Annotated in this window: 48 protein-coding genes and 3 tRNA genes (1 of these 51 cut by a window edge); 38 read left to right on the plus strand and 13 right to left on the minus strand. The window is 65.5% G+C overall.

Features of this window, described 5'->3' with window-relative positions:
* Nucleotides 1-1,958 carry the 5' portion of a penicillin-binding protein 1A gene (locus tag ABGX75_RS04490; protein ID WP_224113865.1) on the minus strand. Its footprint begins 562 nt before the window's first position, so the window shows 1,958 of its 2,520 coding nt (coding positions 1-1,958); the start codon lies at nt 1,956-1,958; the stop codon falls past the left edge of the window.
* 272 nt (nt 1,959-2,230) lie between these two features.
* Here ABGX75_RS04490 and pilM point away from each other — a divergent pair, with 272 nt between their 5' ends.
* The 12 genes from pilM to eno all read left to right on the plus strand — a co-directional run bounded on the left by pilM (nt 2,231) and on the right by eno (nt 19,307).
* Entirely contained in the window at nt 2,231-3,301 is a 1,071-nt protein-coding gene (gene pilM / locus ABGX75_RS04495) for a type IV pilus assembly protein PilM (protein ID WP_011505916.1), read from the plus strand.
* Entirely contained in the window at nt 3,298-3,867 is a 570-nt protein-coding gene (locus ABGX75_RS04500) for a PilN domain-containing protein (RefSeq protein ID WP_011505917.1), read from the plus strand. Before pilM ends, ABGX75_RS04500 begins: the two co-directional genes overlap by 4 nt.
* Nucleotides 3,864-4,514, plus strand: a complete 651-nt coding sequence (locus tag ABGX75_RS04505) for a type 4a pilus biogenesis protein PilO (protein ID WP_035414524.1) — start codon at nt 3,864-3,866, stop codon at nt 4,512-4,514. Before ABGX75_RS04500 ends, ABGX75_RS04505 begins: the two co-directional genes overlap by 4 nt.
* Nucleotides 4,507-5,067 (plus strand): pilus assembly protein PilP, encoded by a 561-nt coding sequence (locus tag ABGX75_RS04510; RefSeq protein WP_011505919.1) that lies wholly within the window; start codon nt 4,507-4,509, stop codon nt 5,065-5,067. Before ABGX75_RS04505 ends, ABGX75_RS04510 begins: the two co-directional genes overlap by 8 nt.
* A gap of 79 nt (nt 5,068-5,146) precedes the next feature.
* A complete protein-coding gene (locus ABGX75_RS04515) occupies nt 5,147-7,150 on the plus strand; it encodes a type IV pilus secretin PilQ family protein (RefSeq protein WP_035414525.1) in 2,004 nt (667 codons plus the stop codon).
* Entirely contained in the window at nt 7,150-7,692 is a 543-nt protein-coding gene (aroK, locus tag ABGX75_RS04520) for a shikimate kinase AroK (protein ID WP_011505921.1), read from the plus strand. The genes ABGX75_RS04515 and aroK overlap by 1 nt, the downstream gene beginning before the upstream one ends.
* Before the next feature lie 2 nt (nt 7,693-7,694).
* Complete coding sequence (aroB, locus tag ABGX75_RS04525) at nt 7,695-8,807, plus strand: 3-dehydroquinate synthase (protein WP_347410608.1); 1,113 nt, start codon at nt 7,695-7,697, stop codon at nt 8,805-8,807.
* Nucleotides 8,808-9,267: 460 nt separating this feature from the next.
* On the plus strand, nt 9,268-13,719 hold the full coding sequence (gene gltB, locus ABGX75_RS04530) for a glutamate synthase large subunit (protein ID WP_347410609.1): 4,452 nt from the start codon (nt 9,268-9,270) through the stop codon (nt 13,717-13,719).
* A gap of 31 nt (nt 13,720-13,750) precedes the next feature.
* On the plus strand, nt 13,751-15,169 hold the full coding sequence (locus ABGX75_RS04535) for an FAD-dependent oxidoreductase (protein WP_347410610.1): 1,419 nt from the start codon (nt 13,751-13,753) through the stop codon (nt 15,167-15,169).
* 216 nt (nt 15,170-15,385) lie between these two features.
* On the plus strand, nt 15,386-17,032 hold the full coding sequence (locus ABGX75_RS04540; protein WP_011505925.1) for a CTP synthase: 1,647 nt from the start codon (nt 15,386-15,388) through the stop codon (nt 17,030-17,032).
* 10 nt (nt 17,033-17,042) lie between these two features.
* Nucleotides 17,043-17,894 carry a 3-deoxy-8-phosphooctulonate synthase gene (gene kdsA / locus ABGX75_RS04545; protein ID WP_011505926.1) on the plus strand — a complete coding sequence of 284 codons (852 nt, stop codon included), beginning with the start codon at nt 17,043-17,045 and terminating at the stop codon, nt 17,892-17,894.
* 117 nt (nt 17,895-18,011) lie between these two features.
* Nucleotides 18,012-19,307: a phosphopyruvate hydratase gene (gene eno / locus ABGX75_RS04550; RefSeq protein ID WP_011505927.1), complete on the plus strand. Its 1,296-nt coding sequence runs from the start codon at nt 18,012-18,014 to the stop codon at nt 19,305-19,307.
* 561 nt (nt 19,308-19,868) lie between these two features.
* Here eno and fdxA read toward each other — a convergent pair.
* Together fdxA and mutS are read right to left on the minus strand one after the other, a co-directional pair.
* Entirely contained in the window at nt 19,869-20,192 is a 324-nt protein-coding gene (gene fdxA / locus ABGX75_RS04555) for a ferredoxin FdxA (RefSeq protein WP_011505928.1), read from the minus strand.
* A gap of 174 nt (nt 20,193-20,366) precedes the next feature.
* The gene (gene mutS / locus ABGX75_RS04560) at nt 20,367-22,946 is read right to left on the minus strand and encodes a DNA mismatch repair protein MutS (RefSeq protein ID WP_347410611.1); all 2,580 of its coding nucleotides are present in this window, start codon (nt 22,944-22,946) and stop codon (nt 20,367-20,369) included.
* A gap of 153 nt (nt 22,947-23,099) precedes the next feature.
* On the opposite strand from mutS, the gene ABGX75_RS04565 reads away from it, so the two are divergent.
* The 9 genes from ABGX75_RS04565 (at nt 23,100) to ABGX75_RS04605 (ending at nt 30,421) form a co-directional block, all read left to right on the plus strand.
* Nucleotides 23,100-23,624: a CinA family protein gene (locus tag ABGX75_RS04565; RefSeq protein ID WP_347410612.1), complete on the plus strand. Its 525-nt coding sequence runs from the start codon at nt 23,100-23,102 to the stop codon at nt 23,622-23,624.
* A gap of 138 nt (nt 23,625-23,762) precedes the next feature.
* Complete coding sequence (recA, locus tag ABGX75_RS04570) at nt 23,763-24,821, plus strand: recombinase RecA (RefSeq protein WP_011505931.1); 1,059 nt, start codon at nt 23,763-23,765, stop codon at nt 24,819-24,821.
* A gap of 2 nt (nt 24,822-24,823) precedes the next feature.
* Complete coding sequence (locus ABGX75_RS04575; RefSeq protein WP_011505932.1) at nt 24,824-25,282, plus strand: regulatory protein RecX; 459 nt, start codon at nt 24,824-24,826, stop codon at nt 25,280-25,282.
* Nucleotides 25,283-25,499: 217 nt separating this feature from the next.
* Nucleotides 25,500-28,106: an alanine--tRNA ligase gene (alaS, locus tag ABGX75_RS04580; protein WP_287124883.1), complete on the plus strand. Its 2,607-nt coding sequence runs from the start codon at nt 25,500-25,502 to the stop codon at nt 28,104-28,106.
* 79 nt (nt 28,107-28,185) lie between these two features.
* The gene (locus ABGX75_RS04585) at nt 28,186-29,430 is read left to right on the plus strand and encodes an aspartate kinase (protein WP_011505934.1); all 1,245 of its coding nucleotides are present in this window, start codon (nt 28,186-28,188) and stop codon (nt 29,428-29,430) included.
* A gap of 219 nt (nt 29,431-29,649) precedes the next feature.
* Nucleotides 29,650-29,847: a carbon storage regulator CsrA gene (gene csrA / locus ABGX75_RS04590; RefSeq protein ID WP_011505935.1), complete on the plus strand. Its 198-nt coding sequence runs from the start codon at nt 29,650-29,652 to the stop codon at nt 29,845-29,847.
* 212 nt (nt 29,848-30,059) lie between these two features.
* A tRNA-Ser gene (locus ABGX75_RS04595) sits at nt 30,060-30,152 on the plus strand.
* A 29-nt stretch (nt 30,153-30,181) separates the two neighbouring features.
* Nucleotides 30,182-30,258: transfer RNA gene (locus ABGX75_RS04600), tRNA-Arg, on the plus strand.
* Nucleotides 30,259-30,344: 86 nt separating this feature from the next.
* Nucleotides 30,345-30,421 (plus strand) — tRNA-Arg (locus ABGX75_RS04605).
* Nucleotides 30,422-30,607: 186 nt separating this feature from the next.
* Here ABGX75_RS04605 and ABGX75_RS04610 read toward each other — a convergent pair.
* Together ABGX75_RS04610 and ABGX75_RS04615 are read right to left on the minus strand one after the other, a co-directional pair.
* Nucleotides 30,608-30,958: a hypothetical protein gene (locus ABGX75_RS04610; RefSeq protein WP_035414534.1), complete on the minus strand. Its 351-nt coding sequence runs from the start codon at nt 30,956-30,958 to the stop codon at nt 30,608-30,610.
* On the minus strand, nt 30,951-31,424 hold the full coding sequence (locus tag ABGX75_RS04615) for a hypothetical protein (RefSeq protein WP_179153318.1): 474 nt from the start codon (nt 31,422-31,424) through the stop codon (nt 30,951-30,953). Before ABGX75_RS04615 ends, ABGX75_RS04610 begins: the two co-directional genes overlap by 8 nt.
* A gap of 225 nt (nt 31,425-31,649) precedes the next feature.
* On the opposite strand from ABGX75_RS04615, the gene ABGX75_RS04620 reads away from it, so the two are divergent.
* From ABGX75_RS04620 to tal, 17 genes are all read left to right on the plus strand, one after another.
* Nucleotides 31,650-31,991: a PepSY domain-containing protein gene (locus ABGX75_RS04620; protein ID WP_035414740.1), complete on the plus strand. Its 342-nt coding sequence runs from the start codon at nt 31,650-31,652 to the stop codon at nt 31,989-31,991.
* Nucleotides 31,988-32,659 carry a response regulator transcription factor gene (locus tag ABGX75_RS04625; protein WP_011505938.1) on the plus strand — a complete coding sequence of 224 codons (672 nt, stop codon included), beginning with the start codon at nt 31,988-31,990 and terminating at the stop codon, nt 32,657-32,659. The genes ABGX75_RS04620 and ABGX75_RS04625 overlap by 4 nt, the downstream gene beginning before the upstream one ends.
* Entirely contained in the window at nt 32,656-34,035 is a 1,380-nt protein-coding gene (locus tag ABGX75_RS04630) for a sensor histidine kinase (RefSeq protein ID WP_347410613.1), read from the plus strand. The genes ABGX75_RS04625 and ABGX75_RS04630 overlap by 4 nt, the downstream gene beginning before the upstream one ends.
* A gap of 137 nt (nt 34,036-34,172) precedes the next feature.
* Complete coding sequence (locus tag ABGX75_RS04635; protein WP_011505940.1) at nt 34,173-35,129, plus strand: sugar-binding transcriptional regulator; 957 nt, start codon at nt 34,173-34,175, stop codon at nt 35,127-35,129.
* A gap of 114 nt (nt 35,130-35,243) precedes the next feature.
* Complete coding sequence (locus ABGX75_RS04640; RefSeq protein ID WP_011505941.1) at nt 35,244-36,554, plus strand: sugar ABC transporter substrate-binding protein; 1,311 nt, start codon at nt 35,244-35,246, stop codon at nt 36,552-36,554.
* Between the two features lie 78 nt (nt 36,555-36,632).
* Nucleotides 36,633-37,520, plus strand: a complete 888-nt coding sequence (locus tag ABGX75_RS04645; protein WP_011505942.1) for a sugar ABC transporter permease — start codon at nt 36,633-36,635, stop codon at nt 37,518-37,520.
* Nucleotides 37,521-37,535: 15 nt separating this feature from the next.
* Complete coding sequence (locus ABGX75_RS04650) at nt 37,536-38,357, plus strand: carbohydrate ABC transporter permease (RefSeq protein ID WP_011505943.1); 822 nt, start codon at nt 37,536-37,538, stop codon at nt 38,355-38,357.
* 11 nt (nt 38,358-38,368) lie between these two features.
* Nucleotides 38,369-39,511 carry a sn-glycerol-3-phosphate ABC transporter ATP-binding protein UgpC gene (ugpC, locus tag ABGX75_RS04655; protein ID WP_277810817.1) on the plus strand — a complete coding sequence of 381 codons (1,143 nt, stop codon included), beginning with the start codon at nt 38,369-38,371 and terminating at the stop codon, nt 39,509-39,511.
* Nucleotides 39,511-40,203 (plus strand): HAD-IA family hydrolase, encoded by a 693-nt coding sequence (locus ABGX75_RS04660; protein WP_084075928.1) that lies wholly within the window; start codon nt 39,511-39,513, stop codon nt 40,201-40,203. The genes ugpC and ABGX75_RS04660 overlap by 1 nt, the downstream gene beginning before the upstream one ends.
* 77 nt (nt 40,204-40,280) lie before the next feature.
* Entirely contained in the window at nt 40,281-41,066 is a 786-nt protein-coding gene (locus ABGX75_RS04665; RefSeq protein WP_011505946.1) for an L-iditol 2-dehydrogenase, read from the plus strand.
* A gap of 2 nt (nt 41,067-41,068) precedes the next feature.
* Nucleotides 41,069-42,040: a sugar kinase gene (locus ABGX75_RS04670; RefSeq protein WP_347410614.1), complete on the plus strand. Its 972-nt coding sequence runs from the start codon at nt 41,069-41,071 to the stop codon at nt 42,038-42,040.
* A complete protein-coding gene (locus tag ABGX75_RS04675; RefSeq protein WP_347410615.1) occupies nt 42,037-43,320 on the plus strand; it encodes a D-tagatose-bisphosphate aldolase, class II, non-catalytic subunit in 1,284 nt (427 codons plus the stop codon). The genes ABGX75_RS04670 and ABGX75_RS04675 overlap by 4 nt, the downstream gene beginning before the upstream one ends.
* Nucleotides 43,321-43,336: 16 nt before the next feature.
* On the plus strand, nt 43,337-44,086 hold the full coding sequence (locus ABGX75_RS04680; protein ID WP_011505949.1) for an SDR family oxidoreductase: 750 nt from the start codon (nt 43,337-43,339) through the stop codon (nt 44,084-44,086).
* A gap of 15 nt (nt 44,087-44,101) precedes the next feature.
* Nucleotides 44,102-44,815 (plus strand): nucleoside triphosphate hydrolase, encoded by a 714-nt coding sequence (locus tag ABGX75_RS04685; RefSeq protein ID WP_301967983.1) that lies wholly within the window; start codon nt 44,102-44,104, stop codon nt 44,813-44,815.
* Nucleotides 44,808-46,301 (plus strand): mannitol dehydrogenase family protein, encoded by a 1,494-nt coding sequence (locus ABGX75_RS04690; RefSeq protein ID WP_035414543.1) that lies wholly within the window; start codon nt 44,808-44,810, stop codon nt 46,299-46,301. Before ABGX75_RS04685 ends, ABGX75_RS04690 begins: the two co-directional genes overlap by 8 nt.
* Before the next feature lie 60 nt (nt 46,302-46,361).
* Complete coding sequence (gene xylB / locus ABGX75_RS04695) at nt 46,362-47,858, plus strand: xylulokinase (protein WP_110061873.1); 1,497 nt, start codon at nt 46,362-46,364, stop codon at nt 47,856-47,858.
* Between the two features lie 39 nt (nt 47,859-47,897).
* The gene (tal, locus tag ABGX75_RS04700; RefSeq protein ID WP_011505953.1) at nt 47,898-48,848 is read left to right on the plus strand and encodes a transaldolase; all 951 of its coding nucleotides are present in this window, start codon (nt 47,898-47,900) and stop codon (nt 48,846-48,848) included.
* Between the two features lie 136 nt (nt 48,849-48,984).
* Here the strand turns inward: tal and ABGX75_RS04705 are convergent, their stop codons facing one another.
* The 8 genes from ABGX75_RS04705 to ABGX75_RS04740 form a co-directional block, all read right to left on the minus strand.
* Nucleotides 48,985-50,439: an NAD-dependent succinate-semialdehyde dehydrogenase gene (locus ABGX75_RS04705; protein WP_035414547.1), complete on the minus strand. Its 1,455-nt coding sequence runs from the start codon at nt 50,437-50,439 to the stop codon at nt 48,985-48,987.
* A 222-nt stretch (nt 50,440-50,661) separates the two neighbouring features.
* A complete protein-coding gene (locus ABGX75_RS04710; protein WP_011505955.1) occupies nt 50,662-51,657 on the minus strand; it encodes an LLM class flavin-dependent oxidoreductase in 996 nt (331 codons plus the stop codon).
* A gap of 98 nt (nt 51,658-51,755) precedes the next feature.
* Nucleotides 51,756-52,430 carry a hypothetical protein gene (locus ABGX75_RS04715; protein ID WP_347410616.1) on the minus strand — a complete coding sequence of 225 codons (675 nt, stop codon included), beginning with the start codon at nt 52,428-52,430 and terminating at the stop codon, nt 51,756-51,758.
* 29 nt (nt 52,431-52,459) lie between these two features.
* The gene (locus ABGX75_RS04720) at nt 52,460-53,245 is read right to left on the minus strand and encodes an SDR family oxidoreductase (RefSeq protein ID WP_011505957.1); all 786 of its coding nucleotides are present in this window, start codon (nt 53,243-53,245) and stop codon (nt 52,460-52,462) included.
* Entirely contained in the window at nt 53,232-53,921 is a 690-nt protein-coding gene (locus ABGX75_RS04725) for an iron-containing redox enzyme family protein (protein WP_347410617.1), read from the minus strand. Before ABGX75_RS04725 ends, ABGX75_RS04720 begins: the two co-directional genes overlap by 14 nt.
* The gene (locus tag ABGX75_RS04730; RefSeq protein WP_347410618.1) at nt 53,918-55,411 is read right to left on the minus strand and encodes an AMP-binding protein; all 1,494 of its coding nucleotides are present in this window, start codon (nt 55,409-55,411) and stop codon (nt 53,918-53,920) included. Before ABGX75_RS04730 ends, ABGX75_RS04725 begins: the two co-directional genes overlap by 4 nt.
* Before the next feature lie 8 nt (nt 55,412-55,419).
* A complete protein-coding gene (locus ABGX75_RS04735; RefSeq protein WP_347410619.1) occupies nt 55,420-56,112 on the minus strand; it encodes a thermostable hemolysin in 693 nt (230 codons plus the stop codon).
* A 97-nt stretch (nt 56,113-56,209) separates the two neighbouring features.
* Nucleotides 56,210-56,803, minus strand: a complete 594-nt coding sequence (locus ABGX75_RS04740; protein WP_011505960.1) for a VTT domain-containing protein — start codon at nt 56,801-56,803, stop codon at nt 56,210-56,212.
* Between the last annotated feature and the right edge of the window lie 168 nt (nt 56,804-56,971).

Consider the following 56,971-nt stretch of genomic DNA (forward strand, 5'->3'; position numbering starts at 1 on the left):
ACCACGGGGTTGGCCTGTTCGATGACCTCGTTGTCGCTGCCCCGTGTGACCGACTGGATGTACCACGGGGCCACCTGGAAGCCGCCATTGGCGAGCACCGCGTAGGCATTGGCCATTTCCAGCGGCGTCAGCGAGGCGCTGCCCAGGGCCAGTGACAGGCCGTGGGGAAGCCGCCCCTTGGCGAAGCCGAAGTTCTCCAGGAAGCTCAGGGTATTGTCCAGCCCCAGCGACTGCAGGACCCGGATGGTCACCAGGTTGCGCGATTGATAGAGCCCGACGCGCAACCGGGTGGGGCCGCGGAATTCGCCCTCGGCGTTCTCGGGGCGCCAGTCGCCGCCCACGTCGGACATGACCACCGGCGCATCGTTGATGATCGTGGCGGCGGACATGCCGTTCTGCAGCGCGGCCAGATAGATGAACGGCTTGAAGATCGAGCCTGCCTGGCGCTGTGCCTGGATGGCGCGGTTGAACTTGCTGGCCGAGAAGCTGAAGCCGCCCTGCAGGCCGCGAATGGCACCGGTCTGCGGATCGATGATCACGATCGCGCCCTGGGCGCCGGGCACCTGGGAAAGGCGCCAGTCGCCGTCATCGGTGCGCATCACCCGGATCAGGTCGCCACGCTCGGCGATGGCGGCGGCGTTGGCGGGTACCTCGCCGCGCCACTCGGCACTGTGGTACTCGCGTGCCCAGTCGAGGCCGTCCCAGCCGATCGTCACCACGCCATCGTCGCGGGTAAGCACCTGCAGCTGGCGGTCGCCGGCTTCGACGACGATGCCCGGTTCGAGAGGGCCATGACGGGGCGTCCGGTCGAGGACCTTGACCCAGTTGCTGACGTCGCCGTCGACGCCCTCGATCGACTGCTCGCTGCTCTTGGCGGCCTGGCGGGCGGTTTTCATGACCTCGGGGGATTCGGACAGCTCTTCCTCGAGTCCCTGGGCATCCGTGTTTTCCTGGGCTTCCACCAGGCTCGAGGGAATGTCGGTTTCCTCCGGGCCGCGCCAGCCATGGCGGGTATCGTACTCGATCAGGCCGTTCACGAGGGCGCTACGCGCGAAGGTCTGCAGGCGACTGTCGATGGTCGTCTTGATCTGGAAATTGTCGGTATAGGCGTCATCGCCGAAGCGTTCCACCGCGTACTGGCGTGCCATTTCGGCGATGTACGGGGCGTTGACCTCGAACTGGGACTGCGCGCGGTGCGCGGTGATGGGCGCCTTGACGGCCGCCTGGTACTGGATCGGATCGATGAAGCCCAGCTCGCGCATGCGCAGCAGCACCCAGTTGCGGCGAATCAGCGACCGCTCGGGATTGTTCAGGGGGTTGAGCGCCGACGGGGCCTTGGGCAGGCCCGCCATCATGGCCAGCTGCGGCAGGTCGAGCTCGGCGAGTGGCTTGTCGTAGTAGCTTTCCGCGGCGGCACCGATACCGTAGGCGCCATTGCCCAGGTAGATCTTGTTGACGTAGAGCTCGAGGATGTTCTGCTTGTCGAGCACCTGTTCCATTTGCAGGGACAGCAGAATCTCGCGAATCTTGCGCGTGAATGTCTGGTCCAGCGTGAGCAGATAGTTGCGCGCCACCTGCATGGTGATGGTACTGCCACCCGACTGAATGTTGCCGCTCGTGGCAAGCTCGAGGGCCGCTCGCGCCAGTCCTTTGGGGTCGATGCCGGGATGCTCGAAGAAATGGGCGTCCTCGGCGGCCAGCAGGGCATCGATGAAGGACTGGGGGATGTCGTCGTAGCTGACCGGCGTGCGGCGTTGTTCGCCGAACTCGCCAATCAGCTTGTCGTCCTGGGTGTAGACGCGCAGCGGCGTCTGCAGCTCGAATCCCTGAAGTTGCCGGACATCGGGCAGTCCCGGCGCGAAATAGATACCGGCGCCCACGGTGGCCAGCACGCAGCCCAGTCCCAGGGAGACGATCAGCCATAGGATGGACGTTAACAAACGTTTGAAAAGCTTCATGAAAAGGCGTTTTCCGTCGTGTCGGGTGGCGGTCTGGCCGCAATGAATGGTGCAATCCTTTGCCAACGGCATTATAAGAACGCAGCCGCACGCGGGCTAGCGTTGATGCGGATCGACTGTCACGGCAGTATGCGTAATGTAACCTTATGCAGTACGGCATGCCTCATACGATAGTGTGGCATGCCAACGAAAAGCGGCATGCCCATGCGCCTGGCCGGCGGGGCAGAGAAGGGCGGCGTCGATGACCGCCACGCCGACAATATTCGCGGGGTATGACAGTGTGGCGGTTTAAAAAATCCCAGAAAGGGTTGGTAGGGGTGGATATCACCTCGGCGACCGTCAAGTTGATCGAACTCGAATCGTCGGGGGCGGGGCATCGCATCGCCAGTTACGCCGTGCGGCCGTTGCACGAGGGGGCGGTCGTGGAGCGGCGCATTCGCGACCTCGATGAAGTCGCCAATACGCTCACGCGAGCGGTGGAACACGCGCGGCCGCACTCCCGTCGTGCGGTGGCGGCGGTGCCGGCCAGCGCCGCCATCACCAAGACGCTGACCTACCCGGCAAGCTTGACCGACGATGAAATCGAGGCGCGGATCCAGCTCGAGTCCGAGCGCCATATCCCGTTTCCGCTCAACGAGGTGGCCTTCGATTTTCAGCGCCTGGGTCTCAACGCCCGCTACCCCGATCAGCAGGACATCCTGCTGGTCGCGTGCCGGCTTCAAGACGTCGACCGCCTGGCCGACGTGTTGCGTCGTGCGGGGCTCGAGCCCGCCGCGGTGGATGTGGAGACCTTCGCCATGGAGCGGGCGGCCGGTGAGTTACTGCTTGGGCAGGCGGCATCGCAGCCCGACGATGAGTGCGTGGCCCTGGTCGATATCGGCGCCAACATGAATGCGTTCCATGTGCTCATCGATGGACGCATCGCCTATACCCGCGACAACGTGCTGGGCGGGCGCCACCTGACCGAGGAGATTCGCAAGCGCTACGGCCTGAGCCTCGAGGAAGCGGGGCTGGCCAAGAAGCGCGGCGGCCTGCCCGAGGATTACGAGCTCGAGGTGCTGACGCCGTACATCGACATGCTGATTCAGCAGGTCGGGCGTTCGCTGCAGCTTTATTATACCTCGGGAAAACCCCGCGACATTCAGCGCCTGGTGCTGGCTGGCGGTTCGAGCGTGATTCCGGGGTTGCGTGAGCGGCTTGCCGCGCAAAGCGGCCTGGAGGTGGTGATGGCCAACCCGTTCAGCCGCATGCGTGTGGCATCGCGCGTCGATGTGCAGGCCCTGGCCAGCGACGCGCCGGCCATGCTCACCGCCTGCGGACTGGCCATGCGAGGGCGGCGATGAGCATCGAAATCAACCTGTTGCCGTGGCGGGAGGCGTATCGTCAACGGCGCACTCGACGCTTCTACATGGCACTGGCGATCGTTGCCGTCTCGGCACTGCTCTGCGGGTGGGGACTGTCGTACTGGTACCAGGCAGGCATCGATGCCGAGCGTGGTCGCCTGGCCCTGATCGAGCGCCGCACCCAGGCGCTCGATCAGGACATCGCGGCGGTCAAGGATTACCGCGAACTGCGCGGCCGGATGCTCGACCAGATCCAGTTGATCCGTGAACTGCAGTTCAGCCGACCGCAAACGGTACGGATCTTCGATCAGCTGGCGGCGACGCTGGTCGAGGGGGTGCATTACGACCGTCTGACCCGTAAGGGCGATCGACTCGACCTAAGCGGTGTGGCGCGTGCCAACCGTCGTGTCTCCGACCAGCTTCGCCAGCTGGCGTCGTCGCCGGTCTTCGCCACGCCTGAATTGGCCGACGTGCATGCAGTGGATGGGGTGCCGTCCTTGAAGCGTTTCAATCTGAGTGTCGAGACGCGCACGCCGCGTCGCGACGACGACGGGGAGTCGCCATGAGCCTGCGTACCCAGTGGCGACAGCTGCGCGAGGTCGAGTGGCGCGATCTCGACCTCAAGGAGGCCGGGAGCTGGCCTGCGTTATTGCAAGGATTGTGTCTGATCGTGCTGTTCGTGGCGGTCTTCTGGGTCGCTCAATGGTTTCTGGCCGCGCCGCGCCAGGCCACCCTGGATTCGCTGCAGGCACGCGAACGGACGTTGCTGGCGGAATACGAGACCCGAGCCTACCAGGCCGCCAATCTCGATCAGATGCGGACCCAGATGGCGGAGCTCGATGCGCGCATGCAGGCGTTGCTGGAAATGTTACCCAGCGATGCGGAAATCCCCGCCCTGCTGGACGACATCAGCGATGCCGCGCAGGATCACCAGCTCGTCATCGATTCGATCCGGCTGCGTGCGCCGGTGCCGCAGACGTTCTATATCGAGCAACCCTTCGACATCGAGGTGCGCGGCGGCTACCACGAGATCGCGGCATTTCTGGGCAGCGTGGCGGCGTTGCCGCGTATCGTCACGCTTCACGATTTCACGCTGACGCCGGTGAACGAGGGCGACACGCTGCGTCTATCGTTGCTGGCGCGCACCTACAGCTACCGCGAGGATGCCGATCCCAAGGCACGCGCCGGGAACCCGGAGGGCGGCGATGATTGATCAGGCGAAGCCGTGGCTGCGAGGGATGGCCCTGGTGGCGGGCCTGGCCGGGGTCGTCGCGATCGGCGGCTGTCGCGATGCCGACCTGGCCTCTCTGGAGGCGCATCTCGATGCCTTGCGGGAACGCCCCGAGGGCAATATCGATGCGCTGCCGCCCGCGCCGGTCTACCGTACGGCGCATTACACCCAGGCCGGTCAGCGCAGTCCGTTCCGCGCCACGCGCGAGTCGTCGGGGACCGAGTCGGCGACGGGGCAGGCCGGGCGTCCCGATCGCGAGCGTCCGCGCGAGCCGCTGGAGCAGTTTGCACTGGAGCGGCTCGAGCTGGTGGGCACCCTGACGGTGGCCGGCCGGCCCTCTGCGCTGATCCGGGCTCCCGACGGCCACGTCTACCGGGTGTTTCGAGGGCATTATCTGGGCACCGACTTCGGGCGCATCACGGCCATCGGCGACAGCGGCGTCGAGCTGATCGAGCGGGTGCGGGACGCTGGCGGTGGATGGCGTGAGCGGCACCGCACACTCAATTTCAACGATTCATCCCAAGCCGCCGAATAGACGCGCCGGGCAAGCACCACGTACAGGCATGTTGTCGGATAACGCCAAGAGCGGATGGGAACAGGCAGGGAGATCCATGATGATGCGAACGCTGCGAGGCTGGCTGAGCGGCTGGCTCTGGCTGGTTGGGGTGATCGTCTGCGCCCAGGGACAGGCGGCGACGCTGACGTCGCTGGACATCGCCCAGCGCGAGGATGGCGGCATCGATGCCATGCTCGGTTTCGACGGGCCGGCGCCCGAAGCGCACAGTTACCGCGGCGACGCGCCGGCGCAGGTGATCGTCGACCTGCCGGATACGGCCAGTGGGCTCGAGCAACGCACGGTCGAGGTCGGGCAGGGCGGGCTGCGCGACATCAGCGTCGTCGACGCTGCCGAACGCACGCGTCTGGTCTTCGGACTGACGTCGCCCCAGGCATATTCGGTCCAGCGCCAGGGCGATCGCCTGAGGGTGCGATTGGGCAGCGAGGCGACCCCGGATGGCGTGACGTCCATCCGCGATCTCGATTTTCGCCGAGGCGATGCCGGCGGCGGGCGGCTGGTGGTGACCCTCGATGCGCCCGGGGTGTCTCCGGAAACCTCGGTCGACGGCAATACCCTGACACTGACGTTGCCCGGCACGCGCTTGCCCGACGCATTGGATCGCATTCTCGATGTCAGCGACTTCGCCACACCGGTGTCGCGTATCGTGCCGAATCGCCAGGACGATGCCGTGACCCTGACGCTGGAGAATCGCGAGCCCTTTCAGCATCTGGTGACGCAGCGCGGTGATCGCCTGATCGTCGACGTGCAACCCCGCAACGAGCAGACCAGCGATGCCCGGGACGCCTCGCCGACCTATACCGGCGAGCCGATCAGCCTCAATTTCCAGAATATCCAGGTGCGTGAGGTGCTGTCGGTCCTGTCCGATTTCAGCGGGCTCAACATCGTGGCCAGCGATAGCGTACAGGGCAGCGTGACACTCAATCTCCAGCAGGTGCCCTGGGATCAGGCATTGGCATTGATCCTGCAGAGTCACGGGTTGGCCAGCCGCCGCAACGGCGACGTGATCGTGGTGGCGCCCGTCGATGAACTGGCGCAGATGGAACGTCAGACTCTGGAGAACCGCGCTCAATCCGAGCAGTTGGCTCCCCTGGTCACCGACTACGTGCAGGTGCGCTATGCCAAGGCCACCGATCTGGCGGCGATGCTGCGCGGCAGCGAAGGCTTCGGTCTGCTTTCCGAGCGCGGGCGCGTCACGGTCGATGAGCGCACCAATACCCTGCTGGTGCGTGATACCCGCGAGCAACTGGCCAGCATCCGCGGCATGCTCGAGCGGCTCGACGTGCCGGTGCGCCAGGTGCAGATCGAGGCGCGCATCGTCATCGCGCGCGACACGGCGTCCCGGGAACTGGGCGTCAACTGGGGCATCTCGCAGCGCCAGGGCGTCACCTTCGATGACGACGGCGTGGGCAGCGTGGTGGATCGCAACCCCAGTGGCGCCAACCGCGGCTCCGCCGGCTTGTCCGTGGACCTGGGCGACAGCGACGGCAGCGGCTCCACCTTCAGCTTCGGTTACCTTTCCGGCGATGTCCTGCTCGACCTGGAATTGCGCGCCCTGGAAAGCGAGGGCAAGAGTCAGACCATCTCTCAGCCCAAGGTGATCACCGCCAACCAGAAGACGGCGGTCATCAAGCAGGGACAGGAGATCCCCTACCAGGAGTCGACCTCGTCCGGTGCCACCAACGTGGAATTCAAGGAAGCCGTGCTGTCGCTGGAGGCCACACCGCAGATCACGCCCGACGGCAGTATCGTCATGGATCTGTTGATCAACAACGATACCGTCGCCGACAACAGCTATGATGGTGCACCTGCGATCGATACCAATTCCATCGAGACCCAGGTGCTCGTGGACGATGGTGCCACGGTGGTGCTGGGCGGCATCCTGACGTCCGAACAGCTGCGCAACCTCTACAAGACCCCGTTCCTCGGGGACTTGCCGTTGATCGGTTCGCTGTTCCGCTATACCCAGGAATCCAACGAAAAGGTAGAATTGCTGATCTTCATAACACCCACGATCATCGGAGACGGACAGGCGAATCGCTGATGCAGGGGTTGCCCACGATCATCCTCGTCGGCCCCATGGGCGCGGGGAAAAGCACGATTGGCCGTTTGCTGGCGGCCGAACTCCAGCGCGAGTTCTTCGATAGCGATCACGAGATCGAAGCGCGCTGCGGGGCGAATATCGCCTGGATCTTCGATGTCGAAGGCGAGGCCGGTTTTCGCGATCGCGAAACGGCCATGCTGCGCGAGCTGGCGAGCCTCGATGCCGTCGTGCTGGCCACCGGGGGCGGTGCGGTGATGCGTGAAGACAATCGCCAGGCGCTGCGCGAGCGCGGCACGGTGGTGTACCTGGCGACCTCCGTCGAGCAGCAGATTCGGCGCACCGCGCGCGATCGCAACCGGCCGCTGCTCCGTCAGGGCAATCCCGAGCAGGTGTTGCGCGACCTGTTCGCCAAGCGCGATCCGCTTTACCGGGCCACCGCCGATCTGGTGGTGCGGACCGATCGACGCGGTCCGCGGGCGGTGGTCAACGAGATCATTCGCCGCACCAAGCGTTTGTCCGATCCACTCGACCTCAAGGCTTGATCATGACCGCTTCGACCGCCTCGCCGTCCCAATGCCTGCACGTCGAACTCGACGCGCGGCGCTACCCCATCCATGTGGGGCCTGGTCTGCTCGACGACCCGGCCATGCTGGTGCCATATCTTGCCGGCCGGCAGGTGATGATCGTCACCAACGAAACGGTGGCGCCGCGCTATCTCGAACGTCTCAAGCGAGCGCTGGGCGGTGATGATCGCGACGTGCGCGAGATCGTGCTGCCCGATGGCGAGCACACCAAGACGCTGGCCAGCGTGGAGCGTATCTGGGATGCGCTGCTCGCCGCCGGCTTCAACCGTCGCTGTACCCTGGTGGCGCTCGGTGGCGGCGTGATCGGCGACATGGCAGGCTTCGCCGCGGCGTGCTATCAGCGCGGCGTGGCTTTCGTGCAGGTTCCCTCCACGCTGTTGTCGCAGGTGGATTCTTCGGTGGGCGGCAAGACCGGCGTCAATCATCCGCGCGGCAAGAACATGATCGGTGCCTTCTGGCAGCCCCGCGCGGTGGTGATCGATACCCAGACGCTCACCACGCTGCCGTCCCGCGAGCTGTCCGCGGGGCTCGCCGAGGTGATCAAGTACGGCCTGATCCACGATATCGAGTTCCTGGCCTGGCTGGAATCGCGCATGACGGCGCTGCGGGCGCTCGACGCCGAAGCGCTCACCGAGGCGATTCTGCGCAGCTGCGCGATCAAGGCGGAGATCGTCGCCGCCGACGAAACCGAGCAGGGGCAGCGGGCGTTGCTCAACCTCGGGCATACCTTCGGGCACGCCATCGAGGCACACCAGGGCTATGGCAACTGGCTGCATGGCGAAGCCGTGGGGGCGGGGATGGCGATGGCCGCCGAACTCTCGCGGCGTCTCGGTTGGCTCGACGACGCCGAGGTGGCGCGCGTCGAAGCGCTCATCGTCCACGCCGGTCTGCCGGTGACGGCCCCCGCCGCCATGAGCGGTGACGACTTTCTTGCCACCATGCGGCTGGACAAGAAAAACATCGACGCACGCTTGCGTCTGGTGTTGCTGTCGCGACTCGGCGAGGCCTGCATCCACGACACGACGCCGCCCGACATGCTCGATGCGCTGCTCGCGGACTTCCCCCGCCGCTGACGACGCTCGGCCTCACCCGGTCCCGACACGACGCCTGCCGCTCCGGCAGGCGTTTTTGGTTGTGTCACGGTCCCCGCATGCGGATTTGTGCGCTGGCGAATTTCGCGCGACAATATTTCCGTATCGGCATGCCTCATGCGTAATCGGCATGGGGTGGCGTAGCAAATTAGACTAAAGTCGATGTTTTTCGACGTGTCGAGGTGCTGCCGTCTAACGCGTTGACATATCAGGGGTTTTGGCAGGAAGGAATAGCTAACTCCGCGATTTTGCGCAGATTTGTGGCGTTGCGGCAGGCAGTGGAATTGCTTGAACAGGGGCCAGGGGCTATGCTGGTCGGCCTTTTTCACGTCCGATGCGCCATCGATTGACGTGCTTTTCGACCCTCAAAAATAAAAGCCAACCGGAAAGCATAACACGAATATTTCTGGACACAAGTTTCAAAAAATTGTGAGGCACGCCCATGATGAGAGGCCTTCACCAGCCTGGCGAGTTCCGTGACAACTGCGGCTTTGGTCTGATCGCCCACATGGAAGGGCAGGCGAGTCATGACCTGCTCAAGACCGCGATCGAATCCCTGACCTGCATGACCCACCGCGGCGGTATCGCCGCCGACGGCAAGACCGGCGACGGCTGCGGCCTGCTGTTCAAGATGCCCACCGACTTCATGCGGGCCGTGGCCCGCGAGGAACTGGCGGTCGAGCTTGGCGAGCGGTTCGCGGTGGGGTGCCTGTTCCTGCCTGACGACGATGCCCGCGAGGCGCGGGCCCGCGAGGTGCTCGAGACCCAGTTGCGCGAGCGTGACCTGCGCGTGAGCGGCTGGCGCGACGTGCCCACCGACGCGTCGGTCTGCGGGCCCATGGCGCTGGAATGCCTGCCCCGGATTCGGCAGGTCTTCGTCGAGGCGGAAGACGCACGCGACACCCAGGCGTTCAACGTCGATCTGTTCATGGCGCGTCGGTATGCCGAGCAGGCGCTCAAGGACGAAGACGACTTCTATATTTGTTCGCTGTCCAGCGAGGTGGTGTCCTACAAGGGACTGATGATGCCCGCGGACCTGCCGACCTTTTACCGTGACCTGGGCGATGAGCGGCTGCACACGGCGATCTGCGTGTTTCACCAGCGCTTCTCCACCAATACCGCGCCGCGCTGGCCCCTGGCGCAGCCCTTTCGGTTCATGGCCCACAACGGCGAGATCAACACCATCGAGGCCAACCGCGGCTGGGCCAATGCGCGCAAGGAAAACTTCCTGTCGCCGTTGCTGCCGGAAATCACCGAGCTCGACGAGATCGTCAACACCTCGGGCTCCGACTCCTCCAGCATGGACAACATGCTCGAGGTGTTGTTGACCGGAGGCATGGACCTTTACAACGCCGTGCGCATGATGGTGCCGCCGGCGTGGCAGAACGTCGAAACCATGGATGGCGATCTGCGCGCCTTCTATGAATACAACTCCATGCACATGGAACCCTGGGACGGCCCCGCCGGCCTGGTGATGACCGATGGCCGTCACGCGGTGTGCATGCTCGACCGCAACGGGCTGCGCCCGGCACGCTGGGTGATCACCGAGAACGGCTACATCACCCTGTCGTCCGAGATCGGCGTCTATGACTACAAGCCCGAGGATGTCGTCGCCAAGGGGCGCGTGGGCCCGGGGCAGATCCTCGCCGTGGACACCCAGACCGGCGAGGTGCTGCACACGCCCGACGTCGACGAGCGCCTGCGTTCGGCGTATCCCTACCGGCGCTGGCTCAAGGAGCACGCGCACTATCTCGAATCGGCGCTGACCGAACTGGCGCGCTTCCAGCCCATGGCGCGCGATGAACTCAACGTCTACCAGAAGATGTTCCAGGTGACGTTCGAGGAGCGCGATCAGCTGTTGCGCCCCTTGGCCGAGGGCGGCCAGGAGGCGGTGGGCTCGATGGGCGACGACACGCCCATGGCGGTACTCTCGCGCCACGGGCGTTTGCTGACCGATTACTTCCGGCAGAAGTTCGCCCAGGTCACCAATCCGGCGATCGATCCGCTGCGCGAAGCCATCGTGATGTCGCTGGAGACCTGCTGCGGTGCCGAGCTGAATGTCTTCGAGGCGACGCCCGAGCATGCGCATCGCCTGATTCTGACCACGCCGGTGCTGTCGCCTCGCAAGTTCACCGCGCTGGTGACCCAGGACGACCCGGCGTTCGCCAGCCACACGCTGAGCCTGGGCTACGACCCCGAGCGGGATACGCTCAAGCAGGCCTTGCTCGCCCTGTGCCAGCGGGCCGAGGATGCCGCCCGCGACGGCAAGGTGATCCTGGTACTGTCGGATGCCGACCTGGCCCGCGGCAAGCTGCCGGTCCATCCGGCGCTGGCGGTGGGGGCGATTCATCATCACCTGGGGCGCAAGGCGCTGCGGCCGCGGGTCAACCTGGTGGTGGAAACCGGCTACGCGCGTGACGCTCATCAGATGGCGGTGCTGTTCGGCGTGGGGGCCACGGCGGTCTATCCGTACCTGGCCTACCAGGTCATGGCGGACATGCATAACACCGGCGAGTTGACCGGCAACCCGGCGGATGCCCGCGAGAACTACCGCAAGGGTCTGCAGAAAGGGCTCTACAAGATCCTCTCCAAGATGGGGATCTCGACGCTGGCATCGTACCGCGGGTCGCAGTTGTTCGAGGCCGTGGGGCTGTCCTCCGAGGTCATGGACATGTGCTTTGCCGGCATGGCCTCGCGCATCGAGGGCACCGGCTTCGCCGAGCTGCAGCTCCAGCAGGAATTGCTGGCCCGCGAGGCATGGATTCCCCGCAAGGGCATCCGTCAGGGCGGTCTGGTGAAGTACGTGCACGACCATGAATACCACGCCTACAACCCCGACGTGGTCATGCAATTGCAAAGTGCGGTGCAGAGCGGCGACTACGCCAAGTGGAAGCAGTTCGCGAAGACCGTCAACGAGCGGTCGGTGGCTACCATTCGCGATCTGCTGGCGCTCAAGCCGGCTCCCGAGCCGCTGCCGCTCGACGAGGTGGAACCGGTCGAGAACCTGCTGCCGCGCTTCGACAGCGCCGGCATGTCGCTGGGGGCGTTGTCGCCGGAGGCCCATGAGGCACTGGCGCAGGCCATGAACGAGACCGGCGGGCGTTCCAATTCCGGGGAGGGCGGCGAGGCCCCGGCCCGCTACGGCACCATTCGCTCCTCCAAGATCAAGCAGATCGCGTCCGGGCGTTTCGGCGTGACGCCGGCCTACCTGGTCAATGCCGAGGTGCTGCAGATCAAGGTCGCGCAGGGCGCCAAGCCCGGCGAAGGCGGCCAGTTGCCCGGCGGCAAGGTCAACGAACTGATCGCGCGGTTGCGCTACGCCGTGCCGGGCGTGACGCTGATCTCGCCGCCGCCGCATCACGACATCTATTCCATCGAGGATCTGGCCCAGCTGATCTTCGACCTCAAGCAGGTCAATCCGGATGCCCAGGTGTCGGTGAAGCTGGTTTCCGAGCCCGGCATCGGCACCATCGCTACCGGCGTGGCCAAGGCCTACGCCGACTTGATCACCGTCTCCGGCTACGATGGCGGTACCGCGGCGAGCCCGCTGACCTCGATCAAGCATGCCGGCTCCCCGTGGGAGCTGGGGCTGCCCGAAGTGCATCAGGCGCTGCGCATCAACAGCCTGCGCGACAAGATTCGTCTGCAGACCGACGGCGGCCTCAAGACCGGCCTCGATGTGGTCAAGGCGGCGATTCTCGGCGCCGAGAGCTTCGGCTTCGGCACCGCGCCGATGGTGGCGCTGGGCTGCAAGTATCTGCGCATCTGCCACCTCAACAACTGCGCCACCGGCGTCGCGACCCAGCATCAGCATCTGCGCGACGAGCATTTCCGCGGCACCGTGGACATGGTCAAGCACTACTTCCGCTTCATCGCCGAGGAAGTGCGCGAGCTGATGGCGCTGCTGGGCGTGCGCCAGTTGACCGACCTGATCGGCCGCACCGACCTGCTCGAGATTCTCGAGGGCGAGACGGCGTCGCAGCGCAAGCTCGACTTGATGCCGCTGTTGCAGAACGACCACGTGCCCGAAGGGGCGCCGCAGTTCTGCCAGGTCGGTCGCAACGAGCCGCACGACCCCGGCGCCAAGAACCAGGAGGTGCTGGAGGCCTTGCTGCCGGCCATCGAGGCCAAGTCGGGCGGTGAGTTCAGCTTCCGGATCACCAACTGCGACCGCAGCGTGGGTGCCCGGGCATCCGGCGAGATCGCCAAGCGCTACGGCGAGGCGGGACTCGAGGAGGCGCCGATCACCGCGCGCTTCACCGGCGTGGCCGGGCAGAGTTTCGGCGTGTGGAACGCACGCGGGCTGCAGCTCTATCTCGAGGGCGATGCCAACGATTACGTCGGCAAGGGCATGAACGGTGGCAAGGTAGTCATCGTGCCGCCTCGCGAGAGCCGCTTCGAAAGCCACAAGACGGCGATCATCGGCAATACCTGCCTGTACGGCGCGACCGGCGGCAAGCTGTTCGCCTCGGGCACGGCGGGCGAGCGCTTCGCGGTACGCAACTCCGGGGTACACGCGGTCATCGAAGGCGCCGGCGATCACTGCTGCGAATACATGACCGGCGGCCTGGTCGCGGTGCTCGGCGAGACCGGCATCAACTTCGGAGCGGGCATGACCGGCGGGTTCGCGTACGTGCTCGACGAAGATCGCACCTTCGTCGACAAGTACAACCACGAGTTGGTCGAGATTCATCGTATCAATACCGAGGTCATGGAAGCCTATCGGCGCCACCTGCGGGAGATGATCGAGGAATACGTCGCCGAAACCGGCTCCGTGCGGGGCCAGACGATCCTCGAGGACTTTTCCGGTTTCATCCGCCATTTCTGGCTGGTGAAGCCCAAGGCGGCGAGCCTCAACGGCCTGCTGGCCGAATCCCGTCGGCGGCCCGAATGAGCCGGACTTCCAGGTACCAGGAGAGACGATCATGGCAAACCGTCTGAATAACGATTTCCAGTTCATCGATGTCGGCCGTCAGGACCCGGAGAAGAAGCAAGCGCGTGCCCGCGCCCGCGAATTCGCCGAGATCTACGAGCCCTACAAGCCCAGCGAGGCGGCCAGCCAGGCGCATCGCTGCCTGCACTGCGGCAATCCGTACTGCGAGTGGAAGTGCCCGGTGCACAACTACATTCCCAACTGGCTCAAGCTGGTCAGCGAGGGCAACATCCTGGAAGCGGCGGAGATGTCTCACCGCACCAACTCGCTGCCCGAGGTCTGCGGGCGGGTGTGCCCTCAGGACCGTCTCTGCGAGGGCGACTGCACGCTCAACGACGGTTTCGGTGCGGTCACCATCGGTTCGGTGGAGAAATACATCACCGACACGGCCTTCGCCATGGGGTGGCGGCCGGACATGTCCAAGGTCGAGTGGACCGACAAGCGCGTCGCGGTGATCGGTGCCGGCCCGGCAGGGCTGGGGTGCGCCGACATTCTGGTGCGCAACGGCGTCAAGCCGGTGGTATTCGACAAGCACCCCGAGATCGGCGGATTGCTGACCTTCGGGATTCCCGAATTCAAGCTCGAGAAGCACGTCATGAAGCGCCGCCGCGCGGTGTTCGAGGAGATGGGCGTCGAGTTCCGCCTGGGCGTGGAGATCGGGCGCGACGTCACCCATGACGCGCTGCTCGACGAGTTCGATGCCGTCTTCATGGGCATGGGCACCTACAAGTACATGGAAGGCGGTTTTCCCGGGGAGGACCTGCCCGGTGTGCACAAGGCGCTGGATTTCCTGATCGCCAACGTCAATCACTGCCTGGGCTTCGAGACGAATCCCGACGACTACGTCTCGCTCGAGGGCAAGCGCGTCGTGGTCCTGGGCGGCGGCGATACGGCGATGGACTGCAACCGCACCTCGATTCGTCAGGGCGCGACCAGCGTGACCTGTGCCTACCGCCGCGACGAGGAGAACATGCCGGGCTCCAAGCGCGAGGTGGCCAACGCCCGCGAAGAGGGTGTGGAGTTCCTGTTCAATCGTCAGCCGGTGGCCATCGTCGGCGAAGACAAGGTCGAAGGCGTCAAGCTGGTGCGCACGCGGCTCGGCGAGCCGGATGCCAACGGCCGTCAGCGGCCCGAGGTGGTGCCGGGTTCGGAGGAAGTGTTCGCGGCCGACGCCGTGATCATCGCCTTCGGCTTCCAGCCCAGCCCCGCCGACTGGTTCGACACGGTGGGCATCGACCTCGACGAGCGCGGGCGCGTCAAGGCGCCGGCCCGGGCAAGTTTCGCCTTCCAGACCAGCCATGAAAAGATCTTCGCCGGTGGCGACATGGTGCGTGGCTCCGACCTGGTGGTCACCGCGGTCTATGAAGGCCGCCAGGCGGGCGAGGGCATCCTCGACTACCTCGGCGTCTGAGTCTCGAGCTTCGGGTGTCGGGCAGGACAGAGACATCATCCTGCCCGCAGCCCGCAGCCCGCAGCCCGCAGCCCGCAGCCCGCAGCCCGCAGCCCGCAGCCCGCAGCCCGCAGCCCGCAGCTGAAATTGAGCGCCCCGCGGTATTCTGCTATTCTGGCGTCCCATCCAGGCCCGGTTCTCTCCACGGCCTTCAGATCACGTTTCGACAGGTTTTCCATGACGCGATATATCTTCGTGACCGGCGGCGTTGTGTCCTCTCTCGGCAAGGGCATCGCCTCCGCTTCCCTCGCGGCGATCCTCGAGGCGCGCGGCCTCAAGGTCACCATCCTCAAGCTGGACCCCTACATCAATGTCGATCCGGGCACGATGAGCCCGTTCCAGCACGGCGAGGTATTCGTCACCGAAGATGGCGCCGAAACCGACCTCGACCTGGGGCATTACGAGCGCTTCATCCGCACCAAGATGACCCAGGGCAACAACTTCACCACCGGGCGCGTCTACGAGCACGTGCTGCGCAAGGAGCGCCGCGGTGATTATCTCGGCGGCACCGTGCAGGTGATTCCGCACATTACCGACGAAATCAAGCGCCGGGTCTACGAAGGCGGCGACGGCTTCGACGTCGCGCTGGTGGAAATCGGTGGCACGGTGGGCGACATCGAATCGCTGCCGTTTCTCGAGGCGACGCGTCAGATCCGCAGCGAGAAGGGCGCCAACCAGGCGATCTTCATGCATCTCACGCTGGTGCCCTACATCAAGACCGCCGGCGAGACCAAGACCAAGCCGACCCAGCATAGCGTCAAGGAACTGCGCTCGATCGGCATCCAGCCGGACATCCTGATCTGCCGCAGCGAGGTCGAGCTCGAGGAGAGCGAGCGGCGCAAGATCGCGCTGTTCACCAATGTCGAGGAGCGCGCCGTGGTCCCGCTGCAGGATGCCGATACCATCTATCGCATTCCGCTGATGCTGCACGAGCACGGACTGGACGACATCATCTGCGACAAGCTGCGTATCGAGGCCGACGAGGTCGACCTCGCCGAGTGGGTGCGGGTGCTGGATGCCAAGCTGAATCCGCTGAAGTCGGTCAACATCGCCATGGTCGGCAAGTACATGGAGCTGCTCGACGCCTACAAGTCGCTCAACGAGGCGTTGATCCATGCCGGTATCCAGGGACGGGTCAAGGTCAACATCGACTACATCGACTCCGAGGACATCGAGCATCACGGCACCGAACGCCTGGCCGGCAAGGATGCCATCCTGGTACCCGGCGGCTTCGGTGAGCGTGGTGTGGAAGGCAAGATCGCCACCGCGCGTTATGCCCGCGAGAACGGCGTGCCCTATCTGGGCATCTGCCTGGGCATGCAGGTGGCGGTCATCGAATATGCCCGTCATGTCGCGGGCTGGGCGGATGCCAATTCCACCGAGTTCACTCATGATACCCAGCATCCGGTGGTGGGCCTGATCACCGAGTGGGTCAACGCCGAAGGCAAGATCGAGCTGCGCGATGCCGCCTCGGATCTGGGGGGCACCATGCGTCTCGGTGGCCAGGTGTGCCATCTCAAGCCGGGCACGCGGGCACACGAGGCTTATGGCCTGGACGAGATCACCGAGCGCCACCGGCATCGCTTCGAGGTCAACAATCAGTTCGTCGAGGCGCTCGAATCCGCCGGACTGGTGATCTCGGGCAAGAGCGCCGATCATTCGCTGGTCGAGATGATCGAGTTGCCGGAGCATCCCTGGTACGTGGCCTGTCAGTTCCACCCGGAATTCACGTCCACGCCGCGTGATGGACACCCGCTGTTTTCCGGCTTCGTCAATGCCGCGCTGGCGTACAAGGCCGCGCGTGCCCGTGCACAGCAGAGCTGAGGACCCAGACATGGCCGAGACATCCAAACAGATCGAATTCGCCGGCCTGAGGGCCGGCAATTCGTTGCCGCTGGCGCTGTTCGGCGGCATGAACGTGCTCGAATCCCGCGAGATGGCCCTGGAAGTGGCCGAGGCGTATGTCGAGGTCACCGGACGCCTGGGCATGCCCTATGTGTTCAAGTCCAGCTTCGACAAGGCCAACCGCAGCTCGATTCATTCGTATCGCGGCCCGGGCCTGGAGAAGGGGCTCGAATGGCTGGCCGAGATCAAGGAACGCTTCAACGTGCCGGTGATCACCGACGTGCACGAGCCCTGGCAGGCTAAGCCCGTCGCCGAGGTGGCCGACGTGATTCAGCTGCCGGCCTTCCTGGCCCGCCAGACCGACCTGGTGGTGGCGATGGCCGAGACCGGCGCGGCGATCAACATCAAGAAGCCGCAATTCATCGCGCCGCACGAGATGCGTCACATCATTCGCAAATGCGAGGAAGTCGGCAATTCGCGGCTGATACTCTGCGAACGCGGCTCGAGCTTCGGCTACAACAATCTGGTGGTCGACATGCTGGGCTTCGGGGAAATGAAGCAGACGGGATATCCGGTCTTCTTCGACGTCACCCACGCGCTGCAACGCCCCGGGGGCCGGGCCGACAGTGCCGACGGTCGTCGTGCGCAGGTCGCCGAGCTGGCGCGGGCGGGGGTCGCGGTGGGACTGGCCGGCGTCTTTCTCGAAGCGCATCCCGATCCCGACAATGCCAAGTGCGACGGTCCATGCGCGCTGCCCCTGAATCGGCTCGAAGGGTTCCTGAGCCAGCTCAAGGCGATCGACGACCTGGTCAAGGGGTTCGCCCCCCTGGAGATCGACTGAGACGCCGCCAGATGCAATAGTCGAGTACACGACGAGCGGAGCCGCCCGTGGCGGTCATGGACCGCCACCCTCTCGATATGTTGAAACGACCCATCGTTAACACGAGGATGACTCGCAATGGCTGAGATCAAAGACATCCACGCCCTCGAGGTGCTGGACTCACGCGGCAATCCGACCGTTCAGGCCGATGTGGTGCTGGCCAGCGGCGTTCGCGGCACGGCCTGCGCGCCGAGCGGTGCCTCCACCGGCTCGCGCGAGGCCCTGGAGCTCCGCGACGGCGATACGTCGCGCTATCTGGGCAAGGGCGTGCTCAAGGCAGTCGAGGCCGTCAACGGCAGGATTCGCGATGCCCTGGTAGGCAAGGATGCACTCGATCAGCGGGCCCTGGATGCCGCCATGCTCGAGCTCGACGGCACCGACAACAAGGCGGGGCTGGGCGCCAATGCCATCCTCGCGGTGTCGCTGGCCGCCGCCAAGGCTGCCGCCATCGAGAAGGGCGTGCCGCTCTACGCGCACATCGCCGATCTGTACGGTCAGTCCGGCCAGTTCCGCATGCCGGTGCCGATGATGAATATCCTCAATGGCGGCGAGCACGCGGACAACAACGTCGATATCCAGGAGTTCATGATCCAGCCGGTGGGAGCGCCCAGCTTCCGCGAGGCGCTGCGCATGGGTGCCGAGATCTTCCATGCCCTCAAGAAGGTGCTCGCCGCGCGCGGCTTGTCGACCTCGGTGGGCGACGAGGGCGGCTTCGCGCCCAACCTGGCGTCCAACGCCGAGGCATTGGCGGTCATCCAGCAGGCGGTCGAGAAAGCCGGTTACGTGCTGGGCAAGGATGTGACCCTGGCGCTGGACTGTGCCTCGTCGGAGTTCTATCAGGACGGCCAGTACAACCTGTCGGGCGAAGGCAAGTCCTACGACGCAGCCGGCTTCGTCGATTACCTCGCGGCCCTTTGCGATCAGTATCCGATCGTCTCCATCGAAGATGGCATGGACGAGTCCGACTGGGCAGGCTGGAAGGCCCTGACCGAGAAGCTGGGCGACAAGGTGCAGCTGGTCGGCGATGATCTGTTCGTGACCAACACGCGTATCCTCAAGCGCGGTATCGACGAGCACATCGGCAATTCCATCCTCATCAAGTTCAACCAGATCGGCTCGTTGTCCGAGACGCTGGATGCCATCAAGATGGCGCAGGACGCCGGTTTCACCGCCGTCATTTCGCATCGCAGTGGCGAGACCGAAGATACCACCATCGCCGACCTGGCCGTGGGCACTTCCGCCGGCCAGATCAAGACCGGCTCGCTCTGTCGCAGCGACCGCGTGGCCAAGTACAACCGTCTGCTGGTCATCGAGCAGGAGCTGGAAGGCCAGGCCGTGTATCCGGGGCTGGCGGCGATCAAGGGCCAGGGCTGACGTCCTCGGGGCGCTCAGCACGGTATGAACGCCACGGCGGCCCTGAGGGCCGCCGTTTTGTTTGGTGGCTCGTGCGACGCTTCCCTCCCGTGGTGGTCGTGTAGGTTCTGGATTCTTTCTTTGTAAGACATTTCCTACAAAAAATGCCGTCCATCGGCGATAAACAAGGACAATAGGTGTGATGAGCATTCCTTATTTTTTTTAGTTCATTGTTTTTAAAAGGTTTTTGTTTTCCCTGTCTGGCGCTCCTGGACCAACGTCAGGGGATGGGACCCGGTTGAGGTGCGTCACGGCTTCCGTAACAATGCACCTGCACAGGATGAGCAAGGCATTGCTTACCTGGAGGCAGATTGGGATGCAGCAGGGTGCGTCTGTCGTGGAGGGAGCCCAGGACAGGCATGGAGCGCACCCAGGGAGTCGAGCGGAGGGATCCGCTCAGGGATGAATGGGATGCAGCGGCCTTCGGGCCGCTTTTTTTTGGCCTGTCGTCGGCCTGCCTGGCGAGCGGGCAAGAAAAAACCGGCCCGCGGGCCGGTCTTGCATGTTGCGATGTGCGTGGCGTCAGCGTTCGAGGTGCTGAAGCTTGTCTGTCTTGCCGTCCCATTCCTCGGCATCGGGCAGCGGGTCTTTCTTTTCGCTGATGTTGGGCCAGACCTCGGAAAGCTCGGCGTTGAGCTCGATGAAGGCCTTTTGATCGTCGGGTAATTCGTCTTCCGAATAGATCGCTTCGGCGGGACATTCCGGCTCGCACAGCGCGCAGTCGATGCACTCGTCGGGATGAATCACCAGAAAATTGGGCCCTTCGTAGAAGCAGTCCACCGGACAGACTTCGACGCAGTCGGTATATTTACAGCGAATGCAGTTTTCGGTGACGACGAATGTCATGGGGTTCTCCTGAATCTCGGTCGCGACGGTGCCCGGAACTGACAGTAAGGTTATAAACGAGGCGGCAATTTATAATGGCATATTCTAATGGCGCCACATTTTAGTCGCGCTCCCGGCATGCGGGCAAGCGAGTGCCGCAAACGTTTTGGAATGGCCTCATAGCCAAACGCTGGCTCAGCATTGTTCGCGCCACTCGTAGAGCAAGGCCATGGCCTGGCGCGGGGATATCGCGTCGAGGTCGAGTTTTTCCAGCGCCTCGACGACCGGATGCGGCGCGCTGGCGAACAGGTCCGCCTGCTGCGGCGCGGCAGCGTCGCTGTCACCCAGGCCGCCACGCGTGCCGGCCTGGTGAACTTCCTGTTGTTCCAGGGTGGCGAGTTTTTCGCGTGCCCGGGCGACGACCCGGGGCGGCACGCCGGCGAGTTGTGCCACCTGCAGCCCGTAGCTCTGGCTCGCCGGCCCTTCCTCGACGCGGTGCATGAAGACGATGCCGTCCCGGTGCTCGGCGGCGGTCAAGTGCACGTTGGCCACGCTGTCGTAGGGCTCCGTCAACGCGGTCATTTCGAAGTAGTGCGTGGCGAAGAGCGTGAAGGCGCGCCGTTCGACCAGGTGCTCGGCACTGGCCCAGGCCAATGAGAGGCCGTCGAAGGTGCTGGTGCCGCGCCCGATCTCGTCCATCAGCACCAGGCTGTGTTCGGTGGCATTGTGCAGGATGGTGGCCGTCTCGGTCATCTCGACCATGAAGGTCGAACGGCCGCCGGCGAGGTCGTCGCTGGAACCGATGCGCGTGAAGATCCGGTCCACGGGGCCGATTTCTGCCTCGTCGGCGGGCACGCAGCTGCCGGTGTGCGCGAGCAGCGCGATCAAGGCCGCCTGGCGCATGTAGGTGGACTTGCCGCCCATGTTGGGGCCGGTGATCACCAGCAGGCGCCGCGTTTCATCGAGCATCAGGTCGTTGGGCACGAACGGGTGGTCGCTGACGTGTTCGACCACGGGATGGCGGCCTCCGCGAATGCGCAGCCCGGGCTGATCGCTCAGGCGTGGACGCACGAAATCCAGCGCCAGCGCGCGTTCGGCGAAACACGCCAGCACGTCGAGGGTCGCCAGCGCGCGCGCGGTACCCTGAAGCGCCTGGAGGTCGACGTTGAGCGTTTCCAGCAGCCCGTCGTAGAGCAGCTTTTCGCGCGCCAGTGCACGCGACTTGGCCGACAGCGCCTTGTCCTCGAATTCCTTGAGCTCGGGGATGATGAAGCGTTCGGCGTTTTTCAGCGTCTGGCGACGGATGTACTCGGCCGGGGCTTCGCGGGCCTGGGCGCGGGGGATCTCGATGTAGTAGCCATGGACGCGGTTGTAGCCCACCTTGAGGCCGACCAGGCCGGTGCGCTCGCGTTCCCGAGTCTCGAGCTCGACCAGATAGTCCCCGGCGTGCTCGGCCAGGCCGCGGTATTCGTCGAGCTCTGCGTCGAAGCCCGTGCCGATCACGCCGCCATCGCGGATCACCACGGGCGGGTTGTCGACCAGCGCCCGGCTCAGCGTCTCGGCCAATTCGGGATAGGGACGAATGTGGTGCTTGAGCGCGTCGATGGCCGTGCCCTCGTCGAGTTCGGCCAGATCGTGTTCCAGGGCGGGCAGGGCGTTGAGGGCATCGCGCAGACGGGCCAGGTCGCGCGGCCGGGCGCTGTAGAGCGCCACTCGCGCGAGGATGCGTTCGATGTCGCCGATGGCCTTGAGCGCGTCGCGCAGGGTGGCATGGCGGTCGGCGTCGATGAGGCACTGCACGGCGGCCTGGCGCGACTGGATCTGGGCGATGTCGCGCAGCGGTCGGTTGAGCCAGCGCTTGAGCTGACGCGATCCCATGGCGGTGGCGGTGGTGTCGAGCACGCTGGCCAGCGTATTGTCGAAGCCGCCCCCCAGGTTGGTGTCGATCTCGAGGTTGCGGCGGCTGGCGGCATCGATCACCACCGCTTCGTCGCGTGTCTCCACGGCGATGCCGGTGACGTGCGGCAGCCGCGAGCGCTGGGTGTCGCGGGCGTAGTCGATGAGCACGCCGGCGGCGGTCAGGGCCGTGGTGAGCTGAGCGCAGCCGAAGCCGCGCAGGTCGGCCACGCCGAACTGGTCGCATAACAGGCGAGTGGCGCTTTCCAGATCGAACAGCCAATCGCTCTGGCGACGGAAGCCGGGGCGCTCGGCGAGTGCCGGCGGTAACGACAGGCTTTCCGCGGCAAGCAGCTCGGCGGGATCGAGACGTTGAATCTCGGAGAGCAGATCGCTCTCGCCATCGACTTCGAGCACGCTGAAGTGGCCGCTGGACAGTTCCAGCCAGGCAAGGCCCCAGCGGTCTCCCTGCGGATGCACGGCGAGGACGAGGTTGTCGCGGCGCGCGTCGAGCAGGGCCTCGTCATGGAGGGTGCCGGGCGTGACGATGCGCACGACCTTGCGCTCCACCGGGCCTTTGGCAGTGGCCGGGTCGCCGATCTGCTCGCAGATGGCCACCGACTCACCCGACTTGACCAGCCGCGCCAGATAGCTCTCCGCGCTATGATAGGGCACACCGGCCATGGGAATCGGCTGCCCCGCCGACTGGCCGCGCTGGGTGAGGGTGATGTCGAGCAGCGAGGCGGCGCGCTTGGCGTCGTCGTAGAACAGCTCGTAGAAATCGCCCATGCGATAGAAGAGCAGCACCTCGGGATGCTCGCGCTTGATCTTCAGGTACTGGGCCATCATCGGGGTATGCTGGGCAGAGGCCTGGCTCATGCGAATCCTTGTCGTGCCGGTGGCGAGTGGTGCCAAATGAAAAAGGTGACGTGGTGTCGTGCGCAACCGCCAACACCGCAAGGCGACATTCTACGCTTTCGCGCGGACGGCGTCAGTGCGGCGCCGATCAGTGCGACATAGGGGAGAGGATAGATGGCGATAACCCTGGAAGAGTGGCGTGACGTGAGCGTCGATGCCTTGGCCGAGCGCCTCGGGAAAGCGTGCCGGGCGACGGGGGCCAGCGTGACGGCGGCCGAATCCTGCACCGGGGGCGGCGTGGCCAGTGCCATCACTGACGTCGCCGGCAGTTCCGACTATTTCGAGACCGGCTACGTGACCTACGCCAACAGCGCCAAGCAGCGCCTGCTCGGGGTGCGCGAGGCCACGCTTGCCACGCATGGCGCGGTCAGCGCCGAGACCGTGCGCGAGATGGTCGCCGGGGCGTGTCGCGATAGCGGCGCCACGCTGGGCGTGGCGATCAGTGGCGTGGCAGGCCCCGGTGGCGGCAGCGCGGACAAGCCCGTGGGCACGGTCTGGTTCGCCTGGGGCGATGATCGGACGCAGGACGTCGAGTGCCATCATCTGCCGGGGACGCGCGGCGAGGTGCGTCGCGCTGCGGTGCGCATGGCATTGATCGGGCTTGTTGCTAGGCTTGAGGGCGAGAGCGGGCGCGATTGAAAACGCATGCAAGTCAAAGGTAGGCGGCGCGAATTTTTTTCGTCATACTACTGGCTAGTCATACAGTATTGAGCGGACGGCGCCGAACTCATTCGGTGTCGCCGTATGAGCTTCGATGTCCTTCGATAGGAGACCTTCATGGCACAGGACGACAACCGTTCCAAGGCGCTCAACGCGGCGCTTTCCCAGATCGAGCGCCAGTTCGGCAAGGGCGCCGTGATGCGTCTTGGCGACACGCCGCGCGTGGCGACGCCGGCCATTTCCACGGGATCGCTGGGGCTGGATATCGCCCTCGGCGTGGGAGGCCTGCCGATGGGGCGCGTGGTCGAGATCTTCGGCCCCGAGTCCTCGGGCAAGACCACCATGACGCTGTCGGTGATCGCCCAGGGGCAGAAGCAAGGCAAGACCTGTGCCTTCATCGATGCCGAGCATGCGCTGGACCCGACCTATGCCGAAAAGCTCGGCGTCAACCTCGATGATCTGCTGGTGTCGCAGCCGGACACCGGTGAACAGGCACTGGAAATCTGCGACATGCTGGTCCGTTCGGGCGGCGTCGACGTGATCGTCGTCGACTCGGTCGCGGCCTTGACGCCACGCGCCGAGATCGAAGGCGAGATGGGCGATTCCCACGTCGGGCTGCAGGCGCGCCTGATGTCCCAGGCGCTGCGCAAGGTGACCGGCAACATCAAGAACGCCAACTGCATGGTGATGTTCGTCAACCAGATCCGCATGAAGATCGGGGTGATGTTCGGCAATCCCGAGACCACCACCGGCGGCAACGCGCTGAAGTTCTACTCCAGCGTACGCCTCGATATCCGGCGTACCGGCTCGGTCAAGCAGGGCGACGAGGCCATCGGCAACGAGACCCGGGTCAAGGTGGTCAAGAACAAGGTGGCGCCCCCGTTCCGTCAGGCCGAGTTCCAGATCCTTTACGGCAAGGGGATCTACCATGCCGGCGAAGTCGTCGACATCGGGGTGCAGCAGGGCCTGGTCGACAAGGCCGGTGCCTGGTACAGCTACCAGGGCAACAAGATCGGTCAGGGCAAGGCCAACGCCGCGCAGTTCCTCGAGGACAACCCGGCGATCATGGAAGAGATCGAGAACGAGATTCGCGCTCGCCTGCTGTCCACGCCCAAGCCCGAGGCCGAGTCTCAGGAGAAGGCCGCCGCAGCGCAGGACGACGATAGCCTGGTGTAACCATGAGCACGCAGGAGGCGACGCCCCGCGACGATGCCATCCGCCTGCTGGCGAGGCGCGACTACTCGCGCAGCGAGTTGATGTCGCGCCTCGCGGCGCGTGGGCATGCGCCCGACGACATCGCGTCGCTACTCGATGCCCTGGCCGATGAGGGGCTGCAGTCCGACGCTCGCTTCGCCGAGCAATTCGTGCGCTCGCGCCTGTCGCGCGGCCAGGGGGCGATGAAGATACGCGCCGAGCTGGGTGCGCGCGGCGTCACCGACGAGGTGGCACGCGAGGCACTGGAAGGCGAGGCCCCGGACTGGCACCGGCTGGCATGCGAGGCGCTGGCCAAGCGCTTCGATTCCCCCGGGCGCGACCCTCGTGAGCGCGCCAAGCGCGAACGCTTTCTGGCCTCGCGTGGATTCGATTTCGAGCAGGTGCGTCATGCCATGGCGCACGCCTGGGAGAACACCCGCTAGGCCTTTGCGGGCCGCATGCCACATGCGGCCTCTCTTTCCGCCGCTGTCGCGGCACCTCTTTAGTCCCCCGCCGAACGCGTTATACTAGTGCGCCATTGCGATGGCTCGGGGCGGTCCGTTGTCCGTCATTCGCCGACTTTCGCGCTTCGCGCCCGCCGCTTGTCCGGTCGGGCCGCGCATGCCCGCAGCGCCTAACGCACACCGCCACGGAATTTCTATGAAAAGCGCAGACATCCGACAAGCCTTTCTGACGTTCTTCGAGGAGCACGGTCATACCATCGTGCCGTCGAGCTCGCTCGTGCCCGCCAACGACCCGACGCTGTTGTTCACCAACGCCGGCATGGTGCCGTTCAAGGACGTCTTCCTGGGACGCGACCCACGCCCCTACGTGCGTGCCACTTCCGCGCAGCGCTGCGTGCGTGCCGGGGGCAAGCACAATGACCTGGACAACGTCGGCTACACCGCGCGTCACCATACCTTCTTCGAAATGCTGGGGAACTTCAGCTTCGGGGATTACTTCAAGCGCGACGCCATTCGCTTTGCCTGGACGTTCCTGACCGAACGGCTGGGCCTGCCCGCCGACAAGCTGTGGGTCACCGTCCACGTCAGCGACGACGAAGCCGAGCGTATCTGGAAGGACGAAATCGGCATCGATCCGGCGCGCTTCTCCAAGCTCGACGAAGACAACTTCTGGCAGATGGGCGACACCGGCCCCTGCGGCCCTTCCTCGGAGATCTTCTTCGACCACGGCCCCGAGGTGGCCGGGGGGCCGCCGGGAAGCCCCGAAGAAGACGGCGACCGCTACATCGAGATCTGGAACCTGGTGTTCATGCAGTTCGATCGCGATAGCGCGGGAACGCTGAACCCGCTGCCCAAGCCGTCCATCGATACCGGCATGGGCCTGGAGCGTGTCGCGGCCGTGCTGCAGGGGGTGCATTCCAACTACGAGATCGACCTGTTCCAGAACCTGCTGAACGCGGCGTCCGAGGCCACGGGATACGACGATACCAGTGCGCCGTCGCTGCGCGTGATCGCCGACCACATCCGGTCCTGTGCCTTCTTGATCACCGACGATGTGCTGCCCTCCAACGAAGGGCGCGGCTACGTGTTGCGCCGTATCATCCGGCGCGCCATTCGCCACGGCCACAAGCTCGGTGCCCGTGAGCCGTTCTTCCACACCCTGGTGGCGGCGCTGGATGCCGAGATGGGGGCGGCCTATCCGGAACTGCGCAAGGCGCGTCCGCGCATCGAGAAGGTCCTGCTCAAGGAAGAAGAACAGTTCGCGCGCACGCTGGATCACGGCATGGGCCTGCTGACGGAAGCCCTGGAAACGCTGGACGGCGAGGTACTGCCGGGCGAGACCGTGTTCAAGCTTTACGATACCTACGGCTTTCCGTTCGACTTGACGGCCGACGTGTGCCGCGAGCGCGGCGTGACGCTCGACGAGGTCGGCTTCCAGCGCGAGCTCGAGGCCCAGCGCGAGCGAGCCCGCGCGGCCAGCCAGTTCGGTGCCGACTACACGGCGGCACTCGACCTGGAGGGCGAGACGGCGTTCACCGGTTATGAGCGCCTGGAAGACGAGGCTCGCGTGACCGCCCTGGTCGACCGCGAGGGCAACGCGCTGGCGGCGCTCGAGGCCGGGCAGCACGGTGTCGTGGTGCTCGACCGTACGCCCTTCTATGGCGAATCCGGGGGGCAGGCCGGTGACACGGGGTATCTGGAGGCCGACGGCATGCGCTTCCAGGTCACCGATACCCAGAAGCAAGGCGGCCATCACCTGCATCACGGGGTGCTCGTCGAGGGACATCTCGACGTGGGTGCCAGCGTGACGCCACGGGTCGATGCCAGTCTGCGGGCGGCGACCATGCGCAACCACTCGGCTACCCACCTGTTGCACGAGGCGCTGAGGCAGGTGCTGGGCGAGCACGTGCAGCAGAAGGGCTCGCTGGTCACCGCCGAGCGCTTGCGGTTCGACGTGAGTCACTTCGAGGCGATGACCCGGGCGCAGCTCGACGAGGTCGAACGTATCGTCAATGCCCAGATCCTGGCCAACGCCGCGACCCGTATCGAGCACATGACGCTCGACGAGGCCAAGGCCAAGGGTGCCGCGGCGCTCTTCGAGGCCAAGTACGCCGACAGCGTGCGCGTGCTGACCATCGGTGCCGACGACTTTTCCATCGAGCTGTGCGGCGGTACGCACGTGGCGCGCAGCGGTGACATCGGTTGCTTCCACATCCTCAGCGAGGCGGGTGTCGCTGCCGGAGTGCGCCGCATCGAGGCCGTGACCGGCGAAGGGGCCCTGGCGTATTTCCGCGACCAGGAAGCCAAGGTCGCGCGTGTTGCCGAACAGCTCAAGGCCAAGCCGGAGCAAGTGGAAGCACGTCTCGAGGCGACCCTCGAGCGTAACCGCACCCTGGAAAAGGAGCTCGAGCGGCTCAAGGCCAAGTTGGCGAGTGCCACCAGCGGCGATATGCTCGCCGACGTGCGCGAGGTGGCCGGCGTCAAGCTTCTCGTCAAGCAAGTCGAGGGCGTGGGCGGCAAGGAACTGCGTGGCCTGCTCGACCAACTCAAGAACAAGCTGGGCTCGGGCGTCATCGTGCTCGGCGTCGCGGGCGACGAGAAGGTCAGCCTGATCGCCGGCGTGACCGATGACCTGACCGCACGCCTCAAGGCCGGCGACCTGGTCAAGCATGTCGCCGAGCAGGTCGGCGGCAAGGGCGGCGGCCGGGCCGACATGGCCCAGGCGGGCGGCTCACGGCCGCAGGCGCTGCCCGATGCCCTGGCGAGTGTGCCGAGTTGGGTCGAGGCCCGGCTCGGCGAGTGAGAACGTGGAAAGGGTCGTGCGCATGGCGCCGGCCCTTTTCTTCATTCATGCTTGTGAAAACCACCACGGATAGGCAGCTATGGCGCTATACGTACAGAAGTTCGGGGGGACCTCGGTGGGCTCGGTGGAGCGCATCAAGGCCGTCGCCGAAAAAGTGAAGCGATTCCGCGACGAGGGCCACCAAGTGGTCGTCGTGGTCTCGGCAATGAGCGGGGAGACCAACCGGCTGATCGATCTGGCCAGCCAGATCAACGATGAGCCCACGCCGCGCGAAATGGACATGCTGGTGTCCACCGGCGAGCAGGTGACCATTTCCCTGCTGGCGATGGCCTTGCACAAGCTGGATGTGGAGGCGACTTCCTATACGGGGGCCCAGGTGGGCATCCGCACTGACAGCGCCCACACCAAGGCGCGTATCCAGCGCATCGAGACCGATGACATCCAGGCCGATCTCGACGATGGTCAGGTCGTGGTCGTGGCCGGTTTCCAGGGGGTCGATGACGAGGGCAACATCACGACCCTCGGACGCGGCGGCTCGGACACCACCGGCGTGGCCCTGGCGGCGGCGCTCAAGGCCGACGAATGCCAGATCTACACCGATGTGGATGGCGTCTACACTACCGATCCGCGCGTGTGCTCAAAGGCGCAACGGCTATCGGCCATCACCGTCGAGGAAATGCTCGAGCTGGCGAGCCTGGGGTCGAAGGTGCTGCAGATTCGCGCCGTCGAGTTCGCCGGCAAATACAATGTACCGCTGCGCGTGCTGTCCAGCTTCGAGGACGGCCCGGGTACGCTGATCGTCGCTGAAGAAGAAGAGACCACTATGGAAGAACCGCTGATCTCCGGTATCGCCTTCACTGCCAGTGAAGCCAAGCTGACGTTGCTCAACACGCCGGACGTGCCGGGCGTGGCCTCCAAGATTCTGGGGCCCATCGCCGATGCCAATATCGAAATCGACATGATCGTGCAGAACGTGGCCCCGGCCGGGGACTACACCGACTTCACGTTCACCGTGGCCAAGAGCGATTACAAGCAGACCAAGAGCATTCTGCAGGACCAGGTGATCCCGGCGCTGGGCGGTGGCGAACTGCGCGGCGACGACAATATCGCCAAGGTGTCGCTGGTGGGCGTGGGCATGCGCTCGCATGCTGGCGTGGCGTCCAAGATGTTCCGCGTGCTGGCTGACGAGAACATCAACATTCGCATGGTCTCCACCTCGGAAATCAAGATCTCCGTGGTCATCGACGAGAAGCAGATGGAGCTGGCCGTGCGTGCGCTGCACACTGCATTCGGACTCGATAAAGACAGCATACAAGGTGAATGAAGAAAGAATCTTGGCTTTCCGGCCCCATTCGCTTCTACGCTTGAGGGGTAGCGTCAGGACGACGCCGGAAGGCCTGGGTCGGCCTTTCATTCAACGAGCCTCAGGATGCAAGTACGCGTCATTGGCCCTCGGGGCAAGTATGAAGCATAATTTGCTCCCGTACTGTCGCTTGGCGGTGCACGCATCCCGTTGGAAGAAAGCCTGAGAAGGAGATCAGACATGCTCATCCTGACCCGTCGCGTCGGTGAAACACTGATGATTGGCGACGATATCACCGTCACTGTACTTGGCGTGAAAGGTAACCAAGTGCGCATTGGCGTCAATGCGCCGAAAGACGTGGCCGTCCATCGCGAGGAAATCTATCAGCGCATTCAGCGCGAGAAGACCGATAGCGAGGATGACGGTTCAAGCGTCTGAACAGTGACGCATGCGTGGAACCGTCTGGGCTGGTGAAGTCGTCCCCTTTATCGGCTCGGGCAATTCAGGATCAGGCATGCCTTCTGGATCACTTCTAACGCCAAGCACGCAGTAGCAGTCACGGTCGCTGGAAGGGTTGATAGTAAAAGATTTTCGATCTGCCCTAGACAAGACCCCAGCATAATCGGTAACATACGCGCCGTGTTGATGAGGGAGAGATGGCCGAGTGGCTGAAGGCGCTCCCCTGCTAAGGGAGTATGGGGTTTGTAGCCCCATCGAGGGTTCGAATCCCTCTCTCTCCGCCATTCAGCCGGATGCATTGCATCGAAGTTTCGCGCCCGTAGCTCAGCTGGATAGAGTACCTGACTACGAATCAGGTGGTCGGAGGTTCGAATCCTCCCGGGCGCGCCACTTTTTGTTGGCGGAATCGTCACACAGCAATGCGAGAGCGAGCCGCTCTCGATGCGAAAAAACGGTATCGACCGTCATCGCTTTCAGCGCCCGTAGCTCAGCTGGATAGAGTACCTGACTACGAATCAGGTGGTCGGAGGTTCGAATCCTCCCGGGCGCGCCAAATTCCGAGCCCGCCCCTTCATGGGGCGGGCTTTTTCGTCTTGATGCAGGTTCCCCTTCCTTGACGGCTAGCCCTGTGCGCATCGGCAGGCAAGCAGTCGTTTCTGGCACGCCTGGCGTGCCATTTTTTTGCTTCGTGGCAACTGGTTCTGCGGAGACGGCGAGAGACGCCGCGTTCAGGGCGCACTCAGTCGTCGGACTTGACCTGATAATCGCCTTCGAGCACACGTGATGAACGTGCGTTGTCTCGTGTCTGTGCACCGTCCTGCGCGCCGTTGCCGCCGGCCGGGCGGGCGTGCTCGGCACGAAAGGCTTCGGCACGCTTTTTCATGCGGTGGCGCAGAAACGGCAGCATCGCCCAGCCGACGATCAGGAAAAACAGGCCGAGCAGGGTGCCGACGATCATCATGACGCCGAACAATAACCAGGTGGCGAGCAGCTTGAGCCCGCCGGCACCCTGGGAGGGGCGCGCCTGACGCGCCCGTTCCCGCCATTGCTGAGCCGCCTGCCAGGCGGCGTTGTGCTGTCGATCAGTCATGTTCCACTCCAGTGACCGTGAGTCCATTGCGTTCGAGGCGGATGTCGATCTCCTCATTCTGGGCGTCGTAGCCTTCGATATCCACATGCCCTTGCTCATCGACATCCAGTTCGGCAAAGCGTTGCATGCCAGCGTCTCGCGCGTTGTCCAGCGCCTGACGCAGCTCCTCGCCATTCAGGCTCCAGTCGGGCGTGGTGTCCTGGCGGCGTTTTTCATGCACCAGGCTGCCATCCCGGATCAGCATGTCGAGGTCGAGCTGCCAGCCATCGTCGCGCCAGCCTTCGATTTCCAGGCGGTTGCCGTCGTCGATGGCGATGTCATCGTAATGCGTGACACCATGTTCGCCGGCCGTCGCGAGCAGCGATTCGAGCTCCCCCGGCGACAGGCTGCCGTCGTCGGCCATCACGGCCGTGGACAGGCCGCCACTGAGTACCATCGGCATCATCAGCATGTGCATCGTCTTCATGATCGTCTCCTTGCGTTGGCATCGAGGCCGGCGTGATCGCGTTACGCCAGTGATGAAGCGAGCCTAGCGGCGACGACCTTGCAGTCGCCTGAAAACGATGTTCATCTTCCGTTCATGTTCAGGCGTGCCGTCGCCGGGCTGTCACGAGGTTCGTCCGGCCGGGCTGTCGCGGAGACGAGCGCCTTGTTCATGCTGTATTCATGTCGTGTCTGACAGGGTGTGGGCATGAAACGCTTCAATGGATGTCTCAAGGCACTCATGCTGGCGGCGGTGGGAATCATGGCCTGCCAGTCACTGGTCATGGCCGATGACGATGAGTGGCGTTCGCTGCATCGCGAGGTGCAGGAGGGGCGCGTCGTGGCCCTGCCCACGGTGCTCGACTGGCTCGAGCATCGCTATGTCGGGCAGGTGCTCGAGGTCGAACTCGAGCACGAGGACGAGGCGCCGCGCTACGAGATCGAAATGATCGGCCCGCAGGGGCAGGTGGTCGAATTCGAATTCGATGCCGCCAATGGCGAGCTGATCGGCATCGAAGGGGTCAATATCGAGGGGATGACACGTCCATGAAGGTATTGCTGGTCGAGGACGATACCGCGCTGGCGCAAGCCCTCGGCGAAGCCTTCGTCGAGGCCGGGCTGCTGTGGGAGCATGCCGCGAACGGCGAAGCCGCCGATTATCTGGTGCGGGTGGAAGCCTACGATGCCGTGATCCTCGACCTGGGCCTTCCCGATGGCGATGGCACCCGTTGGCTCGCCGCGTGGCGCGAAGACGGCATCGATCTGCCGGTGCTGGTACTGACGGCGCGCGAGCGCTGGTCGGACAAGGCGGCCGGCTTCTCCGCCGGGGCCGACGATTACGTCACCAAGCCCTTCGAGACGGCAGAAGTCCTGTTCCGTCTGCGCGCCCTGGTACGACGCAGCCACGGGCATGCACATCCGATCCTCAAGCTCGGCGAGCTGGCACTGGATACGCATACCGGCAGTGTCACCCTGGCAGGCCGTCCGATCACGCTGACGGCCCAGGAATCGCGCCTGCTGGCGTATCTGCTGCATGCCGCCCCGCGAATCGTGACCCGCACCGAGCTTTCAGAGCATGTCTATGACCGGGACCACGAGCCCGACTCCAACGTCATCGATGTCCAGATCAGCCGCCTGCGTCGCAAGCTGGGCAACCAGCGCATCGAGACCCTGCGCGGCCAGGGCTATCGCCTGGTGGCCCTCGAGGAGACGCCATGAGGCGACGCGCCTGGCAACAGCGCATCGCGCGTACCTCGATCCGGGCTCGGTTGCTGATCGCCTCGCTGTTGCTGGTCATGGTCGCGTTGCCACTGGCCGGCACCGGCCTGGCCTATAACTTCCGCGATGCCGTCACCACTGCCTTCGACGACCGCCTCGAGTCATTGCTCAACGTACTGCTGGCCGGGGCGCAGCTCGATCCCCAGAGCAATGAACTGCGCATGACGCGTTCTCTGGGCGATCCACGCTTCGAGCGCGTCTACTCGGGCTGGTACTGGCAGGTGGCAGGCGAAGGGCAGGCACTGACGTCGCGCTCGCTATGGGACCAGCGCCTGCCGACCGACGACATCCAGGGCCTGGCGGTCTCCGAAGTCGATGGGCCGCGCGGCAATCGCTTGCGGGTCATGGAACGCGACATCCGCTTGCCGGGGCATGCCGGGACGCTGCATGTCAGCGTCGCTGCTTCCCGCGAGGAGCTGGATCGCGAGGTGGCGCGTTTCGAGTGGTTGTTGGGCCTGTCGCTGCTGGCCTTGGGGGCCCTGTTGCTGGTTGGCCTGGCGGTGCAGATCCGCTGGGGACTGGCGCCGCTGCGGCGCATGCACGCCAACTTGCGGGCCGTGGAGTCCGGAGACGCCGAGAGTCTGGAGACGCGTTTTCTGCCCGACGAACTGGCACGTCTGGCAGGTGCCATGAACGGTGTGCTGGAACGCGATCGGCGGCTGATCGAACGTGGCCGACATGCCGCCGGCAATCTGGCGCATGCCCTCAAGACCCCGGTCAGCGTGCTGACGACGCTGGCGGAGCGTTTTCCCGACGAGACGCGTGACCGCGTGCAGGGCGAGCTCGGACGCATCGACGATGCCGTGCGCCACCATCTGGCGCGTGCCTCGGCGACGGGGGGCGGCGTGCTGGCCGGCAAGATCGATGTCGGGAAAACCCTCGCCCCGGTGCTCGATGGCCTGACCCGGATGGGGGAGCGGCGCGGGGTTCGGCTGGACGCCGAGCTGGCGGCCGACCTCAGTGTGCGCATGGATGCCCAGGACCTTCAGGAACTGGTCGGCAACCTGCTCGAGAATGCCCTGCGCTGGGCGTCGTCGCAGGTCTCGCTGCGTTTCTATCCACAGGGCGCGGGCGTCGTGCTGGTGATCGAAGACGACGGGCCGGGGATGAGCGAGGCCCAGCGTGAGGCTGCCCTGGCACGCGGCGCGCGTCTCGACGAACGGCGCTCCGGCTCCGGCCTGGGACTGGCGATCGTCAAGGATTTGATGACCCTCTACGGCGGCCGTCTGCAGCTCGCCGAGTCTACGCTGGGCGGACTGGCGGCGCGTGCCTGGCTACCGTCCTCGCCGGTGGCGCCGAGTGTCACCGAGTCGTGATCGCGGTGCCACCGTGCCATCGTCTCAGTTGTACGGTGCGTGCGCGGTTGCGATGATGCCCGGCATTGGCGTTCGACAGACGTGATGTTCAAGTACGTGGTCGTCCGGTAACGGGCCTTCCAGCAGGAGTAGCGGCGATGGATAAATACGAACTCAAGCGCGAGCAGGCGGCGCGCGCGGCCTGGCTCTCCTACGTCGGTGGGCGCACGCAGGACGATATCGCCCGCCTGCTGGGCGTCTCGCGGCCCGGGGTCCAGCGCTTGCTGGCCCTGGCGCGTCAGGAAGGGCTGGTCAAGGTGCATGTCGATCATCCCATCTCCCAGTGCATGGCCATGGGCGAGGCGATTCTCACGCACTTCGGATTGGATTTCTGCGATGTGGTGCCCAGCGACCCCGAGCTGCCGGAAAGCAGTCCGCGCTTTCTCGCCCAGGCCGGCGCCGAACGGCTGGCGAGCCTTCTCGATCGTCAAGCGCCCCTGACGCTGTCGCTGGGCACCGGGCGTTCGGTGCGTGCCACCGTGGAAGCCCTGAGTCGCCTGGATCGCTCGCAGCATCGTATCGTCTCGCTGGTGGGCAATGTCGCCCGCGACGGTTCCGCCAACCGCTACGACGGGGTGATGGTCCTGGCCGACAAGACCGGGGCGGAGCGCTTCCTGCTGCCCGCACCGGTAGTGGCCGCCTCGGTGGAAGAGAAGGAAGCGTTGCTTGCCCAGCAGCTGGTGCAGGCGGTGTTTCATATCGCCCGCGAGGCCGAAACCGGGGTCATCGGCATCGGCCGCATCGATCCGCGCGCGACCCTGTTCCAGGATCATTTCATCAGCGAGGCCGAACTCAACGAGCTGCTCGAGGCCGGTGCGGTGGGGGAACTGCTCGGCTGGCCGCTGGATATCCAGGGACGGCTCATCGACTGTCCGATCACGCGCCGCATCACCAGCCTGCCGCTCTCGGCACTGGGCGGGCAGCCGCTGATGGGCCTGGCGGGCGGGCACGACAAGGGGCCGGCCATCCTGAGCGCCCTGCGAGGCGGCTGGCTCAAGGGACTGGTGACGGACGAAGCGGCGGCTCGCTATATCGTGTCCGCATTGGGGGCTTAGGCCAAAGTCTAAGCGTGAGGGGTTTGCTTTTTTTGGCGCTGCAAATGATCATTTGAATACTCGATGAGTAGATTGATCAAAACAAATTCAATGATCTTCTCCCAGGAGCTCGCCATGCGCCTTACCTACGCTCTACCCCTGGCCGGAGCCGCGACACTGGCTTCGTTCGCCGCTCACGCCGAGACCATCACCGTGGCCACGGTGAACAACAACGACATGATCATCATGCAGGGCCTGACCGACGAATTCGAAAAGGCCCACCCGGACATCGACCTGGAATGGGTGGTGCTCGAGGAAAACGTGTTGCGTCAGCGTCTGACCACCGACATCGCCACCGACGGCGGCCAGTTCGATGTCATGACCATCGGGACGTACGAGGTGCCGATCTGGGCCAAGCAGGATTGGCTGGTCGAGCTCGACGACCTGCCCGAGAGCTACAACGAGCAGGATCTGCTCAAGCCGATCCGCGACGGCCTGAGCCAGGACGGTTCGCTCTACGCGCTGCCGTTCTACGGTGAAAGCTCGATGATGTACTACCGCACCGACCTGTTCGAGCAGGCCGGCATCGAGATGCCCGAACAGCCGACCTGGGAGCAGGTCGAGGACTGGGCGAGCCAGATCAACGATCCCGACAACGGCGTGTATGGCATCTGCCTGCGCGGCAAGCCGGGCTGGGGCGAGAACATGGCGTTCGTCAGCACCCTGGTCAATACCTTCGGCGGTCGCTGGTTCGACGAGGAATGGCATCCGGAAATCAACTCGCCGGAGTGGAAGGAAGCGGTCGGTTTCTATGTCGACCTGATGAACAACTATGGCCCGCCGGGTGCGACCTCCAACGGCTTCAACGAGAATCAGGCGCTGTTCTCCAGCGGCAAGTGCGGCATGTGGGTCGATGCCACGTCCGCCGCCGGGCGTCTCTACAATCCCGACGAGTCGCAGGTCGCCGACAAGCTCGGCTTCGCCCCGGCGCCGATCGCCGAGACCCCGAAGGGCGCCAACTGGCTGTGGTCGTGGACGCTGGCGATTCCCGCCTCGTCGGATGCCAAGGACGCCGCCAGGACTTTCATTACCTGGGCGACCTCGCAGGACTACATCGAGCTGGTAGGGGAAACCGAAGGCTGGACCAGTGTGCCGCCGGGCACCCGTGAGTCCACCTACGAGAATCCCAAGTACCAGGAAGCTGCGCCGTTCGCCGACTTCGTGCTCAACGCCATCCAGACCGCCGATCCCACCGATTCGACGCTCAAGCCGAGTCCCTACATCGGCGTGCAGACCGTCAACATCCCCGAGTTCCAGGCGGTAGGCACCCAGGTGGGACAGATGATCGGGGCTGCACTTGCCGGTCAACAGTCCGTCGATGCCGCGCTCGACCAGGCCCAGCGTTCGGTCGATCGCACCATGCGCCAGGCGGGATACTACGACTAAGCGATAGCCTCCCGCCGCGGCCGGATCGTCATGATCCGGCCGCCTTTTCCGACCTGTTTCCTTCAATGGGGCATTCCCATGCGCGAGAGAACGTCCGGACGAACCGTCGGCGGCTTCCGCAACGTGTTCCTGCAGGGACCGGCGGTGACGTTGCTGCTGCTGTGGATGCTGGTGCCACTGGGCATGACCCTGTGGTTCTCCTTCCAGCGCTATAACCTGATCAATCCCATGATTTCCGGTTTCGCCGGCTGGGATAACTATACCTATCTGCTCACCGATCCGGCCTTGTGGACGGCGATGGGCAACACCCTGCTGCTGGTCGGCTGGGTGCTGGCGATCAGCGTGATCGGCGGCACGCTGCTGGCGGTGCTCTTCCAGCAGGAGTTCTTCGGTCGCGGCATCGCCCGCCTGCTGGTGATCGCGCCGTTCTTCGTCATGCCCACGGTCGGCGCCCTGGTGTGGAAGAACATGCTGATGCACCCGGTCAACGGCGTGTTCGCCTGGCTGAGCGGCCTGCTCGGGCTGCCGGTGATCGACTGGTTCTCGTCGATGCCGCTGGCGTCGATCATCATCATCGTCGCCTGGCAGTGGATGCCGTTCGCCTTGCTTATCCTGCTCACCGCCATCCAGTCCCTGGACGATGACCAGGTCGAAGCGGCGCGCATGGACGGTGCCGGACCGCTGGCGATCTTCTGGTTCATCACCCTGCCGCACCTGAAGCGGGCGATCAGCGTGGTGATCATGATCGAGATGATCTTCCTGCTGACGATTTTCGCCGAGATATTCGTCACCACCTCGGGCGGCCCGGGGCTGGCCTCGACCAATCTGGCCTATTTCATCTACATCCGCGCGTTGCTGGACTTCGACGTGGGCGGCGCCTCGGCCGGCGGTGTCATCGCCATCATCCTGGCCAACATCGTGGCGATCTTCTTGATCCGCACCGTGGCCAAGAATCTCGAGACCTGAGGCGAGGAGCACTGCATGAATCCTACGATGACCAAGAAACTGCTGCTCACGCTGCTCGCCTGGGGCATCGCGTTGATCGTGTTCTTTCCGATCTTCTGGATGGTGCTGACCGGCTTCAAGACCGAAGGCGAGGCCGTGGCGACACCGCCGAGCCTGTTCTTCGAGCCGACCCTGGCGGGCTATCACGAAGTCATGGCGCGTGCCGACTACTTGAAGTTCGCCCTGAACAGCATCGTGATCTCGTTCGGCTCGACCCTGCTGGCGCTGATCGTGGCGATTCCCTCGGCCTATTCGATGGCCTTCCTGCCGACCAAGCGTACCCGGGGCACGTTGCTGTGGATGCTGTCCACCAAGATGCTGCCGCCGGTCGGCGTGCTGATGCCGGTGTACCTGCTGTTCCGCGACATGGGCCTGCTCGACTCCCAGCTCGGTCTGACCATCGTCTACATGCTGATGAACCTGCCGATCGTGGTGTGGATGCTGTACACCTTCTTCAAGGACATTCCCAAGGACATCCTCGAAGCAGGACGCATGGACGGCGCCGGCACCCTGCAGGAAGTGCTCTACCTGCTGTTGCCGCTGACCCTGCCGGGGATCGCGTCCACCGGATTGCTGTCGGTCATCCTGAGCTGGAACGAGGCGTTCTGGAGCCTCAACCTGACGACCTCGGATGCCGCCCCGCTGACCGCTTTCATCGCTTCCTTCTCGAGTCCCGAAGGGCTGTTCTGGGCCAAGTTGTCCGCCGCCTCGACGCTGGCCATCGCGCCGATTCTGATCTTCGGCTGGTTGACCCAGAAGCAGATGGTTCGTGGTCTCACCTTCGGCGCCGTCAAATAAGGAATTCCGCCATGGCAACGCTACAACTCAACAACATCGTCAAGGACTTCGGCGGCACCCAGGTCATCAAGGGCGTCGATCTCGAGGTCAAGGACCGCGAATTCGTGGTCTTCGTCGGCCCCTCGGGCTGCGGCAAGTCGACCCTGATGCGGATGATCGCCGGGCTCGAGAGCACCACCAGCGGCGAGATCGCCATCGACGGCCAGCGCGTCAACGAGGTCGGGCCCGCCGACCGCGGCCTGGCGATGGTCTTCCAGAGCTACGCGCTCTACCCGCACATGACCGTCGAGGACAACATGGGCTTCAGCCTCCGCCTGGCCAAGGTGCCCAAGGCCGAGCGCCGCGAGAAGGTCCTCGCCGCCGCACGCATCCTGCAGCTCGAGCCCCTGCTCGACCGCAAGCCCCGCGCGCTGTCCGGCGGCCAGCGTCAGCGCGTGGCGATCGGACGGGCGATCGTGCGCAACCCCAGCATCTTCCTGTTCGACGAACCGCTGTCGAACCTGGACGCGGCGCTGCGCGTGCAGATGCGCATCGAGCTGGCCCGGCTCCACGAGGAGCTCGACGCGACGATGATCTACGTCACCCACGACCAGATCGAGGCCATGACCATGGCCGACAAGATCGTCGTGCTGCAGGACGGCGTGGTCGAGCAGATCGGCTCGCCGATGGAGCTCTACCACCACCCGCGCAACCGCTTCGTGGCCGGCTTCATCGGCTCGCCGAAAATGAACTTCCTGGAGGTCGAGGTGCGCGGTGCCGACGCCGAGGGGGTCGACGTGGCGCTGCCCGGCGGCGACTGCCGGGTGCCGGTCGCGGGCGACGGCGTCAGCGCCGGCGACACGCTGACGCTGGGCATCCGTCCCGAGCACCTGGTGCTCGACGAGGCGGGGCCGCTGACGGGCCGGATCCAGGTCATCGAACGTCTCGGCGGCGTCACCTCGCTGTATCTCGAGCACGGCGACAGCGAGTGGATCCTGGTCGCCGACGGCAACGTCGCGCATCGCGTGCACGACGAGGTGCGCTTCACCTTCGACCCGGCCTGCGCGCACCTTTTCACTGCCGATGGCCTGGCCCTGGCGCACCTGACGCGCCACCCGCTGGCCGATATCGACCGCAAGGAAAATCGCGCCTCTTCGGCATCGGACGGCCGCTGATGAAGTCGCCCATGGAGGTGCTGATCTTCGACTGCGACGGCGTGCTGGTGGACAGCGAAGCCATCGCCGAGACGGTGCTGCGCGAGCGACTGGCGGCCTGGCTGCCTGACCTGGCGATCGGTGATGAATTGCGCCGGGCACTGGGCATGACTACCCAGGCGATTCTCGATCATCTGGCTGCCCGCAGCGCGCATGCCTTGCCCGATGACGCCCTCGAACGCATCGACACGGCGATCGAGGCGCGATTGGCCGAGGAGCTCGAGGCCATGGCCGGCGTGGCGGCTGCCATCGAGGCCCTCGATCTGCCGCTGGCGATCGTCTCCAACAGCCGCCGCCGTCGCGTCGTCGCCTCGCTGGCCAACACCGGGCTCGATGCGCAACTCGGCAAGGCGCCGCTGTTCACCGCCGAGCAGGTCGCGCACCCCAAGCCGGCGCCTGATGTCTATCGCCTGGCGGCGTCGCATCTCGGTGTCGCGCCTGCCGCCTGCCTCGTCATCGAGGACAGTGTCTCGGGGACCCGGGCGGCCTGTGCCGCCGGCATGACGGTGATCGGTTTCACCGGCGCCAGTCATGTCGAGCCCGGCCATGCACAACGGCTGCGCGACGCCGGCGCCTGGCAGGTGCTCACGCACATGGCGGCGCTTGGCGAGCTGGTACAGCGCTGGCGCGGCGAGCGTCACGCCGTGCGCTGAAGACCGCCGGGGGGATATGGCCGACGGCCCGAAGCTGGCGCTTCATCATGACTTCACTCGAACAAGGAACCACAGCGATGAAACTCGACAAGCGAACGGCAGTGGTGACCGGCGGCGCGCGCGGGATCGGCCTGGCGATCGTCAAGGGCTATCTGCGGGAAGGGGCGCGCGTGGCGATCGCCGATATCGACACCGACGCCGCCGAGCAGGCGGTCGCCGAGATTCGGGCCGAGGTCGACGAGGCGCCGGTGATGGCGGTGCGGCTCGACGTGGCCGACGCCGACTCGCGCCAGGCGATGATCGCGGCCGTCGAGGCGCGTTTCGGCGGTATCGACATCCTCGTCAACAATGCGGCGGTATTCGACATGGCCCCGGTGCTCGAGGTCAGCGAGGCCAGCTATGACCGGCAATTCGGCATCAACGTCAAGGGGACCTTCTTCACCCTGCAGGCGGTGGCGGCGCATATGGTCGAGCGCGGCCAGGGCGGCAAGATCATCAACATGGCCTCCCAGGCCGGGCGCCGCGGCGAGCCCCTGGTCAGCATGTACTGCGCCTCCAAGGCCGCGGTGATCAGCCTCACCCAGTCCTGCGGCCTCGCCCTGATCAAGCACCGCATCAACGTCAACGGCATCGCCCCCGGGGTGGTCGACACCCCCATGTGGGACGAGGTCGATGCCTTGTTCGCGCGCTACGAGAACCGCCCGGCCGGCGAGAAGAAGCGCCTGGTCGGCGAGGCGGTGCCCTATGGTCGCATGGGGCGTCCCGAGGATCATGTCGGCGCGGCGGTGTTCCTGGCTTCCGCCGACAGCGATTATGTGGTGGCACAGACGCTGAACGTCGATGGCGGCAACTGGATGAGCTGATCATGAGCGCAGACCTGCCTCGCTTCGATATCGTCACCGCCGGCGAGCTGCTCGCCGAATTCGTCGCCGAGCGACCCGGCCAGCGTTTCGACGTGCCGGGACGTTTCCAGGGGCCGTTTCCCAGCGGTGCGCCGGCGATCTTCGCCTCCCAGGCGGCGCGCATGGGGGCGCGGGTCGCCTATGCCGGCTGCGTGGGCAGCGATGGCTTCGGCGACCTGATCCTGGATCGGCTGACCGCCGACGGGATCGATACCGCTGCGGTGGGGCGCGATGCCGAGTATCCCACCGGCACCGCCTTCGTGCGTTATCGCGACGACGGCGACCGCGACTTCATCTTCAACCTGACGCACAGCGCAGCGGCGCGTCTCGACGTCGACGATGCCGGGCTCGAACGACTGGCGGATTGCCGGTATCTGCATGTGATGGGCTCGTCGCTGTCTTCACCCGCGGCCATCGCACTGATCGATCGGCTGGCTACACGGGTTCGCGCGCGTGGTGGCCGGATCAGTTTCGACCCCAATATTCGTGCCGAATTGATGGCCGACCCGGCGACCCGGGCGGCGGTGCTGACGCGCATCGACGATTGCGATGTCTTCCTGCCCAGCGAAGCGGACCTTGCCTGGCTCAGCCATGGCGAGCCGGAGGCCGAGACCGTGGCGAGACTGCTCGACGAACGGCGCATGTCGCTGGTGGTGCTCAAGCGTGCCGCGCGCGGCAGCGAGGCCTTCACGTCGGGTCACGCGCCCCGACGCGTGGCGGCGTATCCCGTCGATGAGCGCGACCCCACCGGAGCCGGCGACTGTTTCGGAGGCGCCCTGATGGCCGCGCTGGCGGCGGGCGAGCCGCTCGAGCGTGCCCTGCAGCTGGCCAGCGCCGCCGGTGCCCACGCGGTGACGCGTGTCGGTCCCATGGAGGGGTGCAGCGACCGCGCCACCCTCGACGCCCTGATTGCATCCCACGGAGGTGCCCGATGAGCGATCATCTGCTCGACCCTATCGTCACCGCCAACCGCGAAGGCAGCCGACGCGGCATCTACTCGGTGTGCTCGGCGCATCCGCTGGTGCTCGAGGCGGCGTTTCACCAGGCACTCGAGGATGGCTCGCCGCTGCTGATCGAGGCGACCTGCAACCAGGTCAATCAGGAGGGCGGCTATACCGGCCAGACGCCGGCCGATTTCCGTGACCGGGTCGCGGCGATCGCCGAGGAATGCGGGTTCGACACCGGGCGCTTGATTCTGGGCGGGGATCACCTGGGCCCCTCGCCGTGGCAGGATCAGCCCGCCGAGACGGCGATGGCCAAGGCTGAGGGACTGGTCGCGGCCTACGCCGCTGCGGGCTTCACCAAGCTGCACCTGGACGCCAGCATGCCTTGCGCCGACGATCCGGCGGCACTCGATGACGCGCAGGTCGCAGCGCGTGCCGCGCGGCTATGCCATGCCGCGGAGCAGGCCGTCGGCGATCGCTGCGGCGAGCTGCGCTACGTGATCGGCACCGAAGTGCCCACCCCGGGCGGTGCCCACGAACACCTCGACGGCGTGGCGGTGACCACCACCGACGACCTGGCACGTACTCTCGCCACTCATCGCGACGTGTTCGAGACCCAAGGGCTGGCGGATGCCTGGGCCCGGGTGCGCGGCGTGGTCGTCCAGCCAGGGGTCGAGTTCGGTCACAGCGAGGTGGTCGATTTCGTGCCGGACGAGGCGCGCGCGTTGAGCCGCGCCATCGCCGCCTGGCCGAACATCGTCTTCGAGGCGCACTCCACCGATTATCAGACGCCCGCCGCCTATGCCGAGCTGGTGGCCGGCCATTTCGCGATTCTCAAGGTCGGGCCGGCGCTGACCTTCGCGTTGCGCGAGGCGTTGTTCGCGCTCGAGGCCATCGCCACCGAGGCGCCGGGCATCGACGCACCGCCGCTCGGTGCCAGTCTCGAACAGGCGATGCGTGACGACCCCCGCTACTGGCAGGCCTATTACGAGGGCGATGCCGAACAGCAACGCTTCGCGCGTCGCTACAGCCTGAGCGATCGGATCCGTTATTACTGGACGCGGCCGGAGGTGGCGGCGAACGTCGAGGCGCTGTTCGACACGCTGAGCCGCCGACCGATGCCACCGACCCTGATCAGCCAATATCTGCCCGACGGCTATCGGGCGGTTCGCGAGGGGCGCCTGGCGGCCGAGCCTCGCGCGCTGGTGCGCCAGCACATCCAGCAGGTGCTCGCGGCCTATGCCCGGGCCTGCCTGCCCGAATCACGTTGAACGGGGGAGCGAGGCGATGCGTCAACTGCACTTCGATTTCAGCGGTAGCGTGGTGTTGATCACCGGGGCGGCCAACGGCATCGGCAAACAGCTCGCCGAGCGGTTTGCGGCAGGCGGCGCCCATCTGGTGCTGGCCGACCGCAGCGAGGCGGTCGAGGCGGTCGCCCGGGCACTCGGCGACACCCACCTGGCCGCGGTGCTCGATGTCAGCGAGGAAGATGCCGTCGAGGCGATGGTCACCCAGGCCATCGAGCGCTTCGGCCACATCGACGTGCTGGTCAACAATGCCGGCATCGGCCCGCTGGCGCCCGCCGAGTCGATGGAGGCCGCGCTCTGGGATGCCACCCAGGCGGTCAACCTGCGCGGCGTGTTCCTGTGTTGTCGCGCGGTGGGACGGCGCATGCGCGAGCGCGGCTACGGACGCATCGTCAATCTTGCCTCGCAGGCGGCCAGCGTCGGCCTGGAGGGGCACCTGGCCTACTGTGCCAGCAAGTCCGGCGTGCTGGGGCTGACGCGTACCCTGGCGCTGGAATGGGGGCCGCACGGAGTGACCGCCAACGCGGTGTCGCCGACGGTGGTCGACACCGAATTGGGACGCTACGGCTGGGCCGGGGAGAAGGGCGAGCGCATGAAGGCGCTGATTCCCACCCGGCGTTTCGCCACCCCCGACGAGATCGCCGACAGCATATTGTTCCTGGCTGCCCGCGAGTCGGCGATGATCAACGGCGCCGACCTGCGGGTGGACGGCGGTTATACCGCGTGCTGACGAGGGACGGGAGCCATGACGGACATCTCTGCCAACGCCGATGACGCGCTCATGATGACGCCGACGCTCGAGGCCATGGCCGAGCGGTTGCTGACGCATGCCTCGCCGGAGCGTCGCACCCTGGTGGCCATTGCCGGCCCGCCGGCGGCGGGCAAGTCGACGCTCACCCAGCGGCTCTGCGAGCGGCTCAATGTCCTGCAGCCGGGTGTGGCGGCCATCGTCCCCATGGACGGGTATCACTTCGACAACGCGGTGCTCGCGCCCCAGGGCCGGCTGGACATCAAGGGCGCGCCGGAAACCTTCGATGTCGCGGGGCTGCTGAGCGACCTGACACGCCTGCGTCGCGACGACGGCGCGGTGGCCGTACCGGTATTCGATCGCCCGCTCGACCTGGCACGCGCCGGCGGCCGCCTGATCCTGCCCGAGCATCGCCTGGTGCTGGTCGAAGGCAATTACCTGTTGCTGGACGCTCCGCCCTGGCGCGAGCTGCAAGCCTTGTTCGACCTGTCGGTGTTCATCGACGTGCCCGATAGCGTGCTGGTCGAGCGTCTGCTGTGCCGCTGGCGAGACATGGGGCAGGACCCGGCCGGCGCGCGGGCACGCACCCATGACAAGGACATGCTCAACGCGCGGCTGGTCAACGATCGCTCGGCGGCGCCGGACTGGCGCTGGCAATTTTACGCTGCTATTCGACACTCGCTCGGCCCCAAGGAGTCTTCCCATGACTGAACTGACCAACGCTACCCTGGCGCGTCTCGATGCCGCCGTCGCCACGCCGAGCTACGACCGCTCGCAGCTCACCCCTGGCATCGTCCATATCGGCGTGGGCGGGTTTCACCGGGCTCATCAGGCGATGTATCTCGATGCGCTGATGAATCGGGGCGAGGCGCTCGACTGGGCCATCATCGGTGTCGGCGTGATGCCCGGCGATACGCGCATGCGCGATGCCCTGGCCGCGCAGGACCATCTCTACACGCTGGTGGTCAAGCACCCCGATGGCCGCTACGAACCGCGGGTGATCGGCTCGCTCATCGATTACCTCTTCGCGCCCGACGATCCCGAGGCGGTCATCGAGGCCATGAGCGATCCCGCGATTCGCATCGTCTCCCTGACGGTCACCGAAGGGGGCTACAACATCGATCCCGCCAACGGCGAATACGATCTCGCGACCCCCGACGTGCGCCATGACCTGGCCTCGCCCCAGGCGCCACGCACCACCTTCGGGCTGGTCATCGCGGCGCTCCAGCGGCGGCGCGAACGGGGCATCGCACCGTTCACGGTGATGTCGTGCGACAACATCGAAGGCAATGGCGATGTCGCCCGCAAGATGTTCACCGCCCATGCCCGGGCGCTGGATGCCGAATTGGGCGCCTGGGTTGAAGCCGAGGTCAGCTTCCCCAACGCCATGGTCGATCGCATCACGCCGGTGACGACCCCGGCTGATTGTCAGGCGCTGGCGGAACGCTTCGGGGTGGAAGACCAGTGGCCGGTGGTCTGCGAACCGTTCACCCAATGGGTGCTCGAGGATCATTTCTCGCTCGGCCGCCCGCCCTACGAACGGGTCGGCGTGCAGATGGTCGAGGATGTCGTGCCCTATGAGCTGATGAAACTGCGCCTGCTCAACGCCAGCCATCAGGCGTTGACCTACTTCGGCTATCTCGCCGGCTACCGCTATGCCCACGAAGTGTGCCAGGACCCGCTGTTCGTCGAGTTCCTGCTCGATTACATGCGACTCGAGGCCACGCCGACCCTGTCGCCGGTACCGGGCGTCGATCTGGCCGACTACCGGCAGACGCTGATCGAGCGTTTCGCCAACCCCGAGATCAAGGACACCCTGGCACGCCTGTGTGCCGAGAGTTCCGACCGCATCCCCAAATGGTTGCTGCCGGTGATTCGCGAGCAGCTCGCGCGCGGTGGCGATATTCACCGCAGTGCCGCCGTGGTCGCCAGCTGGGCGCGTTACGCCGAGGGCGTCGACGAGCAGGGTGAGCCCATCGAGGTGGTCGATCGGCTCAAGGAGCGCTTGATGGCGGTTGCCAGCAAGAATCGCGATCACCCCACGGCATTCATCGAGCAGACCGCGCTGTTCGGCGAGCTGGCACGCGACGCGCGTTTCCGCGATGCTTACCTGCATGCGCTGCATGGCCTGCACACCGCAGGCGCGCGTGCGACACTGCACGAGGTGGTCGAGGGTCACATGGCGTCACGCGACTAGGCAGCGGATACTCGAGGTCTTGCCCCATGCGGGCCATACACTGCAGCGCAAGGAGAGAGCATGTACGTTGGCGTGGATTGTGGAACGCAAAGCACCAAGGTGGTGATCGTCGACGTCCAGCGCGCGGCGATCCTGGGCGAGGCCAGCCGCCCGCATCATCTGATGGAAGGTGACGGCGGCCGACGCGAACAGGACGTGAACGAGTGGACGCAGGCCTTGACCGAGGCGTTTCACGAGGCGGTCGCCAAGGCCGGCATCCAGGCGCGCGAGATACGCGCCATCGGCGTCTCGGGGCAGCAGCACGGCATGGTGGCCCTGGACGCCGACGGCCTTCCGTTGCACCCCGCGAAGCTGTGGTGCGATACCGAGACAGCGCTTCACAACGAGGCGTTGATCGAGCAGCTCGGTGGCCGCGAGGGCTGCCTGGACAAGCTGGGCCTGGTGCTGCAAACCGGCTACACCGCCTCGAAGGTGGCATGGCTGCGGGAGACGCATCCCGAGGCGTATCGGCGCATCGACACCTTGCTGCTGCCCCATGATTACCTCAACTTCTGGCTCACCGGCGAGCGTGTCGCCGAATGCGGCGATGCCTCGGGCACCGGCTATTTCGACACGCGAGCGCGCGAGTGGCGACTCGACGTGTTCGAGACGCTGGCGCCGGAACTCTCGCCGACGCGGGTGCTGCCTCGTCTGATCGACTCCCGCGAGCCGGTAGGCACGGTGCGTCCCGACCTGGCCCGCGAGCTGGGGCTGGCCGATGACGTACTGGTGGCCAGCGGGGGCGGCGACAACATGATGGCGGCGATCGGTACCGGCAACATCGCGCCCGGCATGGTGACCTTGAGCCTGGGCACCTCGGGGACCGTGTATGCCCATTCGGACGCCCCGGTGGAAGCGGAGGACGCCCAGGTCGCCAATTTCTGCGCCAGCCACGGTGGCTGGCTGCCGCTGATATGCACCATGAACGTCACCTCGGCGACGACCAAGGTGCGCGAGTTGCTGGGGCTCGATCTGGAAGCCTTTGGCGAGTGCGTGGCCAGGGCGCCGCTGGGTGCCGAGGGCGTGATGGCCTTGCCGTTCTTCAACGGCGAGCGCGTGCCGGCATTGCCGCATGCCTCGGCCAGTTTCGTGGGCATGACGAGTCTCAATACCACGCGGGACAATCTGTGCCGAGCGGTAGTCGAAGGGACGACGTTCGGGCTACGCTATGGGTTCGAGCGATTGGGCGATCTGGCATCCCGGGCCAGCCAAGTGCGTCTGGTCGGTGGTGGCGCCAAGAGTCCGGTATGGCGCCAGATCGTCGCCGATGTCTTGGATGTCGACGTGATCTGTCCCCGCATCACTGAAGCCGCCGCACTGGGTGGGGCGATTCAGGCCGCATGGTGCGATACCCTGTCACGCGGGACGGGCGAGTCGCTGTCGGCGCTCACCGAGCGGCTCGTCGAGGTGGATCTCGACACCCTCACCCGCCCGCGTGGCGAACCGGTGCGCCGTTATCAGGAACTTTACCAGCGTTACCGTCAGGCGCTGGCCGAACGCTACGACGTCGCGCCATGAGACGCGACCCATGACCCTTTTCGTTACAGGACATTTGCCATGACGCAACTCGAGGCTCTCAAGCAACTTTCGATGGTGGTCGCCGATACCGGCGATCTCGAGGCGATCAAGCGCTATCAGCCGCACGATGCCACGACAAATCCTTCGCTGATCCTCAAGGCCTTCGAGCTGCCCGGCTATCAAGCACTGATCGACGAGACGCTGGCGCAGGTCAAGGCCGATATCGCAGATCCCCAGGCCCGTGTCGACGAGGCGGTGGACCGTCTGTCCGTGGCCATGGGCAGCGAGATCACGCAGCTCATTCCGGGGCGCGTGTCCACGGAAGTGGCCGCCAAGCTGTCCTTCGACCGCGAGGCGAGCATCGCGAAGGCACATCGTCTCATCGAGCTTTACGAACAGCGCGGTATCGGCCGCGAGCGCGTGCTGATCAAGCTGGCATCCACCTGGGAAGGCATCCGCGCCGCCGAGCAGCTCGAGAAGGAAGGCATTCAGTGCAACCTGACGCTGCTGTTTTCCGAGGCGCAGGCACGGGCCTGCTTCGACGCCGGGGTGTATCTGATCTCGCCCTTCGTGGGCCGCGTCACCGACTGGTACAAGCAGAAGACCGGGCAGGAATACACGCCGGAAGAAGATCCGGGCGTGGTGTTCGTGCGCAAGGTCTGCGACATCGCCAGCCGCTACCGCTACGACACCGTGGTCATGGGCGCCAGCTTCCGTACCAAGGGCCAGATCCTGGGGCTGGCCGGCTGCAATCGCCTGACCATTTCGCCGGCACTGCTCGAGGAACTCGAGAGTGAGGAAGGCGACATCGAACGCAAGATCAGCGATGTCGGGGACGCCAGCGAGCGCCTCGCGCCGATCGATGAAGCCGCGTTCCGCTGGGGGCTCAATCAGGATGCCATGGCGACGGAGAAGCTCGCCGAGGGCATTCGCCGCTTCGCCGACGATCAGGCGACTCTAGAGGAGAAGCTCGCCGCGCGTCTGGGATGACGCGCCATCGCGTTGCGTGAAGACAAGAAGGCCGGCGAATGCCGGCCTTCTTGCGTTTCACGGGGGCACAATGCGGCGGATGGCCGGGCCACGGTACCGGTCCGCATCGTCGCCCAGACCGCTTGACGCTCGGTGGTCACCGCTTGGGGCCGATGCAGTAATATTGGGTTTCCAGATATTCTTCCATGCCGGCATGGGCGCCTTCGCGGCCCAGTCCCGACTGCTTCACTCCCCCGAAGGGGATGTGCGGTCCGGTGATGTCCATGGTATTCACCCCGACCATGCCGAACTCCAGATTGCGCAGGAACTTGCGGATGCGGGCATCGTCCTGGGTGTACACGTACGAGGCGAGACCGTAGATGGTGTCGTTGGCGGCGGCGATGACCTCATCGTCGTCATCGAAGGCACGGATGGCCGCCACCGGAGCGAATGCTTCCTCGACGGACACGCGCATGTCGGTCGTGAAGTCGGCCACCAGCGTGGGCATGAAAAACCGGGCGCCGGGGGCCTCACCTTGATCGCGGCCGATGACGCGTGCGCCCTTGTCCCTCGCGTCGTCGACCAGCGCCCGGGCTTTCTCGACCGCGTCGCGGTTGATCAGCGGCCCGATCTCGTTGTCTTCATCGAAGCCGTTGCCCACGTCCATGGCATTCATGCGTTCGGCGAAGCGCTGGATGAAGTCTTCATAGCGTGAGCGATGCACGTAGATCCGGTTGGCGGCGACACAATCCTGACCGCTGGTCTGGAACTTGGCCGCGATCGCCCCGTCGACGGCGGTCTCCAGGTCGACATCGTCACAGACGATGAACGGTGCGTTGCCGCCGAGCTCCATCGCCGTGCACTTCACCGTATCCGCACTCTGACGCAAGAGTTGCCGCCCCACCTGGGTGGAGCCGGTGAACGACAGGGCGCGTACGCGATCATCGGCACACACGGTGTCGGAGAAACGCTTGCCGGCGCAGGTCAGCACATTGAACTCGCCGTTCGTCAGCCCGGCGCGTTCGGCCAATACGGCCAGGGCCAGGGCACTGAAAGGGGTCTGGCTGGCAGGGTTGACCAGCGTGGTGCAGCCTGCGGCCAGGGCGGCCCCGACCTTGCGCGTGATCATCGCCAGTGGAAAGTTCCACGGCGTGATGATGGCGGCCACGCCCACCGGCTGTCGGGTCGTGCCAATCGCGAATGCCGGGTCTTCCGGCGGCAGGGTCTCGCCGGTGGCGCGGCGTGCCTCCTCGGCGAACCAGCGCAAGAAACTTGCGGCATAGTCGACCTCACCACGGGCTTCTGCAAGTGGTTTGCCCTGCTCCAGGGTCATCAGGCGGGCAAGCGCTTCGGCATGCTCGTGCATGCCTTCGTACCATGCCAGCAGTTTGTCGGCGCGCTCGACCCCCGAGGTACAGCGCCATGTCTCGAAAGCGCGCGACGCTGCGTCGATCGCTTCTTCGACATGGGGGGATTGAAGTTCCGGTACGTGACCTATCACCTGTTCGGTCGCCGGGTCGCTGACTTCCCGACGGTCGTCATCGGGGGCGCCGGTCCAGCGGCCACCGATGAAGGCTTGTTCACGCATCAATGCTTTTTCATCGCCTTCCATAGCAATACTCCCGAAAAAACGTTGGCTGACGCTCATGACGCTACGCTCCAGGACGGCACAGGCTCAAGCGCCATCATGTATGGCCATCGTTACCAGTGAATACGTCGGTAATGAATGTCGCAACCTCGTGCACGGCACTTTTCGGTGATGGTGTGTGCACGGTTCGATTGGAGGAGGCCGACATTCGCCGGCCTTGTTCGCTTGGCAGGTGGGTGACGGGGCTCAGCCTTTCCAGACCTCGGCGAGAATTTCGTACGAACGGCGGCGGTCCTCGTGGTCGTAGAAATCACCATTGATCATCAGTTCGTCGGCCTGGGTGTGCGCGAGCAGGTTCTCGAGTTCGTCCCGGATCGTCTCGGGACCACCGACGATCGCCGCGCCGAGGTTCTGGCTGACCATGGCGCGTTCCTGCGGCGACCAGTCGAGCGACTCGACAGGGGGCAGGGTGCGCGTGCTCTTGCCGCGTATCAGGTTGAGGAACTTCTGCTGCTGGGTGGTGGCCAGGTAGTGCGCATGGGCGTCGTTGTCGGCGGCAACCAGGGGGATGCCCAGCATCACGTAGGGGGCGTCCAGTACCTCGGAGGGCTGGAACGTCTGCCGATAGAGGTGGACGGCTTCCAGCATGTAGCCGGGCGCGAACTGGCCGGCGAAGGCGAACGGCAGCCCGAGCTGCGCGGCGAGCCGGGCGCTGAAGTCGCTGGAGCCCAGTAGCCAGATCGGCACGTGCGTCCCCTGGCCGGGAATCGCCTTGACTCGCTGATCGGGCAGGGCGTCGCCGAGGTAGCCGCGCAGTTCGGCCAGGCGGTCGGGAAAGTCACTGACGCCGGCACGTGGATTGCGACGCATGGCCTGCATGGTCACGCCGTCGGAACCGGGGGCACGCCCCAGGCCGAGATCGATGCGCCCGGGATAGAGCGTTTCCAGGGTGCCGAATTGCTCGGCGACCACCAGCGGCGGATGGTTCGGCAGCATGATGCCGCCGGACCCCACGCGGATGCGCTGCGTCTTGCCGGCGACATGACCGATCAGCAACGACGTGGCGGCGCTGGCGATGCCGTCGATGTTGTGATGCTCGGCCAGCCAGTAGCGATTGTAGCCCAGGGTGTCGGCGAGCTGGGCGAGATCGACCGTGCGCTCGAACGTTTCGGCGGCGGTACCGTCGCGGGTGATCGGGGCCAGATCGAGAACGGACAGGGGGATTTGCGAGAGTCGGCTCATGGGAACCTCGAGGGAGAAATGAGTGAGTCGTTAGTCGGCTCAATATTCATCCACTCTTGGGGCATGGGCGCGACAACTCAACCCCGGCCACGATTCGGTCATTCCAGCGCGTCGAGACGTTGACGGATCTGCTCGCGCCGTCCCTGATCGGCGGTTTCCCGTCTCGGCCGGGACGGGGCTTTCATGGCCTTCTCCAGCGCCTGGCGGGCCGCGGCGTCGTGGCCCTGCGCGTGCAGGAAGTCGCCCCAGAAATAGAGCGGATCGATGGCGTCGGGGTCGATGGTCAGGGCCTTTTGCAGCATGGCTCTCGCCTTGTCGTCGTCACCGAAGCCGATCGGCCAGCCGGGGACCTGATAGTAGAGCGCCCCGAGACTGGTATAGGCCGAGCCGTCGAGGGCGGTGTCGTCCAGTGCCAATGCCTTTTCCAGATCGCTCTTGGCCTCCTTGGCCAGCGACAGCGCGCCCAGTCCGCCCTTGGCGCCGGCTTCGCTGCTGCGGATGATCCCGGCCCAGATGTAGAGTTCGGCCGCATCGGGGTGGGCGTCGATCAACGCCCGGGCGCGCTGGTAGAGCTGATCGAAGCCGTCGGCGCGCCGGCGCTCCGGCGTCTGGTACTGGATCTGCGCCCAGCGGCTCTGCAGTTCGTGGACACCGCCGGCGACGGTGTCGCGCATCGCCGAAGCGGTGGGCGAGAGCATTGATGTCAGGCCGATGAGGAAGATGATGGTCGCATAGCGACGCGCGTGACGAGCCATTCGGGAAGTCGCGGACATGAGCGGTCTCCGGGAGTTGTTGCCGCGCGTCAGGCGCGGCCGGCGAAGCGTTGGATGGTGGCGAGCTGGCGCCGCAGTGCCCGGTCGACGACGCCGGGTACCACGGCATTGAGACGCACGAAGAGTCGCTCCGGCCAGCCCAGATGGCGCTCGACGGCACGCTGCTCGACCGCGCGGAGAACCGCGTCGGCGACCTGCTCCGGGCTGTCCATGGCGTTGCCCAGTTCGGCGTTGAGGGTATCGACCGTGACGTCGTTCATCGCCGTGCGGGTGGCCCGCGGAGCGACGTAGTGCACGTGGACCCGGGTGTCGGCGAGCTCGCGACGCAGGGCCTGCGAGAAACCGCGCAGTGCGGCCTTGCTGGCGCAGTAGCTGGCGTAGCCGGGGTAACCGATGGCGCCGAAGGTCGAGCCGAGATTGACGATCCATGCCTCGTCGTCGGCCTTGAGCAACGGCAGCATGGCCTGGGTGAGCTGCAGGGTGGCGGTCACGTTGAGCGCGATCATCTCGCTCACGCTCTCTGGAGGCTGGGCGTCGAACAGCCCGAAGTGATTGACTCCGGCGGCGTTGATCAGCATGTCGATGTCGAGCTCGCGGGCGGCTTCGACCAGGCGCTGGCGGGCGTCGGTATCGCACAGGTCGACGGCTCGCCACTCGGCGGGCACCGGCAGCTCGTCGGCCAGTGCCTGCAGTGCCGTCGGCTTGCGACCTGCCAGCAGCAGTCGCGCGCCCCGGCGCGCCAGGGCCAGCGCCAGGGCACGGCCGATCCCGCCGCTGGCTCCCGTGAGAAGGATGCGCCGTTCAGACCAGTGCATGGGCGAGCGCCTCCGTGGCAGGGCCTTCGCTGGTCTCCAGCCCGCGAAACATCGCCCCGTAAAGCCGGTAGACCATGTTGGCGGTGTCGATCACCGCCTGCAGGTCGCCGTCGTCGTCGAGGCGATCGATCAGGCCCTCGAAGAACGCCAGATGGCCGATATCGAGATCGCCGTGGGACTCGAGATAATGGAAGGCGTCCCCGGACAGTCCGAGGCCTTCGCGAATTGCCCCGGCGGCGCGGGTGGCCAGTGCGGTGCTGGTGCCCTCGAGAACGAAGACCATGCCGAAGAACCCCACCGGATTGTCGTGGCCGATGACGTCGCGCACGTAACGCACCATCAGCTCGGTGGCCGGCGCCGGTCGGCTGGCGGCTGCGTGGTCCGGGTCGCCGCCGGCGGCGCGAATGTCGTCGAGGATCCAGCGCTGATGGCCGTACTCCTCTTCGATGTACTCGACCAGGGCGCCGCGAAGCCATTCAAGGCGCTCGGGAAGCCGCGCACCGCATGCCATCATCAGCGGCACGGTGTGCTTGACGTGGTGGTATGCCTGGCCGAGAAAGGCCAGGTATTCGTCCCGGCTGATATGCCCGTTCAGGGCGCTCTGGATGATCGGGGTGTCGAGCAGCCAGGTGCGTGACTCGACGGTGGCCTGCTGGAGATGGCGATAGGCGCTCATGGTGTCTCCTTCGGGGAATGATGGACGGGAACGGGAGTGGCGATACTGTCGAGCGGGGCCTCGAGCCAGTCGCGATGACGGGCGGCCAGCGCATCGCGACGCAGCCGGCCATTGGCGGTGGTCAGACCCTCGGTGGCGGTGAAGGGGCCGGCACGGCGCCAGTGCGTGATGCGTGCGTAGTCGGGAAGGCGAGCATTGGCCGCGGCGACGGCATCCTCGAGCTGCGCAGCGTCGATATTGTCATGCGCCGGCACCAGCAGGGCGCGGTTGGCGGGCAGTGCCTCGCCGTGGACCCAAGCCTGGGCGATGGCCGGCTCGGCGGTGAGTTCGGCCTCGACCCAGGCGGGGTCGACGTTGCGCCCATAGGCGGTAATGAAGCGTTGATGGCGGCGCCCGGTCAGGACCAGACGTCCGTCTTCCCAGCGTCCCAGGTCACCGGTGGGCCAGAGCGTGGGGGGCGGCGCGGAATCGCCGAGATAGCCGAGCATCGTTGTGCCGGCGACATGGATCTCGCCATCCGCGTCGAGCGTCAGGCGCGCATGGGGCAGCGGTCGGCCCACACTGCCGGGGCGGTTGTCGCCGGGGCGATTGAGGGTTACCACCGAAGCGCACTCGGAGAGACCGTACCCTTCGTAGGCCGGCCAGCCGGCGTCGTGCGAGGCCTCGAGAAGGTGCGGCGAGACCCGGGCGCCGCCCACGGCGATGAAACGCGCCTCTGGAGGCGGCGAAAGGCGTGAGGTGGCGAGCAGCGCTTCCAGCAACTGCGGTACCAGGATCAGGCTGTGGGGCCGGTATGCCTCGAGCTGGCGACGGGCTCGAGCGACATCGAAACCGCTGGCGCCCTGCCAGCCGAGCGCGGCCAGCCCGGGCAGTACGCTGTGCGCACCCAGCCACAGGGGAGCGTAGAGGCCGCCGATGTTTTCCAGCAGGGTGGCCAGCGGCAGCATGGCGAGATGGCGCGTCGCACCACACCCGGCGGCGACCTCGGCCAGGCTTTCGGCGGTGCGCAGTTGCGTCTCGGCGTTCAGGCAGACGCCCTTGGGGACACCACTGGTCCCCGAGGTGAAGGTGATCTTGACGGTGCCGTCTGGCACCGGCGGTGCGCTGTCGATACGTCGGCGCCACAGCGTCGCATCCGGCCCGCGGGCAAAGCTCAGTGCCTGACCGAGCTCGGCTGGGCCGATCAGCGCGTCAAGCCCGGCGCGCTCGACGATGTGGGCCTGTTGCGATGCCGAGAAGAACCCGGGCAGCGGGACGTTGATGCTGCCGGCGAACAGCAGTGCCAGATCCCACAGCGCCCAGTCGATGCCGTTGTCCAGCGCCAGGCCGACGCGCCTGGCCCCCGCGGCACGCAGTCGGCTGGCACGGGTCTCGACTTCATCATGCAAGTCGGCGTAGGTGAGTCGGCGCTGCGCGCTCTCCAGGGCCACTCGTGACGGCCACGAGTGCGCCAGGGTCGCCAGGTGACGATAAAAGCGTTCCGTCATCATGGTCGCGTTCATCCTCGTGCCTGCGCGATGGAGGCGGACGCCCCGTCCGAGCGCATGCCCGTCCGGCGTGCCGGGGGCAGCGTCACGATGGCCTGGCTGGGCGCGCCACTGCCGAGCAGTTGCCAGGCCCGACGCAGATCACCTCCCATGACCTGCGGTGCGTGGGTGTAGTAACGGCCCCAGGCGTGACGTTGCTGGCCCAGTCGCGCCGGGTCGGCCTCGGCCAGCGGCCACGCTTCCAGGCCGAGTCTGTGAAACGCGTTGCGGACTTGTGTGGTGGCGGTAAAGGTCAGCCACTGCATCCCTTCGTCGATCAGGGTGCCGATCAGCATGATGATCAGCGGACGCAGCAGGCCGGGGCGTAGCGTGACGAGGTTGCCGACTTCTATCACTTGGTGACGTGCGATGCAGGGGACGCCCGCTACCTCGGCAAGGCGTCGCTCGATAGGGGCCTCGAGGTAGCGCTCCAGGAATAGCGATGCATGACCGGCATTGCAGAGCCCCAGTGCGGCCTGGAGCTCCTCGTCGCGCCAGAGGCCGAAAAGGCGTGGCTGGAAGTGGGTCAGGGTGGCGCCATGCTCGCGGGCATAACCATCGGCGATGAAGGCCTCCAGCGTGGTGCGCTCGGCGATATCGGCCTCGCGCCAGACGTGGGGCGGTCGCGCGACGGTGGTGAAACGGGGGCTGCGTGGTTCGTGCATCACTTTCTACCCTCGACCATGGAAGTCGAGGGTAGCGTTGCATCGCCACGCTTAACGCTTGCTTAACATCATGTACGACTTGCCGGCCGAAGGGCGTTTATGCCGTGACCTGCAGGTAGGCCCAGACGCCGAAGAGTGCCACCCCCAGCAGGCCGATGGGGCGTGCATGGCGTCGCCACAGGGACATGGCTGCGTCACCCGCCAGATGGACCAGGACGGCAAGACCGAAGTAGCGCAGACCTCGCGCCAGCAAGGCGGCGAGCATGAAAAGCAGGAACGGGTAGCCGCTCGAGCCGGCAGCGAGCATGGCGATCTGGAACGGGATGGGAATGATCCCCACGGCAAGGACCGCCATGAAGCCATCGCTTGCCATTCTGGCCTGGAAGGCCGCGTAGGCATCCTGTCCGCCGAACCACGGGATCAGCGTGCCTCCCCAGGTTTGCAGTGCCCATGAGCCCAGTGCATAGCCGACGGCGGCGGCGCACAGGTTGCCGGCCAGTGCCACGCCTGCCAGGCGCCATTTGCGCCGGGGCTGTGCAAGCATCCACGGGATCAGGATGGTCTCGATGGGGATCGGGACCAGCAGCGTCTCCAGCACCGAGGCCAGAAACAAGAGCGGGAGGGCGTGCCGGGAGTGCGAGAGTCGGTCGAGCCAAGCTGTGGCTGACGCCAGGCGTGTCGGTGGTGGCATAAGGCTTTTTAATGAAAATTAATGAGTTATCTGATTAAATATAAACGGAAGTTATGGTTGTGCTGTGTGGAGCATGCCATTGTCGTCGAATGGTCTCATGTTCTCGGCTTTGGTACTCGCATGCATTGCAGACCTGCCGAGCACGGTGATAAGAAGCCCGAAAGGCAT

Origin of the sequence: Chromohalobacter sp. (genome assembly GCF_039830575.1) — a bacterium.
GTDB lineage: Bacteria > Pseudomonadota > Gammaproteobacteria > Pseudomonadales > Halomonadaceae > Chromohalobacter > Chromohalobacter israelensis.

What these genes read in the sequence shown, in the direction of transcription:
- recA (WP_011505931.1), top strand. Translation starts at nt 23,763, where the DNA reads ATGGCACAGGACGACAACCGTTCCAAGGCGCTCAACGCGGCGCTTTCC.
- tal (WP_011505953.1), top strand. Translation starts at nt 47,898, where the DNA reads ATGACGCAACTCGAGGCTCTCAAGCAACTTTCGATGGTGGTCGCCGAT.
- ABGX75_RS04510 (WP_011505919.1), top strand. Translation starts at nt 4,507, where the DNA reads ATGATTGATCAGGCGAAGCCGTGGCTGCGAGGGATGGCCCTGGTGGCG.
- ABGX75_RS04720 (WP_011505957.1), bottom strand. Translation starts at nt 53,245, where the DNA reads ATGCACTGGTCTGAACGGCGCATCCTTCTCACGGGAGCCAGCGGCGGG.
- aroB (WP_347410608.1), top strand. Translation starts at nt 7,695, where the DNA reads ATGACCGCTTCGACCGCCTCGCCGTCCCAATGCCTGCACGTCGAACTC.
- ABGX75_RS04630 (WP_347410613.1), top strand. Translation starts at nt 32,656, where the DNA reads ATGAGGCGACGCGCCTGGCAACAGCGCATCGCGCGTACCTCGATCCGG.
- ABGX75_RS04645 (WP_011505942.1), top strand. Translation starts at nt 36,633, where the DNA reads ATGCGCGAGAGAACGTCCGGACGAACCGTCGGCGGCTTCCGCAACGTG.
- ABGX75_RS04565 (WP_347410612.1), top strand. Translation starts at nt 23,100, where the DNA reads ATGGCGATAACCCTGGAAGAGTGGCGTGACGTGAGCGTCGATGCCTTG.
- ABGX75_RS04625 (WP_011505938.1), top strand. Translation starts at nt 31,988, where the DNA reads ATGAAGGTATTGCTGGTCGAGGACGATACCGCGCTGGCGCAAGCCCTC.
- ABGX75_RS04635 (WP_011505940.1), top strand. Translation starts at nt 34,173, where the DNA reads ATGGATAAATACGAACTCAAGCGCGAGCAGGCGGCGCGCGCGGCCTGG.
- alaS (WP_287124883.1), top strand. Translation starts at nt 25,500, where the DNA reads ATGAAAAGCGCAGACATCCGACAAGCCTTTCTGACGTTCTTCGAGGAG.
- mutS (WP_347410611.1), bottom strand. Translation starts at nt 22,946, where the DNA reads ATGAGCCAGGCCTCTGCCCAGCATACCCCGATGATGGCCCAGTACCTG.
- csrA (WP_011505935.1), top strand. Translation starts at nt 29,650, where the DNA reads ATGCTCATCCTGACCCGTCGCGTCGGTGAAACACTGATGATTGGCGAC.
- ABGX75_RS04500 (WP_011505917.1), top strand. Translation starts at nt 3,298, where the DNA reads ATGAGCATCGAAATCAACCTGTTGCCGTGGCGGGAGGCGTATCGTCAA.
- xylB (WP_110061873.1), top strand. Translation starts at nt 46,362, where the DNA reads ATGTACGTTGGCGTGGATTGTGGAACGCAAAGCACCAAGGTGGTGATC.
- ABGX75_RS04725 (WP_347410617.1), bottom strand. Translation starts at nt 53,921, where the DNA reads ATGAGCGCCTATCGCCATCTCCAGCAGGCCACCGTCGAGTCACGCACC.
- ABGX75_RS04665 (WP_011505946.1), top strand. Translation starts at nt 40,281, where the DNA reads ATGAAACTCGACAAGCGAACGGCAGTGGTGACCGGCGGCGCGCGCGGG.
- aroK (WP_011505921.1), top strand. Translation starts at nt 7,150, where the DNA reads ATGCAGGGGTTGCCCACGATCATCCTCGTCGGCCCCATGGGCGCGGGG.
- ABGX75_RS04705 (WP_035414547.1), bottom strand. Translation starts at nt 50,439, where the DNA reads ATGGAAGGCGATGAAAAAGCATTGATGCGTGAACAAGCCTTCATCGGT.
- ABGX75_RS04575 (WP_011505932.1), top strand. Translation starts at nt 24,824, where the DNA reads ATGAGCACGCAGGAGGCGACGCCCCGCGACGATGCCATCCGCCTGCTG.
- ABGX75_RS04640 (WP_011505941.1), top strand. Translation starts at nt 35,244, where the DNA reads ATGCGCCTTACCTACGCTCTACCCCTGGCCGGAGCCGCGACACTGGCT.
- ABGX75_RS04675 (WP_347410615.1), top strand. Translation starts at nt 42,037, where the DNA reads ATGAGCGATCATCTGCTCGACCCTATCGTCACCGCCAACCGCGAAGGC.
- ABGX75_RS04505 (WP_035414524.1), top strand. Translation starts at nt 3,864, where the DNA reads ATGAGCCTGCGTACCCAGTGGCGACAGCTGCGCGAGGTCGAGTGGCGC.
- ugpC (WP_277810817.1), top strand. Translation starts at nt 38,369, where the DNA reads ATGGCAACGCTACAACTCAACAACATCGTCAAGGACTTCGGCGGCACC.
- ABGX75_RS04660 (WP_084075928.1), top strand. Translation starts at nt 39,511, where the DNA reads ATGAAGTCGCCCATGGAGGTGCTGATCTTCGACTGCGACGGCGTGCTG.
- ABGX75_RS04715 (WP_347410616.1), bottom strand. Translation starts at nt 52,430, where the DNA reads ATGTCCGCGACTTCCCGAATGGCTCGTCACGCGCGTCGCTATGCGACC.
- eno (WP_011505927.1), top strand. Translation starts at nt 18,012, where the DNA reads ATGGCTGAGATCAAAGACATCCACGCCCTCGAGGTGCTGGACTCACGC.
- ABGX75_RS04730 (WP_347410618.1), bottom strand. Translation starts at nt 55,411, where the DNA reads ATGATGACGGAACGCTTTTATCGTCACCTGGCGACCCTGGCGCACTCG.
- ABGX75_RS04740 (WP_011505960.1), bottom strand. Translation starts at nt 56,803, where the DNA reads ATGCCACCACCGACACGCCTGGCGTCAGCCACAGCTTGGCTCGACCGA.
- ABGX75_RS04540 (WP_011505925.1), top strand. Translation starts at nt 15,386, where the DNA reads ATGACGCGATATATCTTCGTGACCGGCGGCGTTGTGTCCTCTCTCGGC.
- kdsA (WP_011505926.1), top strand. Translation starts at nt 17,043, where the DNA reads ATGGCCGAGACATCCAAACAGATCGAATTCGCCGGCCTGAGGGCCGGC.
- ABGX75_RS04585 (WP_011505934.1), top strand. Translation starts at nt 28,186, where the DNA reads ATGGCGCTATACGTACAGAAGTTCGGGGGGACCTCGGTGGGCTCGGTG.
- ABGX75_RS04650 (WP_011505943.1), top strand. Translation starts at nt 37,536, where the DNA reads ATGAATCCTACGATGACCAAGAAACTGCTGCTCACGCTGCTCGCCTGG.
- ABGX75_RS04620 (WP_035414740.1), top strand. Translation starts at nt 31,650, where the DNA reads ATGAAACGCTTCAATGGATGTCTCAAGGCACTCATGCTGGCGGCGGTG.
- ABGX75_RS04535 (WP_347410610.1), top strand. Translation starts at nt 13,751, where the DNA reads ATGGCAAACCGTCTGAATAACGATTTCCAGTTCATCGATGTCGGCCGT.
- gltB (WP_347410609.1), top strand. Translation starts at nt 9,268, where the DNA reads ATGATGAGAGGCCTTCACCAGCCTGGCGAGTTCCGTGACAACTGCGGC.
- ABGX75_RS04615 (WP_179153318.1), bottom strand. Translation starts at nt 31,424, where the DNA reads ATGAAGACGATGCACATGCTGATGATGCCGATGGTACTCAGTGGCGGC.
- ABGX75_RS04680 (WP_011505949.1), top strand. Translation starts at nt 43,337, where the DNA reads ATGCGTCAACTGCACTTCGATTTCAGCGGTAGCGTGGTGTTGATCACC.
- pilM (WP_011505916.1), top strand. Translation starts at nt 2,231, where the DNA reads ATGACAGTGTGGCGGTTTAAAAAATCCCAGAAAGGGTTGGTAGGGGTG.
- ABGX75_RS04710 (WP_011505955.1), bottom strand. Translation starts at nt 51,657, where the DNA reads ATGAGCCGACTCTCGCAAATCCCCCTGTCCGTTCTCGATCTGGCCCCG.
- ABGX75_RS04685 (WP_301967983.1), top strand. Translation starts at nt 44,102, where the DNA reads ATGACGGACATCTCTGCCAACGCCGATGACGCGCTCATGATGACGCCG.
- ABGX75_RS04690 (WP_035414543.1), top strand. Translation starts at nt 44,808, where the DNA reads ATGACTGAACTGACCAACGCTACCCTGGCGCGTCTCGATGCCGCCGTC.
- ABGX75_RS04515 (WP_035414525.1), top strand. Translation starts at nt 5,147, where the DNA reads ATGATGCGAACGCTGCGAGGCTGGCTGAGCGGCTGGCTCTGGCTGGTT.
- ABGX75_RS04610 (WP_035414534.1), bottom strand. Translation starts at nt 30,958, where the DNA reads ATGACTGATCGACAGCACAACGCCGCCTGGCAGGCGGCTCAGCAATGG.
- fdxA (WP_011505928.1), bottom strand. Translation starts at nt 20,192, where the DNA reads ATGACATTCGTCGTCACCGAAAACTGCATTCGCTGTAAATATACCGAC.
- ABGX75_RS04670 (WP_347410614.1), top strand. Translation starts at nt 41,069, where the DNA reads ATGAGCGCAGACCTGCCTCGCTTCGATATCGTCACCGCCGGCGAGCTG.
- ABGX75_RS04735 (WP_347410619.1), bottom strand. Translation starts at nt 56,112, where the DNA reads ATGCACGAACCACGCAGCCCCCGTTTCACCACCGTCGCGCGACCGCCC.